Annotated in this window: 53 protein-coding genes and 1 tRNA gene (2 of these 54 cut by a window edge); 26 read left to right on the forward strand and 28 right to left on the reverse strand. The window is 59.4% G+C overall.

Features of this window, described 5'->3' with window-relative positions:
• On the reverse strand, positions 1-143 hold the 5' portion of the coding sequence (locus tag ACSQ13_RS05925) for a disulfide bond formation protein DsbA (protein WP_295508646.1). 340 nt of this gene lie to the left of the window's left edge; the window shows 143 of its 483 coding nt (coding positions 1-143); it begins with the start codon at positions 141-143; its stop codon lies off the left edge, out of view.
• Positions 144-902, reverse strand: coding sequence for a DsbA family protein (locus ACSQ13_RS05930; RefSeq protein WP_295508643.1), 759 nt, complete (start codon positions 900-902; stop codon positions 144-146).
• Positions 903-1043: 141 nt separating this feature from the next.
• Between ACSQ13_RS05930 and ACSQ13_RS05935 the strand changes: the two genes are divergently transcribed.
• From ACSQ13_RS05935 to ACSQ13_RS05955, 5 genes are all read left to right on the forward strand, one after another.
• Positions 1044-2186, forward strand: a complete 1143-nt coding sequence (locus tag ACSQ13_RS05935) for a pyridoxal phosphate-dependent aminotransferase (protein ID WP_295508640.1) — start codon at positions 1044-1046, stop codon at positions 2184-2186.
• Between the two features lie 68 nt (positions 2187-2254).
• Positions 2255-3469 (forward strand): N-acetylmuramoyl-L-alanine amidase, encoded by a 1215-nt coding sequence (locus ACSQ13_RS05940; RefSeq protein ID WP_176249971.1) that lies wholly within the window; start codon positions 2255-2257, stop codon positions 3467-3469.
• A 129-nt stretch (positions 3470-3598) separates the two neighbouring features.
• Positions 3599-6154, forward strand: a complete 2556-nt coding sequence (locus ACSQ13_RS05945) for a penicillin-binding protein 1A (protein ID WP_295508636.1) — start codon at positions 3599-3601, stop codon at positions 6152-6154.
• A gap of 101 nt (positions 6155-6255) precedes the next feature.
• On the forward strand, positions 6256-7380 hold the full coding sequence (prfB, locus tag ACSQ13_RS05950) for a peptide chain release factor 2 (protein ID WP_176249969.1): 1125 nt from the start codon (positions 6256-6258) through the stop codon (positions 7378-7380).
• A 134-nt stretch (positions 7381-7514) separates the two neighbouring features.
• A complete protein-coding gene (locus ACSQ13_RS05955) occupies positions 7515-8927 on the forward strand; it encodes an amidase (RefSeq protein ID WP_295508633.1) in 1413 nt (470 codons plus the stop codon).
• Between the two features lie 29 nt (positions 8928-8956).
• Here ACSQ13_RS05955 and ACSQ13_RS05960 read toward each other — a convergent pair whose 3' ends face one another.
• The 3 genes from ACSQ13_RS05960 to ACSQ13_RS05970 all read right to left on the reverse strand — a co-directional run bounded on the left by ACSQ13_RS05960 (position 8957) and on the right by ACSQ13_RS05970 (position 11230).
• Complete coding sequence (locus ACSQ13_RS05960; RefSeq protein ID WP_176249967.1) at positions 8957-9175, reverse strand: hypothetical protein; 219 nt, start codon at positions 9173-9175, stop codon at positions 8957-8959.
• Entirely contained in the window at positions 9172-10320 is a 1149-nt protein-coding gene (locus ACSQ13_RS05965) for an aromatic ring-hydroxylating oxygenase subunit alpha (protein WP_176249966.1), read from the reverse strand. The genes ACSQ13_RS05960 and ACSQ13_RS05965 overlap by 4 nt, the downstream gene beginning before the upstream one ends.
• A 118-nt stretch (positions 10321-10438) precedes the next feature.
• The gene (locus tag ACSQ13_RS05970) at positions 10439-11230 is read right to left on the reverse strand and encodes a helix-turn-helix domain-containing protein (RefSeq protein ID WP_176249965.1); all 792 of its coding nucleotides are present in this window, start codon (positions 11228-11230) and stop codon (positions 10439-10441) included.
• Between the two features lie 128 nt (positions 11231-11358).
• On the opposite strand from ACSQ13_RS05970, the gene ACSQ13_RS05975 reads away from it, so the two are divergent.
• The gene (locus ACSQ13_RS05975; RefSeq protein ID WP_435988229.1) at positions 11359-11760 is read left to right on the forward strand and encodes a hypothetical protein; all 402 of its coding nucleotides are present in this window, start codon (positions 11359-11361) and stop codon (positions 11758-11760) included.
• On the opposite strand, the gene ilvN is transcribed toward ACSQ13_RS05975, so the two are convergent.
• From ilvN to ACSQ13_RS05995, 4 genes are all read right to left on the reverse strand, one after another.
• Positions 11757-12317 carry an acetolactate synthase small subunit gene (gene ilvN / locus ACSQ13_RS05980; RefSeq protein ID WP_176249963.1) on the reverse strand — a complete coding sequence of 187 codons (561 nt, stop codon included), beginning with the start codon at positions 12315-12317 and terminating at the stop codon, positions 11757-11759. The genes ACSQ13_RS05975 and ilvN overlap by 4 nt on opposite strands.
• A 76-nt stretch (positions 12318-12393) precedes the next feature.
• Positions 12394-14145 carry an acetolactate synthase 3 large subunit gene (locus ACSQ13_RS05985; protein WP_176249962.1) on the reverse strand — a complete coding sequence of 584 codons (1752 nt, stop codon included), beginning with the start codon at positions 14143-14145 and terminating at the stop codon, positions 12394-12396.
• A 332-nt stretch (positions 14146-14477) separates the two neighbouring features.
• Positions 14478-15119, reverse strand: a complete 642-nt coding sequence (locus tag ACSQ13_RS05990; RefSeq protein ID WP_295508625.1) for a response regulator transcription factor — start codon at positions 15117-15119, stop codon at positions 14478-14480.
• A gap of 11 nt (positions 15120-15130) precedes the next feature.
• Complete coding sequence (locus ACSQ13_RS05995) at positions 15131-16549, reverse strand: cache domain-containing protein (RefSeq protein WP_295508622.1); 1419 nt, start codon at positions 16547-16549, stop codon at positions 15131-15133.
• A gap of 253 nt (positions 16550-16802) precedes the next feature.
• Here ACSQ13_RS05995 and ACSQ13_RS06000 point away from each other — a divergent pair, with 253 nt between their 5' ends.
• The 3 genes from ACSQ13_RS06000 to ACSQ13_RS06010 all read left to right on the forward strand — a co-directional run bounded on the left by ACSQ13_RS06000 (position 16803) and on the right by ACSQ13_RS06010 (position 21368).
• Positions 16803-17891, forward strand: a complete 1089-nt coding sequence (locus tag ACSQ13_RS06000; RefSeq protein ID WP_176249959.1) for a TRAP transporter substrate-binding protein — start codon at positions 16803-16805, stop codon at positions 17889-17891.
• Between the two features lie 138 nt (positions 17892-18029).
• Positions 18030-18998 carry a TRAP transporter small permease subunit gene (locus ACSQ13_RS06005; protein WP_176249958.1) on the forward strand — a complete coding sequence of 323 codons (969 nt, stop codon included), beginning with the start codon at positions 18030-18032 and terminating at the stop codon, positions 18996-18998.
• 15 nt (positions 18999-19013) lie between these two features.
• Complete coding sequence (locus tag ACSQ13_RS06010) at positions 19014-21368, forward strand: TRAP transporter large permease (protein ID WP_295508618.1); 2355 nt, start codon at positions 19014-19016, stop codon at positions 21366-21368.
• A 184-nt stretch (positions 21369-21552) separates the two neighbouring features.
• On the opposite strand, the gene ACSQ13_RS06015 is transcribed toward ACSQ13_RS06010, so the two are convergent.
• The 3 genes from ACSQ13_RS06015 to ACSQ13_RS06025 form a co-directional block, all read right to left on the reverse strand.
• Positions 21553-22374 carry an arginyltransferase gene (locus ACSQ13_RS06015; RefSeq protein ID WP_295508615.1) on the reverse strand — a complete coding sequence of 274 codons (822 nt, stop codon included), beginning with the start codon at positions 22372-22374 and terminating at the stop codon, positions 21553-21555.
• A 69-nt stretch (positions 22375-22443) separates the two neighbouring features.
• The gene (locus ACSQ13_RS06020; RefSeq protein WP_176249955.1) at positions 22444-22881 is read right to left on the reverse strand and encodes an RDD family protein; all 438 of its coding nucleotides are present in this window, start codon (positions 22879-22881) and stop codon (positions 22444-22446) included.
• A gap of 94 nt (positions 22882-22975) precedes the next feature.
• Positions 22976-23383, reverse strand: coding sequence for a DUF2852 domain-containing protein (locus tag ACSQ13_RS06025; RefSeq protein ID WP_176249954.1), 408 nt, complete (start codon positions 23381-23383; stop codon positions 22976-22978).
• Positions 23384-23612: 229 nt separating this feature from the next.
• Here ACSQ13_RS06025 and ACSQ13_RS06030 point away from each other — a divergent pair, with 229 nt between their 5' ends.
• The 5 genes from ACSQ13_RS06030 (at position 23613) to ACSQ13_RS06050 (ending at position 29357) form a co-directional block, all read left to right on the forward strand.
• Positions 23613-26444 carry a bifunctional [glutamine synthetase] adenylyltransferase/[glutamine synthetase]-adenylyl-L-tyrosine phosphorylase gene (locus ACSQ13_RS06030; RefSeq protein ID WP_295508610.1) on the forward strand — a complete coding sequence of 944 codons (2832 nt, stop codon included), beginning with the start codon at positions 23613-23615 and terminating at the stop codon, positions 26442-26444.
• On the forward strand, positions 26441-26713 hold the full coding sequence (locus tag ACSQ13_RS06035) for a hypothetical protein (RefSeq protein ID WP_176249952.1): 273 nt from the start codon (positions 26441-26443) through the stop codon (positions 26711-26713). The genes ACSQ13_RS06030 and ACSQ13_RS06035 overlap by 4 nt, the downstream gene beginning before the upstream one ends.
• 161 nt (positions 26714-26874) lie before the next feature.
• Positions 26875-27546 (forward strand): DUF6778 family protein, encoded by a 672-nt coding sequence (locus tag ACSQ13_RS06040; RefSeq protein WP_176249951.1) that lies wholly within the window; start codon positions 26875-26877, stop codon positions 27544-27546.
• A 38-nt stretch (positions 27547-27584) separates the two neighbouring features.
• Positions 27585-28811, forward strand: coding sequence for an RSP_2647 family RNA methyltransferase (locus ACSQ13_RS06045; protein ID WP_176249950.1), 1227 nt, complete (start codon positions 27585-27587; stop codon positions 28809-28811).
• A complete protein-coding gene (locus tag ACSQ13_RS06050) occupies positions 28812-29357 on the forward strand; it encodes an RSP_2648 family PIN domain-containing protein (RefSeq protein WP_176249949.1) in 546 nt (181 codons plus the stop codon).
• A 9-nt stretch (positions 29358-29366) separates the two neighbouring features.
• Here ACSQ13_RS06050 and ACSQ13_RS06055 read toward each other — a convergent pair whose 3' ends face one another.
• The 5 genes from ACSQ13_RS06055 to ACSQ13_RS06075 form a co-directional block, all read right to left on the reverse strand.
• Positions 29367-30050 (reverse strand): M48 family metalloprotease, encoded by a 684-nt coding sequence (locus ACSQ13_RS06055; RefSeq protein WP_176249948.1) that lies wholly within the window; start codon positions 30048-30050, stop codon positions 29367-29369.
• Positions 30051-30134: 84 nt separating this feature from the next.
• The gene (locus ACSQ13_RS06060; RefSeq protein WP_295508603.1) at positions 30135-31322 is read right to left on the reverse strand and encodes a vWA domain-containing protein; all 1188 of its coding nucleotides are present in this window, start codon (positions 31320-31322) and stop codon (positions 30135-30137) included.
• A gap of 3 nt (positions 31323-31325) precedes the next feature.
• Positions 31326-31499, reverse strand: a complete 174-nt coding sequence (locus tag ACSQ13_RS06065; RefSeq protein ID WP_176249946.1) for an apolipoprotein acyltransferase — start codon at positions 31497-31499, stop codon at positions 31326-31328.
• Between the two features lie 18 nt (positions 31500-31517).
• Entirely contained in the window at positions 31518-32852 is a 1335-nt protein-coding gene (locus ACSQ13_RS06070; RefSeq protein ID WP_176250219.1) for a DUF2927 domain-containing protein, read from the reverse strand.
• A gap of 314 nt (positions 32853-33166) precedes the next feature.
• Positions 33167-34006, reverse strand: a complete 840-nt coding sequence (locus tag ACSQ13_RS06075; RefSeq protein ID WP_176249945.1) for an AAA family ATPase — start codon at positions 34004-34006, stop codon at positions 33167-33169.
• Positions 34007-34157: 151 nt separating this feature from the next.
• On the opposite strand from ACSQ13_RS06075, the gene dksA reads away from it, so the two are divergent.
• The gene (gene dksA, locus ACSQ13_RS06080; protein ID WP_176249944.1) at positions 34158-34592 is read left to right on the forward strand and encodes an RNA polymerase-binding protein DksA; all 435 of its coding nucleotides are present in this window, start codon (positions 34158-34160) and stop codon (positions 34590-34592) included.
• Positions 34593-34661: 69 nt separating this feature from the next.
• Positions 34662-35831: an FAD-dependent monooxygenase gene (locus tag ACSQ13_RS06085; RefSeq protein ID WP_295508594.1), complete on the forward strand. Its 1170-nt coding sequence runs from the start codon at positions 34662-34664 to the stop codon at positions 35829-35831.
• A gap of 3 nt (positions 35832-35834) precedes the next feature.
• Here the strand turns inward: ACSQ13_RS06085 and ACSQ13_RS06090 are convergent, their stop codons facing one another.
• Complete coding sequence (locus ACSQ13_RS06090; protein WP_295508592.1) at positions 35835-36884, reverse strand: ornithine cyclodeaminase; 1050 nt, start codon at positions 36882-36884, stop codon at positions 35835-35837.
• 21 nt (positions 36885-36905) lie between these two features.
• Complete coding sequence (gene rocF, locus ACSQ13_RS06095; RefSeq protein ID WP_295508588.1) at positions 36906-37826, reverse strand: arginase; 921 nt, start codon at positions 37824-37826, stop codon at positions 36906-36908.
• A gap of 111 nt (positions 37827-37937) precedes the next feature.
• Between rocF and ACSQ13_RS06100 the strand changes: the two genes are divergently transcribed.
• Entirely contained in the window at positions 37938-38381 is a 444-nt protein-coding gene (locus ACSQ13_RS06100) for an Lrp/AsnC family transcriptional regulator (RefSeq protein ID WP_176249940.1), read from the forward strand.
• Here the strand turns inward: ACSQ13_RS06100 and ACSQ13_RS06105 are convergent.
• Positions 38378-38845, reverse strand: coding sequence for a disulfide bond formation protein B (locus ACSQ13_RS06105; protein WP_295508584.1), 468 nt, complete (start codon positions 38843-38845; stop codon positions 38378-38380). The two genes, ACSQ13_RS06100 and ACSQ13_RS06105, sit on opposite strands and share 4 nt — an antisense overlap.
• The gene (locus ACSQ13_RS06110) at positions 38845-39423 is read right to left on the reverse strand and encodes a YqaA family protein (protein WP_176249938.1); all 579 of its coding nucleotides are present in this window, start codon (positions 39421-39423) and stop codon (positions 38845-38847) included. Before ACSQ13_RS06110 ends, ACSQ13_RS06105 begins: the two co-directional genes overlap by 1 nt.
• A 122-nt stretch (positions 39424-39545) precedes the next feature.
• On the opposite strand from ACSQ13_RS06110, the gene ACSQ13_RS06115 reads away from it, so the two are divergent.
• The 3 genes from ACSQ13_RS06115 (at position 39546) to ACSQ13_RS06125 (ending at position 40769) form a co-directional block, all read left to right on the forward strand.
• A tRNA-Leu gene (locus tag ACSQ13_RS06115) sits at positions 39546-39629 on the forward strand.
• A gap of 23 nt (positions 39630-39652) precedes the next feature.
• Complete coding sequence (locus ACSQ13_RS06120) at positions 39653-39994, forward strand: hypothetical protein (protein ID WP_295508579.1); 342 nt, start codon at positions 39653-39655, stop codon at positions 39992-39994.
• Between the two features lie 157 nt (positions 39995-40151).
• Positions 40152-40769, forward strand: a complete 618-nt coding sequence (locus tag ACSQ13_RS06125) for a Hint domain-containing protein (RefSeq protein ID WP_367268330.1) — start codon at positions 40152-40154, stop codon at positions 40767-40769.
• Between the two features lie 33 nt (positions 40770-40802).
• Here the strand turns inward: ACSQ13_RS06125 and ACSQ13_RS06130 are convergent, their stop codons facing one another.
• Together ACSQ13_RS06130 and ACSQ13_RS06135 are read right to left on the reverse strand one after the other, a co-directional pair.
• Positions 40803-41417, reverse strand: coding sequence for a nucleotidyltransferase family protein (locus tag ACSQ13_RS06130; RefSeq protein ID WP_295508576.1), 615 nt, complete (start codon positions 41415-41417; stop codon positions 40803-40805).
• 20 nt (positions 41418-41437) lie between these two features.
• A complete protein-coding gene (locus tag ACSQ13_RS06135; protein WP_295508574.1) occupies positions 41438-43864 on the reverse strand; it encodes a GcvT family protein in 2427 nt (808 codons plus the stop codon).
• A gap of 160 nt (positions 43865-44024) precedes the next feature.
• Here ACSQ13_RS06135 and ACSQ13_RS06140 point away from each other — a divergent pair, with 160 nt between their 5' ends.
• Both ACSQ13_RS06140 and ACSQ13_RS06145 read left to right on the forward strand, forming a co-directional pair.
• Positions 44025-45353 carry a DUF2254 domain-containing protein gene (locus ACSQ13_RS06140; protein WP_295508570.1) on the forward strand — a complete coding sequence of 443 codons (1329 nt, stop codon included), beginning with the start codon at positions 44025-44027 and terminating at the stop codon, positions 45351-45353.
• Between the two features lie 130 nt (positions 45354-45483).
• A complete protein-coding gene (locus ACSQ13_RS06145; protein ID WP_295508567.1) occupies positions 45484-47904 on the forward strand; it encodes a GcvT family protein in 2421 nt (806 codons plus the stop codon).
• A gap of 83 nt (positions 47905-47987) precedes the next feature.
• Here ACSQ13_RS06145 and ACSQ13_RS06150 read toward each other — a convergent pair whose 3' ends face one another.
• The gene (locus tag ACSQ13_RS06150) at positions 47988-49295 is read right to left on the reverse strand and encodes an HlyC/CorC family transporter (protein WP_176249931.1); all 1308 of its coding nucleotides are present in this window, start codon (positions 49293-49295) and stop codon (positions 47988-47990) included.
• Positions 49296-49358: 63 nt separating this feature from the next.
• Here ACSQ13_RS06150 and ACSQ13_RS06155 point away from each other — a divergent pair, with 63 nt between their 5' ends.
• Positions 49359-50186, forward strand: a complete 828-nt coding sequence (locus ACSQ13_RS06155; protein ID WP_367268329.1) for a metallophosphoesterase family protein — start codon at positions 49359-49361, stop codon at positions 50184-50186.
• Here ACSQ13_RS06155 and ACSQ13_RS06160 read toward each other — a convergent pair.
• Genes ACSQ13_RS06160 through ACSQ13_RS06170 form a run of 3 tightly spaced genes read right to left on the reverse strand, consistent with a single transcriptional unit; the run spans position 50123 to position 52811 of the window.
• Positions 50123-51097, reverse strand: a complete 975-nt coding sequence (locus tag ACSQ13_RS06160; RefSeq protein WP_176249929.1) for a site-specific tyrosine recombinase XerD — start codon at positions 51095-51097, stop codon at positions 50123-50125. The genes ACSQ13_RS06155 and ACSQ13_RS06160 overlap by 64 nt on opposite strands.
• Entirely contained in the window at positions 51097-52656 is a 1560-nt protein-coding gene (locus ACSQ13_RS06165; RefSeq protein WP_295508559.1) for a hypothetical protein, read from the reverse strand. Before ACSQ13_RS06165 ends, ACSQ13_RS06160 begins: the two co-directional genes overlap by 1 nt.
• Before the next feature lie 5 nt (positions 52657-52661).
• Complete coding sequence (locus tag ACSQ13_RS06170) at positions 52662-52811, reverse strand: hypothetical protein (RefSeq protein ID WP_176249928.1); 150 nt, start codon at positions 52809-52811, stop codon at positions 52662-52664.
• A gap of 79 nt (positions 52812-52890) precedes the next feature.
• On the opposite strand from ACSQ13_RS06170, the gene ACSQ13_RS06175 reads away from it, so the two are divergent.
• Both ACSQ13_RS06175 and aroB read left to right on the forward strand, forming a co-directional pair.
• The gene (locus tag ACSQ13_RS06175) at positions 52891-53487 is read left to right on the forward strand and encodes a shikimate kinase (RefSeq protein ID WP_176249927.1); all 597 of its coding nucleotides are present in this window, start codon (positions 52891-52893) and stop codon (positions 53485-53487) included.
• Entirely contained in the window at positions 53480-54592 is a 1113-nt protein-coding gene (gene aroB / locus ACSQ13_RS06180; RefSeq protein WP_295508554.1) for a 3-dehydroquinate synthase, read from the forward strand. Before ACSQ13_RS06175 ends, aroB begins: the two co-directional genes overlap by 8 nt.
• Positions 54593-54760: 168 nt before the next feature.
• On the opposite strand, the gene ACSQ13_RS06185 is transcribed toward aroB, so the two are convergent.
• Positions 54761-55291, reverse strand: coding sequence for a single-stranded DNA-binding protein (locus ACSQ13_RS06185; RefSeq protein WP_176249925.1), 531 nt, complete (start codon positions 55289-55291; stop codon positions 54761-54763).
• A 224-nt stretch (positions 55292-55515) separates the two neighbouring features.
• Here ACSQ13_RS06185 and ACSQ13_RS06190 point away from each other — a divergent pair, with 224 nt between their 5' ends.
• On the forward strand, positions 55516-56068 hold the 5' portion of the coding sequence (locus ACSQ13_RS06190) for a lytic transglycosylase domain-containing protein (protein WP_176250217.1). The gene runs 14 nt beyond the window's last position; 553 of the gene's 567 nt are visible here — the first part of the coding sequence; its start codon is at positions 55516-55518; the stop codon falls past the right edge of the window.

Genomic DNA, 56068 nt, shown 5'->3' on the forward strand with positions numbered 1-56068 from the left:
GATGACAACACCTCGGGCTCCGCCATCAGAAACCCGCGCATTTCGGCGTTGAAAGCCGCGCGCTCGGCTGGGGTCAGGGCCGTGAAATCGGTCTGCGCGGCCGCCGGAAAGGCCGCCGCGCAGAGCAAAAGGATCAGCCGCATTCAGCCGCGTTTTTCTTCCAGAATGGCTTTCATCTGGTCATAGGGCAGATAGCCGCGCAGCAATTCGTCTTGCATCACAAAGGTCGGGGTGCCCGAAATCGACAATATCTGCGCCAGCGCGCGGGTTTGGGCGATTTCTTCGGTCACTTCGGCGCTGTCCATCTTTTCGGTAATGGCATCCGCATCCAGACCAAAGCTGTCGGCCAGACGGCCCAATGATGTCGGCGTGATATCCCCGTTAAAGCTCATCAGCGCGTCGTGGACCGATTTATAGCCTTCGTCGCCCGCAACCAGTTTGGTAGCAATCGCAAAGCGCGACGCGATCATGGATTGTTCGCCCAATATCGGCAATTCCTTGACGATAAAGCGGATATTGCCGTCGCCGTTGATCAGCTTTTCAACTTCGGTAAAGGCCTTTTTGCAATAGCCACAGCGGTAATCCATGAACTCGACGATGGTGATGTCGCCATCAGGGTTGCCGCCGACAAAGGAATAGCCGTCGTTGAAAATCGCGTCTGCATTGTCGGACACGAGGGTGAAATCCGCCTGCGCCTGCGCTTCGGCTTCTTTGGCCTGCAACTGGCTTACCGCTTCCATGATGACTTGGGGGTTTTCCATCAGATAGGCGCGGACTTCGGCACGGAACTGGACGCGCTCGGCATCTGTCAGTTCGGTCAGATCCATCGCCTGGGTCGGGCCGCTTAGGGCCAGAGCCATCAACGCGCCGGAAAAAAGGGAAGTGGCGGTCAGTTTTGTCATATTGGGGTCACTCACTGTTATTGCGCGGCCCTTGGGGCGGCTTTGGCACCTGTGGTGCGCGATTTCGAGCCATCGCACAAGGGTTGACGGCACCAACCTGGTGCGGTGAAAGGTTCTTGCCCCAAGTTTAGGATTAAGCTCATGCGTATTTCAACCCGTTCTCAGGTCGATCCCTTTATCGTGATGGACGTGATGCAAGCCGCATCCGCCGCCGAAGCCGCGGGCCGCCACATTATCCACATGGAAGTCGGCCAACCGGGAACCGGGGCACCGTCCGGGGCGACTGCCGCATTGGCCCGCGCGATGGATCAGGGGGCCTTGGGCTATACGGTTGCATTGGGCCTGCCAGCCCTGCGCGCGCGCATCGCGCAAATGTACGGCGAATGGTACAACGTTGATCTGGACCCGAACCGGGTGGTGATCACGTCCGGCTCCTCGGGGGGGTTCATTCTGGCCTTTACCGCGCTTTTTGACACCGGCGACAAGGTCGGCATCGGCGCGCCGGGCTATCCCAGCTACCGGCAGATCCTCAAGGCGCTGGCGCTGGACCCCGTTGACCTGCCCACATCGCCCGACAACCGCTATCAGCCCGTGCCGGATGATTTCGCGGGCATGGACCTCAAGGGGCTGCTGGTGGCGTCCCCTGCAAACCCCACGGGCACCATGCTGGACCGCCCCGCGATGAAGGCCCTGATTGATGCCACCCAAGGGCAGAGCGCGTCGTTTATCTCGGACGAGATTTACCACGGCATCGAATACGAGAAAAAGGCGGTTACCGCGCTCGAGATCACCGATGATGCCTATGTGATCAATTCGTTCTCCAAGTATTTTTCCATGACCGGCTGGCGTGTGGGCTGGATGGTCGTGCCCGAAGATCACGTGCGGGTGGTGGAACGGATTGCGCAAAACATGTTCATCTGTGCGCCCCATGCCAGTCAGGTTGCCGCATTGGCGGCGATGGATTGCGAGGATGAATTGCAGGCCAATATGGATGTCTACCGTGCCAACCGGACCATGATGATTGACGGGTTGCGCGACGCGGGCTTTAGCAGTTTTGCCCCGCCGGATGGGGCGTTTTATGTTTATGCCGATGTATCCGGCATCACCGATGACAGCCGCAGGCTGGCGCGTGACATTCTGGACAAGGCAGGGGTGGCCGTCACACCGGGGCTGGATTTCGACCCCATTCGCGGGCATCAGACCTTGCGGTTTTCCTATGCGCGCGGGACGGCGGATATTGCCGAAGGGATTGCGCGGCTCAAGGCCTATATGGCGGCGCGCTGAAAGGCTGGCCCGTCGGGATTGTTAATGCTAGTTTGCACCCGAACACCACGATCAGAACGGTGACAGGCATGCGGTTTTTCCCAATATTGGCGGCGCTTATGGCGTTTTCAAACCCCGTTTCAGCCCAAGAGCTGACGGCCTTGGCGCGCGTTGACCCGGGCCCAAGCGAGATCACCGATGGCTGGTTCGGTGGCACCACGCTCAGGCTGCAGCTCAGCCAGGGGGTGCCGTTTCGGGTGTTCCTGCTGGACAATCCCGCGCGCCTTGTTGTCGATTTCCGCGAGGCGGACTGGTCGGGGGTCAAGACGTCGGACTTGCTGGCGGAACCGGGTAATATCAGCGACTTGCGCTTTGGCCCGTTTCAACCGGGGTGGTCGCGGCTGGTGGCCGATCTGGCCCAGCCGATGCTGCCGCGCGAAATCGGGATGCCCGTCGACAGCGGCTCCGGTCAGGCCACGCTTGAAATCAGTCTCAAACCCGTTGATCCCGCCGAATTTTCCGCCGCAGCCGGCACACCGCCTGATCCGGCCTGGACGATGGCCCTTGCGGCACCGCCCAAACCGGCCAAACCCAAGGGCGAGGACCGTTTTTTGGTGGTCCTTGACCCCGGTCACGGTGGTGTGGACCCGGGGGCCGAAAGCGACGGGGTTGCGGAAAAGGACCTGATGCTGGCCTTTGCCAACGGGCTGCGCGATGCGCTGGTGCGCGACGGGATTGACGTGCTGATGACCCGCGACAGCGACATGTTTGTGGCGCTCGAAACCCGCGTCGCGATTGCCCATCAGGCCCAAGGTGATCTGTTCATTTCGCTGCACGCGGATATCTTGCAGCAAGGCGGCGCAAAAGGGGCCACCGTCTATACCCTGTCGGACGAGGCCAGCGATACCGCCACCGAACATTTGGCCGCACGCCACAACCGGTCCGACATCATCGCGGGGGCCGATCTGACCGGTTCGGATGATCAGGTCGCAGGTATTTTGCTGGATCTGGCCCGGCAGGAAACCGAACCGCGTTCGGTCGCCGCTGCGAAAACGCTTGTTGCGGGGATGAAGGGGGCAGGTGGCCCGATGAACCGACGCCCGCTGCGCATGGCAGGGTTTTCGGTGCTCAAATCAGCCGATATCCCGTCTGTTCTGATCGAGATCGGATTTCTGAGCAGCCAAAGGGATTTGAACAACCTGCGCGATCCGGTCTGGCGCGCCGTCATGGTGGCGGGCATCGCGGATGCGATCAAGGTCTGGCGCGATCAGGATGCAGCCCTTAAGCCGTTGATACGCCAGTAACCATTGCGGTGATAAAGACAGCCGACCTGCGCGGTATATCGCCAAATTACCACTGCTTCGTGTTTTGACGATTCCACTTTGCCCGCGTATAGACGGGTTAACCAACAGCCTTGCAAGGGACTGCCACACGTGTTTCGCCTAATTCTATCCTTCTTCGGGGGTATCTTTACCACCCTGACCATGAGCATCGGTATGATTACTCTTACCATCGGGGCGATCTTCTGGATGTACGGGCGCGACCTGCCCAGCCACGAATCCCTTGCGCAATACACCCCGCCCACAATCAGCCGGATTTATTCCGGCCAGGGGCGCTTGATTGATGAATTCGCCAAGGAACGCCGGCTTTTCGCGCCTGCGAACACCATTCCGGACCTGATCAAACAGGCGTTTATCTCGGCCGAAGACAAGAATTTTTACACCCACGAAGGCTATGATCTGCGCGGCATCGGTGCGGCTGCGGTGGATGCGGTGCGCACGCGCGGCAAAGATGTGCGCGGGGCGTCGACGATCACCCAACAGGTGATGAAGAACTTTTTGCTGTCCGGTGACCGCCGGGCCGAACGCAAGATCAAGGAAATCATCCTTGCTGCCCGTCTGGAAGAAACCCTGCCCAAGGAAAAAATCCTCGAACTCTATCTGAACGAGATTTTTCTGGGCCAGAATTCCTATGGTGTGGCGGCGGCTTCGCAGACCTATTTCAACAAGACGCTGAGCGAACTTGCCCCCCACGAGGCGGCTTTTCTGGCGTCCCTGCCCAAGGCCCCGTCGGATTACCACCCGGTGCGCCGCAAGGACCGCCTGAAGCAGCGCCGCGATTTCGTTCTGCGCGAGATGATGGAAAACGGATATATCACCAAAGCCTCCTACGAGAACGAAGTCGCACAGCCGCTGCGCTCGGTTCAGAACGGGGACTTTGAGAGTTTTAAGGCGGAACTGCCGCCGCGCGATTACTTTACCGATGAAATCCGCCGCCAACTGTCTGAAAACTTTGGCGAAGGTGAGTTTTTCACCGGCGGTCTGACCGTGCGCGCCACCATCGACAACGAAATGCAACCGATCGCGGCGCAGGCCTTGCAGCGCCAGCTTGAGGATTACGACCGTGGTGTCGGCATCTGGCACGGGACCGGCAAAACCATTCCGGCCGACCAGTTGACCGACGAAGCCACTTGGCGCGAAGCGCTGTCAGCGATCCGCGTGTCGCGCGACGTCGATTTGGACAGCACCTGGTATCCGGCGGTGGTATTGAGCGTGGGCGACAGCAATGCGCGGATAGGCATCGAAGGGGTGCCCGAAACGGCTGATGGTCATTTCATCACCGCCAAAGACGTTGAATGGGCGCGCAAACGCCTGAGCGATGGCACCTTGGGCCGCAAGGCGCAGGTCGCGGGCGATTTGCTGGCGGTCGGCGAGGTGGTGCTGGTGCGGCGCATGACGGCGGATAGTGACGGGTCGTTCATCCGGTGGACTTTGCGGCAGGTCCCCGAAGTGCAGGGCGGCTTTGTTGCGATGGACGTCAACACCGGGCGTGTGATCGCCATGCAAGGCGGATTTTCCTATCAGTCATCGGTGTTCAACCGCGCCACCCAAGCCAAACGCCAGCCCGGGTCCAGCTTTAAACCTTTCGTTTACGCCGCGGCCCTTGATAGCGGGTATACGCCAGCGACCATCGTGGTGGATGCCCCGATCGAGATCAACACACCGCAAGGCCTGTGGCGCCCGCGAAATTCGTCGAACAAGTTCTACGGCCCCACACCGCTGCGCACAGGGATCGAACAATCGCGCAACCTGATGACCATCCGTCTGGCGCAAGAGGTCGGGATGGACACCATCGGCTCTTATGCCGAACGGTTCGGCGTATATGACGACCTGTCGCCGGTTCTGGCCAACGCATTGGGATCGCAGGAAACGACATTGTACCAGATGGTATCGGCCTATGCGATGTTCGCCAACGGGGGGGAGCGGGTGCAACCCACCCTCGTTGACCGCGTGCAAGACCGCTATGGCCGCACGGTGTACAAACATGACCAACGCATCTGCAATGATTGCCAGCTGGCCAGCCTCGAAGAGGGTCTGGGGCCGCGGATCATTTCCAACCGCGAACGGGTGATGGACCCGATCACAGCCTATCAGCTGACATCGATGATGAAGGGTGTGGTCGACCGCGGCACGGCCAAAGGGGCGATTAACCTGCCTGTGCCGATCGCCGGCAAGACCGGCACAACCAATGACGCCAAAGACGTTTGGTTCGTGGGCTTTTCCAGCAATATCGTTGCGGGCTGCTATATCGGTTTCGACAACCCTAGGTCCTTGGGTAAACGCGCCTACGGGGCGGGGATGTGCGGGCCGGTGTTCCAGCGCTTTATGAGCGAAGCCATCAAGAAATACGGCGGCGGCCCCTTTGAAGTGCCCCCGGGTGGTAGCTTTATCAACATCGACCGCTTTACCGGCGCACGCCTGTCGGATGATGCAAGCGGGCCGAATGTGGTGGCCGAATATTTCCGGGATGGCGAGATGCCATTGTTCGGGATCACCTTTGACGGTGGCTTTGCCATGGGCGCAGACTTGCCACTGGTCGAAGAACTGGGCCGCTCCGCCGGGCGCGAAGTCACGACATCCACTGGCAAAAAGGCAGTCGTGGGGCCCAAGGCCAGTTTTGGCACGATCAGCTCAGGCGGGCTTTACTAGCGCTGCCACCACGCCAACCGCTTGCCCCTACAGCAAGGCTGGTCTATCTCATACGCGGCTCCGGCATTTCGGGGCCGCGGTTCATTTAAAGGGCATAAACGATGCGCGCAGAGGCACAAAATACAGCAGATCAGATCAGCAAATCGCTGGATCTGTTGGCACAGCGTTTGAACGTGGAAACCGCGCCCTACCGTTTGGAAGAATTCAACGCCCGCGTCGAAGACCCCAATCTGTGGGATGATCCCGATGCGGCGCAAAAGCTGATGCGCGAACGTCAGGCGCTGGTCGATTCGATGGCGACCTATGACGGCATCAAGCAAGAGCTGGCCGATAATGTCGAGTTGATCGAGATGGGCGAAATGGAAGGCGACACCGAAGTTGTCGCCGAGGCCGAGGCCGCGCTGAAGGCGCTTGCCGCAACCGCTGCCCAAAAGGAACTCGAGGCCTTGCTGAACGGCGAGGCGGACAGCAACGACACATTTCTGGAAATCAACGCAGGGGCCGGTGGTACCGAAAGCTGCGATTGGGCGAATATTCTGGCGCGCATGTATGTCCGTTGGGCCGAGAAAAAAGGCTACAAGGTCGAGCTGCAATCCGAAAGCCCGGGCGAAGAGGCGGGTATCAAATCCGCCACCTACAAAATCAGCGGCCTGAACGCCTATGGCTGGCTGAAATCCGAATCCGGCGTGCACCGCCTTGTGCGGATCAGCCCGTTTGATTCGGCGGCGAAACGGCATACCTCGTTCAGCTCGGTCTGGGTCTATCCGGTGGTGGACGACAATATCGAGATCGAAGTGAACCCCAGCGACATTCGCATTGATACCTACCGGTCTTCGGGGGCCGGCGGTCAGCACGTGAACACCACTGATTCCGCTGTGCGCATCACTCACCATCCCACCGGCATCGTCGTGACCAGTTCCGAGAAATCGCAGCACCAGAACCGCGACATCGCCATGAAGGCGCTGAAATCGCGCCTCTACCAGATGGAGCTGGACCGCCGCAATGCTGCGATCAACGAGGCCCATGAAAACAAGGGCGATGCGGGATGGGGCAACCAGATCCGATCCTATGTTCTGCAGCCCTATCAGATGGTCAAAGACCTGCGTACGAATTACGAGACCTCGGACACCAAAGGGGTTCTGGACGGCGATCTTGACGGGCTGATGGGGGCTGCATTGGCCCTAGCCGTGTCGGGCAAGAGCCGGGCCGAAGCGCAAGCCGGCTAAGGGTCGAGGGGGCGCTGCCCCCGCCCTTGCGGGCCCCCCGGGATATTTTTGAGCCAGAGAAGCCGGGGATGTCATCCGGGGCTTGTTTCTGCCCGGCCTGACGCGTTTGATGGCGCAAAACAGGGGGGACGGTTTTGGATATTCTGGACATGGGCGCGGTGGCGCAATCAGAGGCACTGGCTGCGGGCAGTTTGACGGCAGTTGCGTTGATGGAAGCGAGCCTGGCGCGGATCGAGGCGGTAAACGGTGCGGTCAATGCGGTTGTGTCTTTGCGCGAGCGCGAGGCGTTGTTGGCCGAGGCGCGTGCCGCCGATGTGACCCCCCGCCGTGGTTGGCTGCATGGTATTCCCATGGCGATCAAGGATTTATCCGATGCCAAGGGGCTGCCCACCACCATGGGATCGCCGCTTTTTACCGGCACCGTGGCGCAAAAGGACAGCGTGTTTGTCGGGCGGTTGCGTGCGGCGGGGGCGATTTTCATTGGCAAAACCAACACGCCCGAATTCGGATTGGGCAGTCATACCTTCAACCCTGTGCATGGGGCCACCTGCAACCCCTATGACCTGAGCAAATCGGCGGGCGGGTCATCGGGCGGGGCGGCGGCTGCTTTGGCCTGCGGGATGGTCAGCGTTGCCGACGGATCCGACATGATGGGCAGTTTGCGGAACCCTGCCGGATGGAACAATGTCTATGGGATGCGGCCCAGTTGGGGCACCGTTCCGGGGGAGCCTGAGGGTGACATGTTTTTGCATCAACTGGCCACCTCTGGCCCGATGGCGCGCAGCCCGCGTGATCTGGCGGCCTTGCTGGATACGATGACAGGGGCCGACCCGCGCCAACCGTTTGGCATCAGCCCTGCCGCCACCTTGCCGCAGATCGACGGGCAGGGGCCGCAGGTCCGGATCGGTTGGCTGGGCGATTGGGGCGGTGCCTTTCCCTATGCCGAAGGGATCGCCGCGCTGAGCGAGGCGGCCTTGGGGCAGTTCGCTGATCTGGGGCATGTGGTGTCTGATATCGCAGCGCCTTTTAATGCGGAGAAAATGTGGGAGGCCTGGATTACCTTGCGGTCCTTTGCCGTGGCCAGCGGGTTGGGCGCGATCTTTGAGAATGAGGCCAAGCGCGGGCATTTGAAGGAGGCCGCCCAGTGGGAGATCCGGCGCGGTCTTGAGATGACTGCGATGCAGGTCCAGCGCGCCAGTGTGATCCGGTCGGATTGGTATCGGCGGGCAGCGGCCTTGTTTGATACGGTAGATGTGCTGGTGCTGCCTTCGGCGCAGCTTTGGCCGTTTCCCGTGAAAGACGTGCATCCTGTGGAAATCGCCGGTCGCAGCATGGATACCTATCACCGCTGGATGCAGGTCGTGGTACCGGCCGGGCTGATCGGGCTGCCGGTGGTCAATGTGCCGGCGGGGTTTGGGGAAAACGGGTTGCCGGGCGGGCTCCAACTGATCGGGCGGCATGGCAGTGACGCGATGCTGTTGCGGGTGGCGCAGCATTGGCACGAGGCGACCCGTTGGCCGCAAAAGCGGCCACCTGCATTGGGTTAACGTCCGCAAAAGCGGCCACCTGCATTGGACTAAAGCGGTGTCTCACGGCCTTGCGCGATCAGTTCGGCGCGCAGGGCGGGGGCGTCTGGATGGCCAAGTTCCAGCGCGAAAACATAGGCATGGGTCAGATAGAAACCCGCCGCATCCGGCCCATCCGCGGCTGCGGCGGCCCGGGTGTAAAGCGACACCAACGCGGCTTTGTCATCCGCGTGGTGGGCCGCAAGAAGCCGGTCGTTCAGGTCGCTCATGAGGCGGCGCGGTGGGCTTCCAGCTGGGATGCGACCCAATCGTGGAACATATGGGTGGGCCCGTCCATCGCGGGTGAAAACCGTCCGCCGTCAAACTGAACCCCGTGACGCCCGCGTTGCATCCCTTCGACGACAAAGATGTCCTCTTCGAAGACCTGTTTCCACTGATCGGTATTGCGCGCGCGCAATTCAGGGTCTGTGGCGGGGGCCGCATAGTAAAGATGCACGTTTTCGGTGGTTTTTTCCGGGCCTTCGGGAACCAGAATGATCGCGAAACTATGGTCGCGGTGCACACCAAGCAGCACATTGGGGTAGGCCGTGACATATTCTGCCGCCGTGTCCCATTTATCGGAAAGATCCGCGAAATCGGGGAAGGACTTGCCGTCCTCCCCTTTGAGCTGGCGATAGACCATCGTGCCCTGACCGGAGAAATGGCCTGCGTTTTCAATATGGTAGTGGTCTTCGAGGCGGGAATAGCTGTTCAGACCCGGATGCACCCACGGCAAATGATAGCTTTCGCAATAGTTTTCAACGGCGAGCTTCCAGTTGCAGTTCACGGTGAGTTGGAACCGGCTGTCGGCCCCGCCGTGATACAGGGGTTTGTCGAATTCCGCCCACCGCGCAATCAGATCGGCATTGGCCTGTTCAAAGGGCTGCGCCGTGCCGGAAATGTTGATCCAGATGACATCCATCCAGACATGACTGCGGATTTCAACCAGGCCCAGCAAGGCGCGGTCGATGCCGGCGTGGGTGTTCTGCCCCGGTCCGCCCACATGAGGGGTCGAGACCAGCCGCCCTTCGGTGCTGTAGCACCAACTGTGATAGGGGCAGCGGATTGCGCCGTCGATTTTGCGGGGTGCATCGACAAGGATCATCCCGCGATGGCGGCAGGTGTTCTGGAACACCCGCACTTGCCCCGATCTGTCACGCACGACCAGCAACGGCATCCCCAGAAAGGTCAGCGGCACGGCATCGCCGATTTCGGGCACATCAGACGCGGTGGCAAGGCCGGGCCAGTTGTTGAACAATACCGCCTGACGTTCTTCGGCAAAAACGCCCGGATCGATGTAATGGGCATTGGAAAGGCCATTGGCCTGATCGATCGGGCGGCGCACCGTGCTAAGATCGGTAGGGGACATGTTCATGGCGCTCTCCTTGCTGGTGATCCAAGGCTAGCGTCAAATTCCACCGCTCAGCGTGCATTTAGCGACCTGTTTTTAACGGCTGCGACATCGGGCACAGAACTTGGCAGGCAAAATGGTGTCAGGCGAAATCCTGATCGGGGCGCAGCAGGCGTCGGTGGAACGGGGGAATATCTTCGATGGTGTAAAACCCCTTGCCGCGGGCCGCGTTCAGCACAGTGGCCGTGTCTTGTTGCAGATATTCATAGACCAGCCGCGTCGCACGGGTGCCGGCGGTGACTTCGGGGATTGTCCGGGTGGTATAGCCGGCCCAAAAGTTATTGCCGAAAGAGGCCGTACGCCCAAGGTAGTTGAACGAAGATGTCATTCCGTTCTTGCGCCCGGCGATGATCGCCAAGCCTTCCTCCTGGGGCAGCACGACACCGCGAAACTCGCGATATATGGGCGAGGTAGGGAGGCTTTGCATCCGCATCGCCTTGGTTGTCTCGAAGCCGCGCAAAAACGTGGCGTTGCCAGTGCGAAAGACAAAGACCAGGCCGATGACAAACAGATCATGGTCAATGAAGCTGCGCCTTGAAAAGCGGTAAAACCCGCTGGGAAAGACATTCTGCGGAATGGCATTGGTGCCCGAGACCAGAAATTCGCTCATGTAGTGGCCAAAGGTGGGGGGTTGCGGGGTGATTTCGGACAAAGGTTCAAGCAGGATACGCGCGTCCAATTTGAAATACGCGCAGATCCGGGCCAGGATATCCGGCCTGGGAAAGCTTTCCCCTGATAGGTAGCGATTGAATTGCGTCCGGTTGATGCCGAGCCTGCTGGCAAGCACCGTGACCGAGGGTTGATCCTGAGATAATTTGCGCAGGTTTTCGCCAAAGACCGATCGGATTTGCGCGGGGTTTTCTTTGTTCGGCATCTTTCCACCCTCTGAAACTTTAGATTGCATGAGACAGGACCAGACTACAAGAGTATGACGCTATTTAGCGTCAAAACATGGTGCGACCGACACAAAATGACACCTCAAAAAAATCGACAAATCATCGGATGTTAGCAACAATCCTTACAATCAATAAATACACGAGGGAGTATGAATTCATGTATGGTGTGGTCCTGTGGAGCGACGATTTCGACAAAAAAGCCGTGTTTTGGTGTGAAGACCAAGGGGATCTCGCGTATTTTTCAGGGTCGCAAGACAGTACGGTTTCGACCTTTGATGCAGGGGACCTTGTCGAGTTTGACATAAGCCGCGACAGCAAGCTTAGAACCGCAACAAACCCGCGTATTGTTCAGGAAAAACTGGACATTCAGTTGCCGGCCAAACTTTTGGCCGAAGCCCCTTGCACAAATCCAGCGGCCAAACCTCCCGCGCGGCAGTCTGCTGAAATTGTCGATTTTTCCAGCAGACGATCCAACTATGTGGACGAGTTTCGCGCCGAATTCGCCTAGTCGCCGCGCGGCAGGGCCGCAACGCCGGTCCGCGCCACATCTGTCAGCCCCAAGGGGCGCATCAGATCGGCAAATGCGTCAATTTTCTCGGGCGCGCCGGTGATTTCGAAAATGAAGGTCTCTAGCGTGCTGTCGACGACACTGGCGCGAAAGATATCAGCCAGACGCAGGGCCTCGACACGTTTATCACCAGTGCCCGACACTTTGAACATAGCCAATTCACGCTCAACCGACGGCCCCTCGACGGTCAGGTCGTGGACATCGTGAACCGGGACGATCCGGCCAAGCTGCGCTTTGATCTGTTCGATCACTTGTGGCGTCCCTGAGGTCACGATCGTGATCCGGCTGCGGTGGCCGGTGTGATCCACCTCGGCCACGGTCAGGCTGTCGATGTTATAACCACGACCGGAAAACAACCCGATCACACGGGCCAGCACGCCGGGTTCGTTTTCGACCAGAACCGCAAGGGTATGGCGTTCGATTACATCCGAGAAATTCGCACGCAGGTTATAGGCAGAATGGCTGGTAGAGCCTTTTTTTAGTTTTAGGGCTGACATCTGACTGTCCTCTTCATCTGATTTCGTCGCCGGAGTTTTTAAAAACTCCGGTCCGTTTTCTTTTAAAGAAAACGCGTTACACCAAGACCGACCCTTTTGCGTCAATCACACCTTGCGTATCCACACCGGCCAGCATCATGTCGTTATGCGCTTTGCCTGACGGGATCATCGGGAAACAGTTCTCGTGCTTTTCAACCAGGCAATCAAAGATGACCGGCCCGTCATAGGTGATCATTTCCATGATCGCGTCATCCAGATCATCGGGATCGGAACACAGGATCCCCTTGGCCCCGAACGCTTCGGCCAGTTTCACGAAATCGGGCAGGGACTCCGACCAGCTTTGCGAATAGCGCTCGCCATGCAGCAATTCCTGCCACTGACGCACCATACCCAGACGTTCGTTGTTCAGGATGAACTGTTTGACGGGCAGGTTATACTGCATCGCCGTACCCATTTCCTGCATGTTCATCAGCCATGACGCTTCACCGGCCACGTTGATGACCAACGCGTCCTTATGCGCCATCTGCACCCCGATGGAGGCAGGGAAGCCATAGCCCATGGTGCCAAGCCCGCCCGAGGTCATCCAGCGGTTCGGATCTTCGAACCCGAGATATTGTGCGGCCCACATCTGGTGCTGGCCTACTTCGGTGGTGATATAGCGGTCGTATTTCTTGGTCAGTGCCTCAAGCCGGGCCAACGCGTATTGCGGCTTGATGACCTTGCCGTTTTGTTCGAATTTCAGGCAGTCAATGCTGCGCCATTCGTTGATCTTCTTCCACCATTTGGCCACCGCTTCGCTGTTGGTTTTGCGGCCACGGGATTTCCAGACCTTCAACATGTCTTCCAATACATGGCCGACGTCGCCCACGATCGGAATATCGACGCGGATGATCTTGTTGATGGAGGACGGATCAATGTCGATATGCGCCTTGGTCGATTTCGGGCTGAACAGATCGACAACGCCGGTGATCCGGTCGTCAAACCGTGCCCCGATGTTGATCATCAGATCGCAATCGTGCATCGCCATGTTGGCCTCGTAAAGGCCGTGCATCCCCAGCATCCCCAACCATTTGTCGCCGGACGCAGGATAGCAGCCCAAACCCATGAGGGTGGAGGTGATCGGGAAGCCTGTTGCCTCGACCAGTTCGCGCAGCAATTGCGATGCCGCAGGGCCAGAGTTGATGACGCCGCCGCCGGTGTAAAATACCGGGCGTTTCGCGGTTTCCATCGCGGCGACCAGTTCGGTGATCGCTGTCATGTCGCCTTTTACGGGCGGCTGGTAATGGGAAACCGACGGTTTCTTGGGCTCGTACTGGCCTGTGGCGAACTGCACGTCCTTGGGGATGTCGACCAGAACCGGGCCGGGACGGCCAGAGGTGGCAACATGGAAGGCTTCGTGCAAAACGCCGGCCAGCTTGTCGGTGTCTTTGACCAGCCAGTTATGTTTCGTGCAAGGACGCGTGATGCCAACGGTGTCGGCCTCTTGGAAGGCATCAGACCCGATCATGAAGGTCGGCACCTGACCGGTCAAAACAACCAGCGGGATCGAATCCAGCAAGGCATCGGTCAAACCGGTCACCGCATTGGTGGCACCGGGGCCGGATGTCACCAGAACAACGCCGGGTTTACCGGTTGAACGGGCATAGCCTTCGGCGGCGTGAACGGCCCCTTGTTCATGGCGTACCAAAACATGCTTGATGCTGTTTTGCTGAAACACCTCGTCATAAATCGGTAGGACAGCGCCGCCGGGATAGCCAAATACGGTATCGACGCCCTGATCGATCAGGGCTTGGACGATCATTTTCGCTCCGGTCATTTTACGTGTCATCTTGGTGCTCCGTAGGGTGGTGTTTCGGGTCTTGTGGGTCAGGTTTCAATTTTGTCGTGGCGCATAAAAAAGCCCCCGGTTTTGGCGGGGGCGCATGGTGACGATTATGGTCTGCCGTTACCGGCCCATGCGCGTGTGTCCTACAATGACGACTAGAAATGTCATGGCCAAAGGCTCCTCTTTACGTTTGGGGACATTATGAGCGGGGAAAAGGGGCGTCAATGGCCAATTTGATGAAAAAGTGTCGCACCGGGCAAAAAATCTTTGCATTTATTGCGCGGGGTTCAATTTATTTGAAGCTTTGCAAAATTAGGTCGGTGAATCAGGTGATTTCAGATGCGCACACCGGTTCCTTGCAGCACGCCGTGCTCCATCGCGTAGCGCGTCAAACCGGCGGTCGAGGAAATGCCGAGTTTGCGTTTGATGTTCTTGCGGTGGGTTTCGACCGTGCGCACCGAGATATCGAGGATCGCGGCGACTTCCTTGTTGGCCCTGCCTTGCGCCAGCTCCAGCAGGATCGTTTGTTCGCGTTCGGTCAGGGCCTCGCGGGCGGTGTCCTTTGGCTCAAGCGAGCCTTGGGCACCCGTGCACAGATACCGCTGACCCTGCATCACCTGATCAATGGCCAGCTTGATTTCATCGGTTGGCACGTCTTTGAGGATATAGCCCATGGCCCCGTGACTAAGCGCCGATGAAATATATTCGGGGTTATCATGCATCGACAAAATAACGATGCGCATGTCGGGGCGGCGTTCCAGCACGATTTCGGTCGCCGACAGCCCGCCCACATCGGGCATGTTCAAATCCATCAAGATCACATCGGGGTCCAGTGCCTCGAATTGGTCGATCGCGGCGCGGCCATTGGACAGGCATCCCACGACCTGAATGTCGTCATAGCTTTCCAGAATTGATTGGATGCCTTCGGCGACCATGGGGTGATCGTCAACGATCATGACTTTGACAGGGTTTGTCATTGCGTGGTTTCCTAAGAATTCGGGGCAGGGGTCGTCAGGCTGGATTCAGGCGGCAACAGATGGGTCAGTGGAACAGTTGCCTTGATCCGCGTGCCACCCCCTTGCGCCGCCACCAGTGACAAGGTGCCGCCCAATTGGTCCATCCGTTCTTGCATATTGCGCAGACCAAGACCACCGGAGCTTTGTATCCCGCCATAGATGCCGCGCCCGTTGTCGCTGATTTCGAGGGTGGCACCCTGACGGTGGCCGCGCAGGTCGACGATGACCTTTGATGCGCCAGCGTGACGTTCGATATTGGTCAAAGCTTCTTGGGCGATGCGGTACAGGGCGATCTTGGCGTCATTGTCCAGACGGTTGCGGAACACGACCGTGTTGAATTGGCACGCAATCCCCGTCCGCGCCGAGAATTCGTCGACCAGTGTTTTCAGGGCCGGGCCCAAGCCCAGATCGTCCAGCACACCGGGGCGCAAATCGCGGCTGATGCGGCGCACCTCTGAAATGGCCTGACCCAGACTGTCGATGCCTTTGCCCAAGGGGTCGGCGGCACGGCGGTCGCCGCGGTCCAGACGGCGGCGGGCGTTTTCAAGCGCATAGCGCACCCCGACTAATATCTGGCTGATCCCGTCGTGCAATTCGCGCGCCACGCGGCCACGTTCTTCTTCCTGGGCGTCAAACACCCGTTGGGTCAGTTTCTTGAGCTTGGCATCGGCCAGACGCCGTTCGCGCAGGTTCACCAACATGCCTGTCCCGAACACAAGAAACAGCGCCGCCAGCGTAATCGCCCCGATATAAAGGAACGTCCGTTGCACGCGGGCCAACACATCTGCGCGCGCCGAGGCGACGCTGGACAGAATATCGTCGATAAACACACCCGTGCCCACCGCCCACCGCCAACTGGGAAAGGAGGTGACATAGGTGATCATCTGCGCTTCGACCCCGGTCGACGGTTTGCGCCACAGATAGGTGTGATAACCACCGCCATCGCGGGCAATGCGGATCAGTTCGTTCACCACAGGGGTGCCGCTGCTGTCGGTTTCACCGCTGAAATTCCGGTTGATCCGGTCGGTTTCGCGGGGGCTGACAAGGGCGGTGCCGTCAAAGTCATAGACAAAGAACTGCCCCTCGTCGCCATAGATCATTGCAGACAGGATTTGCGTGACCTGCGCCTTGGCAGCGTCGTCCTGCGGCGATGCAGAGCCGTAGACAAAATAGAACCCGTTGCGGGCCTGGGTGACATAGTTGCGCAGTTCGACCTTTTTGGCGGCGATCAGCTGGTTTTCCAACGTGTTGATCTCGCGGTCCGCCAGCGCTTTGGCCTGAAGCGCCACAACAATCGCGATCCCTGCCACGGCCAGCACCAGTGGCACGGCAGCAAGCAGTGTCAGCTTTTGGGCATAGGTCGGGGCAAGGCGGGAAAACAGGCGACGCATGTGATTCTCGTAACGGGAATCAGTGCCGAATCAAAGGATAAGTTCAGGGGGTAACCGTGGCTCAATCGTGGCCACGAAGCCCGGTGTGCCTAATTTTTGGGCGTCAAACGGGTCATTATCTTGCGCTCGGGGCGGGTCTCTACGCACTAATTGGTATTTCAAACCCGGGGGGATCGGTTAGATTGCTAACACTTGAAACGACCCGCGCGTACGTCAATTGCGCGGGCATCCTATACTCGGGAGGAGTATCCTTATGGACCGTCGTTCATTTCTGAAGACATCCGCACTTGGCGGCACAGCAGCCGCCGCATCCACGCTGGCCGCACCGCTTTACGCCCAAGGCAAGCGTACACTGACAATGGTCACATCCTGGCCCCGTGGCTTTGCCGTTCTCGATGACGCGGCAACCTACCTGAACAACATGGTTAACGAGATGTCTGACGGCACCTTGACCATCGAAAAGAAAGCACCGGGCGAACTGGTTGGTGCCTTCGAAGTGTTTGACGCGGTATCCTCCGGTCAGGCCGACATGTACCACGCGGCTGACTACTACTTTATCGGTCAGCACCCAGGTCTGGCGTATTTCACCGCCGTTCCATTCGGTGGCACAGCGCAAGAACTGACAAACTGGTACCTGCACGGTGGCGGTCATGAACTGCACAACCAGATCGGTGAAATCTTCAACATGAAGATGTTCCTTGCCGGTAACTCCGGTTCGCAGTCCGGTGGCTGGTTCCGCAAGGAAATCAACTCTGCCGCAGACTTCAACGGTCTGAAATTCCGTATGCCGGGCCTTGGTGGCAAGGTTCTGGGTAAACTGGGCGCTTCAGTTCAGAACATCCCCGGCGGCGAACTGTATCAGGCGTTGTCCTCGGGCGCGCTGGACGGTCTTGAGTGGGTTGGCCCATTCGCGGATGAACGCGCCGGCTTCCAGGAAGTCGCCAAGATCTACTACACAGCCGGCTTCCACGAGCCAGGCTCCGGTTTGACAGCATCCGTTAACCTGGATGTCTTCAACGACCTGACACCAGCCCAGCAAAAGATCATCGAATATTCCTGCATGGCGACAACGCACACAGGTCTGGCCGAAACGCTGGCAAACAACGGTGCCGCACTGGCACGTCTGCAGCAGCAAGGTGTTAAAACCATGCAGTTCCCAGACGATGTTTGGGATGCATTCGGTGCCGCGTCCAAAGAAGTCATGGACGAAAACATGGGCGACAGCCTGTTCGCAGACATCCGCAACAGCTTCGAGACATCCTTGCAGTCCTCTGCAGAATGGCTGTCCAAGTCTGACGCGTATTATGTGAACCAGCGTCAGCGCGTTCTGGGTCAAAGCTAAGCCTTTCGATCACTTTGTCAGGGGCCGCCATCGTGCGGCCCCTGACGCACACCACGACCTTGGGTTTTCACCCCGGGGGCAACACAGAATTTCGCATAAAGCCCTATCTTAACCGGGGCAGGCGAAGGGGGGACTTACATGGCAGACGATGTGGTATGCGCTGGATTTTTCCGCGCGGCAGAAGGTGCCAAGATAAGCTGTCTGGACAAGTTCCAGGACGGCAATCTGGTCAACTTCGTTCTCGGCAACATCCTTGAGGCATTTTACAACTTTTTCGCCGCTTTGCTTAATCCGGGCATGTGGCTGAACTGGTCAAACAGTGAATCGCTGATGCGGTTCATCTATTACGGTGCATCGGTCGAGCTGTTTTTCGTGCTTTTCATCGGGCTGGTCATCGTCACCGGTTTCGGGATCTGGAGCAAAGGTTTCATGTGGGGCTGCGTGCGCGGCCTTGAAGGCTTCGCCAATACGGTGGGCCGCTTTTTCGCATGGGCCGGCCTGTTGATGGTGCTGCAACAGATCATCATCGTTTTCATGCAGCGGATTTTCACCCGCCCCGATATTTCGGTCGGTTTTGGTATTCCGCTTCAGTTCGACATCAGCTGGTTTGCCGAAGAGCTAAAGCTTTTCAATGCCTTGGTCGTCTGCCTTTGTGTGAGCTACACATTTGTTCAGGGCGGTCACGTCCGCGTTGACCTGTTCTATGCGGGGGCGAAATACCGCACCAAGCGGGTGATCGACATGTTCGGCGCGCTGTGCTTCATGCTGCCATTCGCGATCGTGACATGGCTCTATGGCTGGTTCTTCCTGTGGCGCCATCTGGTCACACCAAACCCGTCTGCATCCGACCGTCTGGATCTGCTGCTGCGCAAAGCGCGCCTGCTGAAATGGAACGTCGAAACCATCGGCTTCTCGCCAAACGGGTTCAACGGCTATTTCCTGTTCAAAATCCTGCTGTGCGCCTTCTGCGTCATGGTGATTTTGCAAGCCATCTCGACGTTTTATCGCGCCATGCTCGAGTTCCGCGAAGGACCCGAGAGCGAAAACAAATATCTCGACCGCGATACGCTGGGCGAGGGCGAAGAAGCCTATGAGGGCACACATTAATTTAAGGGGCGTCCGATGCTTTTTGGTCTCGACGGGGTCGAAGTTGGCCTGATTATCGTTTTTGTCTGTCTCTTTGGCGGCATTTTGTCTGGCTTTCCGGTGGCTTTTGCCATCGGGGGGGCCGGTGTTATCTCATTCGCGATCATTGCGGCGCTGGATAGCGCAGGGTTGTTGATCCATCAGGCGATCGACCAATCCTCGCAAGCCTACCGTGATCTTGTGAATTCCGGCGTGCCCAATGATGCGGTATCCAAGTTCAGATACCCTGATTTGCCACGTATCGGCGAAAGCGTTTTCCCCGCCGGTTGGGAAGAGGCGATGAACCGCAACGTGTCGTTCATTGTGAACCGCATGAACGAACGTGTTCTGGCAGGCCAGTCCATCGAAACACTGCTTGCCGTTTTGATGTTCGTTCTGATGGGCATCACGCTCGAACGCTCCAAGATTGCGAATGATCTGCTGACCACGATGGCGCGCGTCTTTGGCCCGCTGCCCGGTGGTCTGGCCGTGTCGATCGTTGTTGTGGGCGCGTTTCTGGCCGCATCGACAGGTATTGTGGGTGCAACTGTTGTGACCATGGGCCTGCTTGCGCTGCCGACAATGCTGCGCAACGGCTATTCGCCGGAACTGTCCACGGGCGTCATCGCGGCGTCGGGCACTTTGGGGCAGATCATTCCGCCCTCCATCGTGATCGTTCTGCTGGGCACATTGGCTGGTGACTTGTATTCCGCCGCCCAAGAGGCGCGCGCGACATCTGCCGGCTGTACCGATGCCTTGACCTATCTGGGTCAACCGGCGGTGGTTTCCGTTGGGACCTTGTTTCAGGCGGCCTTGCTGCCGGGCATCCTGCTGGCACTGCTTTATGCGCTTTATGCCTTTGTCTATGCGCTGTTTAACCCTGAAAAGGCACCTGCTGTGCCGATGGGGTCGACCAATGCAGAACCAATCACCCGCGGTGAAGGGTTCACCTGGTTCCTCGGCGCACCGGTTTTGCTGATTGTCGGCACGATCTTCCTGGGCAACATGGGCATCGTCGGCAGCCAGTCCACGGTCGTATCCAGCTTTAGCGATATCGGTGAAGGCGCCAGCCTGCGCACCAATGTCGGGCCCGAGTGTCAGACCGCGATGATCGAACTGCATGGTCAGGACGCGTGGGATACCGCCGTCGCCGAACAGGCCGCAATCGAAGCAGCAGGGGGCCAGCAGGCCAGCGAAAAGCTGTCCGAGGAAGCCCTGGCGCAAAAACAGGCTGACAAGATCAGCGATGCCGCGCCCATCGGTACCGGTGTTGCGATCATCCTGATCTTCCTGGGCTTGGTGCTGACGACAGGACGCGGCGTGTCGCCGTCATCGGACAGACGTCCGTTGATCATCGGCGGGATCGGTCTGGTTCTGACGGTGCTGGTCGATATCCTGCTGGTCGGTCCAACCACATCGCCGGGGACAATGGTCGTGCTGATGGCGCTCCCGTTTGTTGCCGTGATGTACGGGGTGCTCTATGCGCTGAAGCTCTGCGCGGGCAATGAATTGATCCGCGTGGTGTTCCCGCCACTGGTTCTGATCGTTGCTGTTCTGGGGTCGATCCTTGGAGGTATCACCAACCCGACACCGGCGGCGGCACTTGGTGCCGGCGGGGCGATCATGCTGGCGGCCTACCGCAAGCTGACCGATCTGGACCGGTCACCCAAGGTGATCATCTGGTCCACACTGGCGATCCTGATCTCTATCCTCGTGGGGGTGAACTTTGACCTGCGCATCAATCAGGACGACGTCGGGTTCGAAAACTGGGTCGCGTTCTTTGTGGCTTACGGTGCCTATCTCTATGCGGTGTTCGGGTTGCTGTTCTCGTGCTGGATTTTGTACACATCCGGGGTTCTTAGCCCGGTCGTGCGCGAAACTGCCAAAGTCACGTCGATGGTGTTCACGATCCTGATCGGGTCGCAGTTGCTGAACCTTGTGGTGATCTCCTTTGGCGGCGAACATTACATCCAGCAATGGCTCAAGAGCTTTGACAACGAGCTGACCGTGTTCCTGATCGTGATGCTGGTGTTGTTCGTGCTGGGCTTCGTTCTCGATTTCCTCGAGATCATCTATATCGTGATCCCGATTGTCGGGCCGGTGATTTACGGCGGCACCTTTGACCCTAAATGGGTGACCATCATGATCGCGGTGAACCTGCAAACGTCCTTCCTGACACCGCCCTTCGGCTTTGCGTTGTTCTATCTGCGCGGGGTCGCCCCGGCGAGCGTCACAACCGGCCATATCTACCGCGGGATCATTCCGTTCGTGTTGATCCAGGTCGGGGCTTTGGGGCTGTTGTGGATGTTCCCTGTGATCGTCACGATCGTGCCGGATCTGATCCCGAACTGATCGGGGCACATCAGGTTTAAGAAAAAGCTAAGGGCACCCGGTTGGGTGCCCTTTGTCGTTTTCGGTAATGTGTGGGCGTGATCCTTTGCCGGACCTCAAGCCGCGCACCCGGCATCGAAATGAGGGGGCTGTCTGCCCCCTCAAACTCCCCCGAGGATATTTGAGAGCCAGAGAAGGCGGAGGATCAGCTGCGTTTGGGGGACAGATCGGGCAGGGCGATATTGGCCACCTGTTCGGCGATCGGGTCGGTGTGCAACGGGTGATGGTCCGGGTTGAAATCGGACGGGTCTTTGAGCTTTTGCCACTGGCCGCCGACATAGACCTCGAGGCCGGAGAACTTGGCCTTATAGCCCATTTTCTGGCTGCCCGGCACCCAGTAGCCCAGATAGACGTAAGGCAGGCCGGCGGTGCGGGCGATGTCGATATGATCCAGGATGATATAATTGCCCAGGCCGTTTTGCGGCAGGTCGGGGGTGTAGAAGGAATAGACCATGCTGACCCCGTCACCCAGAACATCCGTCAGGCAAACGCCGATGAGTTCTTTGGTGGTGGTGTCAGTATATTGGATGACGCGGCTGCGGATCGGGGTTTCCTCGATCATCGCGGCGAATTCGAACACATCCATATCGGCCATCCCGCCATCGGCATGGCGGCTTTCAAGATAGCGGCGGAACAGGTCGTATTGGTCTTCGGTGGCCCAGGGCGACGTGGCGCGGCGGGTCAGGTTCGCATTGCGCTTGAGAATCCGCTTCTGGCTTTTGCTGGGGGTGAAATCCGCGACATTGATCCGCGCCGACAGGCAAGAGGCGCAATCGGCACAGGACGGGCGGTAGAGCACGTTTTGCGAGCGCCGGAACCCTTGGGCGGACAGGCTGTCGTTCAGGATCGCTGCGGTTTCCCCTTGCAAGGCCGTGAACAGTTTGCGTTCAACCCGCCCCTCAAGATAGGGGCAGGGCTGGGGCGCTGTCACATAGAACTGCGGGGCAATGGGAAGGGTATGGCGCATGCTAATCCGATATTGTTCACAAAAGGATACCAACAGGGTTTCGGGACGCCAAGCCCCTTTCGCGGTGCGCTAGATTTCCTTGCGCCGGTTCAGCGCAACCGTGCCGAGCACCATGTCGCTAAGCCCTTGGCACCTTGCGGTTGTGCCCATCAGAACAATGGAAATCAGTTGCAGCGGCATCACGCCGATGCTGATGGTATAGCCCAATGTGTGCAGGAACGCAGTGCCTGCATCCAGAGGTTCGTCGGCATTTGTGCGCAGCTCCATCCCCATCAGGCGCATACCCCAAGTGGCCGATCCGCTGCTCAGGGTGGCCACACGGTAGACAAAGCCGATGACGAGGATCATCAGGGGAAAGAAAAACACCCCGCTAAAGGCGGTAAAGGGCAGGGTCACGAGGCAGGCGAGAAAGATGATGACCGCATCAACGACCCAGGCAAACAGGCGTTTGGCGGCAACACCGTCGTAGAATTCGGGCTGGATGTCGGGATCGGGGGTCAGGCTCATGTCGGTGTCCTTGTCGGATTGGCGGTGCCGCTATGGGGCAGCGGTATGGCGGGTTTGCCCCCCGTATGTCGGGGGGCAAGGGGGCTGGTCAAGATTATGCGTTTTGCACATCTTCGCTTTTGTCGGAGCCTTCGGCCATGAACTGGTCGAATTCGGCCTTGTCCTTTGCTTCGCGCAGACGGGTCAGGAAGGCCTCGAAATTGGTTTGCTCTTCTTCGAGGCGGGCCAATGTGTCGGCCTTGTAGGCGTCGAATGCGGCGTTGCCGGTGGACCGGGTGGTCATGTGGCGGTGGCTGCTGCGCTTGGCACAGGAGGATGATTTAAACATGCGTTTACTCCAGATCATATAAGCAAGAAGGGCAAGGCCTGCGGGCCAGAAGACGATGAAACCGGCAACCGTTGCTGCGATCCAGGCGGCCTTGCCTTTGGAGTCGAGAAAGTCTTCGGCGCGGCCCAACCAGCTGCGTTGCGGTGCATAGGCGGGGGTATAGGTCTGTGTCATGAACGTCCCTTTCGGTCAGAGTGTGGTGGCCCTGAATACCTCGGGCCTGATGTTGTGCGGGTGTATGTAAATCCCCTTCACATTACAGTAGATTGTGGCTGTTGGGGATTTGCGCAAGAGGTAATGTAAATCTTTTTTACATTATTTTGCTGCGCGGGCATGACCCGATTGATTTCATGGGGAAAAACCAGCCATTGACCGAAACCGCCGAAACAGCGAATGCTGGGGCATGACCAGTTTTGCCAGCCAGATCACCCGCGTTCCACGCATTTTCACCGCCGATCAGGCCGATGATGCGCGGCGTGCGATGCCACATCTTGCGCCGGAACTTGGCGCTTTGGTGGCCGGGGCAGGGTCCGTGTCGCCCTATCTGCTGGACCTGATGCAAAAGGAAGCCGCGTGGTGCGAAGCCGCCTTTGATGATCCGGCAGCCGCCGTGCAGGCCGAGATTGCGGGGGCGGGCGATGTGCCTGATGACCAGCTTGCCAGCCATCTGCGGCAGGGCAAGCGCCGGGTCGCGTTGATGACGGGGCTCGCCGATCTGGCGGGTGCCTGGGAGCTGGAGCAGGTGACCGCTGCGTTGACGGATTTTGCCGACGCGGCCTGTCAGGCGGCCCTTCGCGCGGGTTTGCGTGCCCAGATCAAGCGCGGCAAGCTGCCCGGCATGACGGCAGAGGACGCCGAAACCGGCGCGGGCATGGTTGTGCTGGCGATGGGCAAGATGGGCGCGCACGAGCTGAACTATTCATCGGACATTGATCTGATCTGTCTGTTTGATGAAACCCGTTTCGAGACGGATGATTTTCACGATGCCCGCACCGCCTTTGTCCGCGCGACCCGGGCGATGAGCGGGACGTTGAACGATCTGACCGGCGACGGCTATGTGTTTCGCACCGATCTGCGGCTGCGCCCTGATCCGGCAGTCACCCCCGTTTGCATGGCGATGGAGGCGGCGGAGCGGTATTACGAGAGCCTGGGCCGCACCTGGGAACGCGCTGCCTATATCAAGGCGCGGCCGGCGGCGGGTGATCTGGTGGCCGGCAACCGGTTTCTATCCGCCTTGCGCCCGTTCGTGTGGCGGCGCCATCTGGATTTCGCCGCGATTCAGGATGCCCACGACATGCGCCTTGCGATCCGCGAACATAAAGGTCTGGGTGGCCCGATCACCTTGCCGGGTCACAACATGAAGCTGGGGCGCGGCGGTATCCGCGAGATCGAATTTTTCACCCAGACCCGTCAGTTGATTGCGGGGGGGCGTGATGCCGACCTGCGGGTGCGGGGCACCTGCGAAGGGCTGGCGGTGCTGCGGGAAAAAGGCTGGCTTCCGGCGGATGTGGCCGAGACCCTGACCGATCATTACCGCGCGCACCGCACCGTCGAACACCGCATCCAGATGATCCGCGACGCGCAAACCCATACCTTGCCGACCACCGAAGACGGGTTCGCCAGACTGGCCGCCATGATGGACCGCGACATTGGCGAGCTGGAAACCGATCTGCACCGCCGTCTGGCCGAAGTGCACCACCTTACCGAAGGTTTCTTTGCCGGATCGGACACCGCGCAACCCGATGCGGCGCAGTCCCAAGGCATGGCCCATGTCTTTGACAGCGCCGTTCTGGACCGCTGGTTTACCTATCCGGCCTTGCGCAACGCGCGCGGGGCCGATCTTTTTGCCGAACTCAAACCCGGGTTGCTGGCGCGTCTGGCCGAAGCCGACAAACCGGCCGAAGCCTTGCTGGCCTTTGACGGGTTCCTGTCGCGCCTTCCGGCAGGGGTGCAGTTGTTTTCGCTGCTCAAGATCAACCCGTCGCTGTCGGAACTGTTGATCGACATCGTGAGCACCTCGCCGGAACTGGCGGAATATCTGTCGCGCAATGCGGCGGTGTTCGATGCGGTAATTGGCGGTGATTTCTTTAGCGACTGGCCCGGAGAAGCGGCACTGCGAGACGCCTTGAGCGATGCGCTGAAAGCCGAGGGCGATTACGAGGCGCGGCTGGATGCGACCCGACGCTGGGCCCGTGAATGGCATTTCAGGGTTGGGGTGCACCATTTGCGCGGGTTGACGGATGCGGCCACGGCGGGGGTGCAATATGCCGATCTGGCGCGCGCGGTGTTGCAGGCGCTTTGGCCGGTGGTCGTGGATGAATTCGCCCGCAAACACGGAACGCCACCGGGGCGGGGCGCTGTGTTGGTCGGCATGGGGTCGCTGGGCGCGCGGCGTCTGACTGCGACCTCTGATCTGGACATGATCGTGATTTACGATCCGGCAGATGTCGAGGCGTCGGACGGCAAGCGCCCCTTGGCCGCACGCCTGTATTATGCGCGTCTGACCCAGGCGATGATCACCGCAATGACCGCCCCCATGTCCCAAGGGCGGCTTTACGAGGTGGATATGCGCCTGCGCCCTTCGGGCAATCAGGGGCCGGTCGCCACCAGCCTTGCCAGTTTTGAAAGCTACCAGATGACCCAGGCTTGGGTTTGGGAGCATCTGGCGCTGACCCGTGCCGATGTGATCGTGGGGCCAAAAGATCTAGCGGATGATTTCGTGGCACTGCGCAGCAACGTGCTGGCCAAGCCGCGCGACAGGTCAGCCACCTTGGAAGAGGTCGCGCAGATGCGGGGGCGTCTGGCGGCAGCAAAGGCGGCAGATGGCATCTGGGACGCAAAGAACGGGCCGGGACGGTTGCAGGATATCGAATTACTGGCCCAAGCGGGGGCGTTGCTGCGGGGCGAAACCGCGTTCCAGATCACCGCCGGCCTTGATGCGGCGGCTGCGTCCTCGATCATCAGTGCTGCGGATGCACAACGGCTCAAGGATGCCTATGACACCTGCTGGGCGCTGCAATCGGCGACGCGGCTTTTATCGGCAAAGATTTTGCGCAGCGACCAGTTGGGGCAGGCGGGCAAGGGGTTTTTGACGCGCAGCCTGCACTGCGACAGTCTCGAAGCGTTGGAAACCCATCTGGCCGAGACCTACAATGTGGCCGCATCCATCATTGACGGCGCGTTGCAAGACTTTACCAAGGACCCGGACAGCGGCCCGGAAAAGGACACCCCATGAAAAAAGGCGATGCGTTGGACCCCAAAGGCCTGATTTTCGAAGCCTACCAGATCGAGGGCATCACCAAATCCGAATGCCGGACGATCTTTCTGGATTGGGCGTTGAGCCTGCCACTGGATACAGACACCGGCCCCACGATTCGGGTCATGCTGGACAGGTACGGCATCACCGAACCGCAACACCCGATGACCGGCGTTATGCGCGAAGGGCTGCAAGCTATGGCCGCACCTCGCCGTCGCGGTGGATGGAAAAGCCGCCCCCGACATTAAGGCCGCAGATTGCAGCCAAACACTGAAATCGTACGGAAATGTGCAGAAATACCTTTGTATCGTCACAGGTCTTGTGCATTTCCGCCCCAAACCTGCCCCATTTCGGGGTCAAACACTCCCTAACCATAGTAACAGCCGATACGTATTGGCGGGAGATGATGATGAAACTTTTTAAGATTTTTGCAGTCCTAACCCTTGGCACGCTGGTATCTGGCTGCGCAGTGACAGACACGGCAACACGCAACGCGGTCAGCTATCCGATCTCGCCGGGTCTTGCCTCGACGGAAACACAGCAAGCGGCAGCGCCAGCGGCGTTTATGTCAAACTTGCAGATTTCCGAAATTAAGGTGGTCGTTCCCGAAACGCTCAAAGTATCCGAGGCCAACCGCTATTACCCGTCCGGTGACATCGTTTGGCGCGGCGACCCCATTGGCGACCGCCATGCGCAGGTCAAAGCGATCTTCGAGGCCGCGATCCAGAAAACCGCCCAATCCGTCAGCGGTGAAATCCCGACCCTCGTCGGTGTCGAAGTCCTGCGTTTCCATGCACTTACGGAAAAAGCCCGCTATACCACCGGTGGCGTGCATTCGATCAAGTTCCGCATCACCCTGCGCGATATGCGCACCGGTCTGCTGCTGGCAGAGCCGCATGAGGTCAAAGCCGACCTTGACGGTCTTGGCGGTCAGGTCGCCATCGAGGCAGAGCGCATCGGCCAGACCCAGAAGGTCCGCATCACCGACCACCTTGCCGAAGTTGTCCGCCAAGAGCTGACCCGGCCCGGCGGTCACAAAAATGCGAAACTGGGCATGTTTCAGGCTTTGAACAAACTCTGAGCTTTCCCAATCCATCAGAACCGACTAGAGGGGGCGTTATGACAACGCCCCCATTTGCATCCGCCCCGACCTCCGCCCCTGACTTGCCAGTAGTTCGCCTGCTGCCCAAGGCCAATGCCCGTGCCATTCGTCACGGGTTTCCATGGGTTTACGCCAATGAAATGGTCATCGACCGCCGGACCAAGGGCCTTGCCCCCGGCAGCCTGGCCATTCTCGAGGACGCCGCCCGTCAGGTGATGGGTGTTGTCGCGGTGAACCCGCTCTCGAAAATCTTTTGCCGGATGTTGGATCAAAACGCTGAAGCCGTGATTGATGTGGATTGGTTCGCCGCCCATATCTCGCGGGCGCTGCAATTGCGCGAACAGCTCTATGATGCGCCATTCTACCGTCTGGTCCACGCCGAAGCCGATGGCTTGCCCGGTGTCGTGATCGACCGTTTTGGCGATACGGCTGTGATCCAACCCAACGCGGCATGGGCCGATGTCCATATCGACGCGCTTGTGGCGGCCCTGATGGCTGTGACCGGCATCAAGAACGTGCTGAAAAACGCATCTGGACGCACTCGGACCTTGGAAGGTCTGGACGATGTCAGCCTTGTCTTGCAAGGGCAGGCACCCGAGGGGCCGATCCCTGTTCCGATGAATGGCGCGATCTATATGGCCGATCTGACCGGCGGTCAGAAAACCGGCATCTTCTATGACCAGCGCCCCAACCATGCTTTCGCCGCCAACCTGTCCAAGGGCAAGCGCGTGCTGGATGTTTTCGCCCATGTGGGGGGCTTTGGCCTTGCTGCTTTGGCAAACGGGGCCAGTTCGGTTCTGGCCGTTGACGGGTCTGCACCTGCGCTTGAACTGGCGCAAAAAGGGGCAGAAGCGATGAATGTGGCCGACCGGTTTGCCACCCGTCAGGGCGATGCCTTTGACGTTCTGACAGCCCTGCGCGCCGAAGGTGCCGAATTTGATGTGGTGATCTGTGATCCGCCCGCCTTTGCACCGGGAAAACCGGCGCTTGAGGCCGGATTGCGGGCCTACGAGCGCCTTGCACGTCTTGCAGCACCCTTGGTTGCGGAAAACGGGATCTTGGCGCTGTGTTCCTGTTCGCATGCAGCGGACCTGACGCAATTTCGCACCTCGTCGATCCGCGGGATCGGTCGGGCAGGGCGGCGTGCCGCGATGTTGCACACCGGATTTGCCGGACCAGACCACCCGCAACTGCCACAGCTGGCCGAAACGGGCTACCTCAAGTCGTTGTTTTTCCGCCTCTAAATGACTGTGCGGGTTCTGATTGACGCCTGCGTTCTATACCCCACTGTGATGCGCGAGATCGTGGTGGGGGCCGCGCGCGCAGGCGCGTTTACCCCGCTGTGGTCCGCCCGTATCCTTGAGGAATGGGCCCGCGCCGCCATCAAGATCGGCCCGACCGGAGAGGCACAGGCCCGCGCTGAAATCGCGCTGTTGCGCGCGGCTTGGCCCAAGGCAGAGGTCACCCCGACGCCGGGGCTGGAACGCCGCCTGTATCTGCCGGACGAGAATGACATTCACGTGCTGGCATCGGCGATTTCGGGCAATGCGGATATCATCATGACGTTGAACGCCAAGGATTTCCCCCGTGGGGCCTTGGCCGAGGAAGGGCTGTCGCGGGTCGATCCGGACAGTTATCTGCATGGCATCTGGTCAGCCCAGCCTGCGATGATCGAACCCGTCGCACAAGCCGTGCTGGATCAGGCGCGGCGATTGTCGGGGCAAGCTTGGGAGATGCGTGCGCTGCTCAAGAAAGCGCGGTTGCCGCGGCTGGCCAAGGCGCTTGGCTAGGGCGTCTGATTAAGGCGTCCAGCGCTTTTGCAGGCGGGTCAATTCGGCGATGCGGTCTTCGGTCTTGGGATGGCTCATCAGCCAGGCCGGCGCGGTGCCATGGTTGGTCTGGGTCAGGGCCTCGAGCTTTTTGAACAGCGATATTTGCGGCGCGACCCCGATGCCGGCCTTGGTCAAAAGTGCGGCCGCATAGGCGTCGGCCTCGTATTCATCGGCCCGCGACAGGCGCGCGGCCAGCATGCTGGCGACCATATTGGCAATCCAGACCCCGATGCCGGGGATCAAACGCCCCAGAATCATCCCAAGGGCCGCGCGCATGGCGTTCTGGCCGGAAAAATCGATCATACGGCGGCGAGAATGGCCAAGGGCGACATGACCCAATTCATGGGCGATCACACTGGCCAGTTCCTCGGCTGAAACCTCGCCCGATCTGAATTTGTTGTAAAACCCGCGCGTGATAAAGATGCGCCCGTCGGGGGCGGCCAGACCATTGACCGGGGCTACTTCGTAAATATGAACCTTGATGCGGGGCAGATCGAGGGCCTTGGCCATCTTCGCGCTCATCTCGGCCAGGGCCGGGTCAACCAGTTCGGTGGATTTCTCGTCCAGTTCCTTGGCGGTGCGCCAGGCGGAAAAGCGGTACATGGCAAGGCCATAGAGCACCGCAAGCAGGATGGGGATGACGCGTATCATACACTCAATATGGGCGCTCTGCGCGCGAGGGCAAGCGCAGATGAGTATTTATGAAAGGGTGAAGCGAAGGCCGGGTCACATGGGTCAGCGGGTAAGGGCCCGCATGCCGCGGCTGAGCCCTTCGAGGGTCATGGGGACCATTGCATCGGCACCGAATATTTCCTGAACCATTTTGATGGATTGGGTGTAGGGCCAGTATTTTTCGGGGATCGGATTGATCCAGAGGCTGCTTTTCCACTGTTCCTGGGCGCGGCCCAGCCAGACGGAGCCCGCCTCGGGGTTCCAATGTTCATTGGCCCCGCCGGGATAGGCGATCTCGTAGGGGGACATGGAGGCGTCGCCGACGAAGATGCATTTGTAATCGGGCCCGTAGGTGCGCAGGACGTCCTGGGTGGATTGCTGTTCGGCCCAACGGCGGCGGTTGTCGCGCCACACGCCTTCGTAAAGGCAGTTGTGGAAATAGAAATATTCCAGATGTTTGAATTCGGCCTTGGCCGCGCTGAAGAGTTCTTCGACGGTTTTGATATGCGGGTCCATGGAACCGCCAACGTCCAGAAACAGCAATACTTTGACAGCGTTGCGCCGTTCGGGGCGGGTTTTCACGTCAAGATAGCCATGTTCGGCAGTGGCGCGGATGGTGCCGCCCAGATCCAGTTCATCAGCTGCGCCATCACGCGCCCAACGGCGCAGACGTTTCAGGGCGACCTTGATGTTGCGGGTGCCCAGTTCGACCGTGTCGTCGAGGTTCTTGAATTCGCGCTTGTCCCAGACCTTGACCGCGCGCTGGTGGCGCGAGCCTTCCTGACCGACGCGCACGCCTTCGGGGTTGTAGCCATAGGCCCCGAAAGGCGAGGTGCCTGCGGTGCCAACCCATTTATTGCCCCCCTGATGGCGGCCCTTTTGTTCTTCGAGCCGTTTGCGCAGGGTTTCCATCAGCTTGTCGAAACCGCCTGCCGCTTCGATCTCGGCTTTTTCCTCGGCGGTCAGATGCTTCTCAGCCATCTTTTCCAGCCAGTCCTTGGGGATATCTACCGCTTCAAGAACGTCGTCCAAGGCGATGTTTTCCAAGCCTTTAAACGCTGCGGCAAAGGCCTGGTCGAACTTGTCGATGTTGCGTTCGTCTTTGACCATGCTGACGCGGGCGAGGTAATAGAAGGCATCGACATCATAGGTCGCAAGACCCGCTGCCATCCCGTCTAGAAACGCCAGAAATTCCCGCATGGAAACGGGGACTTTGTGGCGGCGCAATTGGTCGAAAAACGGCAGGAACATCGATCAGGCTCCGGAAAGGATGCGGTCGATGAGAACTGTAAGGATCATGCCCACGATAATAAAGGCCATGGCATAGCCGGCGGCATATTGTGCGATGTCCTTGCGGTTTCCCTGACGTTTATACGCGGTAAAACCGCCCCAGACAGCGCCAATCAGCGCGAAAATTATTACGATCATTTCAGCCCGCTTTGCGTGTTATTTGAGCGGGTTCAGTGACGCGATTTCGCGCATTTTGGCCCGCACAGCCCAATCAGAGCCAAAGCCGTAACGCGCCCAGCCAAGACTGTCCAGCCTGACAAGCTGCGCTTCGGCCACGCGGTTTTCCAGCTCCAGTGCTTCGGCGCGCAGTAAAAGAAGGGTGCTGAGCAAGGCCGCGTTTTCACGGCGGCGTGCAGTTTCAATATGTGGGCCAATTAGCCGCAGCGCTTCGGCCCCATCGCCAGTGGCGATCGCATAGGCCCCCAATTGCGTGGCGACATAGGCGCGGTGCAGATCGGTGCCGGGGTTGCGGGAATAGAACAGCTCGGCGAGCTGGTATTGCTTATGCGCGGCTTCCTGGTCGCCGCTTTGCAAGGCGCGGCCCATGGCGTAATGCGCAAAGGCGCGGCGGTGATCCTGCCAGCCCAGACTTTGCGCAATCTTGATCGCGCTATAGGCGGCATCCTGACGTTGGCCATCGGAACGACCGGGCCCAAGCGCGCCCTGAACGGCCAGATTCCATTCGCGCGGGGTCCGCGTGACAAAGCGGGCTTTGGTCGATGTGCCGCGCGGGTTGATGCGGGCAAAGATACCGGGCAGGGCGTTTGAGACCTGACCGCGTGTCATGCCGGACCGCAAGGCGGGGTCATAATAGGCCCGCAAGATCATCATATCAAATCCGGTCAGCACCGTATGGACATTGTCGTCGTTAAAGACGGAGTCGGGCAGGCGGTAGAGATCGTTGAGCGGCCCAAGGGCTTGTGCGACTTCTTCGTGCAGGCAATCGCGCACCTCTTGGGGGCTGGCATCATTGGGCAAAAAGATTGCGATCCGCTTGCGCGTGGTCATCAACGACCAATTGGTCTGGGCGTTGCGCCGGACTTTCTTGTATTCGTCGATGCTGCTGACATTGGGGGCCACAAAACAGGCGGCCTCCGGCAGCACCTGCCGGATTTTGGACCGGCTGACCGCTTCGATGGTGATGTTTGCATCGGCGGCCTTGGTCGGGCTGATGTCGATGCGCGCCTCTGACCGAAGCCGCGAGATCAGTCGGGTCAGATCGGGGCCAAGGGTGCTGGGCGGGGCACCTATGACCCGGATCGTGATTGGCCCTTCGAACCGGGTCAGAACGCGCAGGTCCTTGCCGCTTTCCATGCGGAATGACAGATCGATGAAATCCAGCGACAGGTCGTTATTGGATCGGGGCGCGGCTTGCGGGTAATGGGCCGTAAAGCTTTTCATCGCGGGCAAGGATGAGGACGGGCTTTCAAAGGCCGCACGGGTGACGACGCCGGGATGGGAGGCCGGAACACAGGCATTTACCAACAACATGATCGGAAAGAGAAAACGGCCCCTCACGTGCGGTCACCACAAAAGCCCGGGCGCAACGCTCCGGTGCGGGTCGCAACGAGAGTGCGCATTGACAGCACGAACCGTGCCAAATTCATATCAATCATTTGCCTGCGTGCCCTTTTGAGCTGATTACAGGGTCAAAATTGCCCACTAACCAGACCTTTCTAAGGACCAATAATGTCAAAAGAGAGAAAAATGTTAATGATTACGGCAGGCATGTGGCGTGCGTGTCGTGCACGCCACAAGTGCATATGGGCTGCGGGTACAGCCGCCACTAGATTTGGTTTCCCGCGCTATTTCTGAGCGCGGGCCATGAAGGCAAGACGTTCAAACAGGTGTACGTCCTGTTCGTTTTTCAGCAAGGCACCATGCAATTTGGGCAACGCGCTTTTGCCATCTTTCTTGAGATCAGCCGCATCCATGTCTTCGGCCAGCAGCAATTTCAGCCAGTCCAGCACCTCGGATGTTGACGGCTTTTTCTTGAGGCCCTGTTGGTCGCGAATCTCGTAGAACTGGGTCAGCGCGGTGGTCAGCAGGTTTTCTTTGATGCCCGGATGATGCACTTCGACGATTTTGCGCAGCGTGTCCATTTCGGGGAAGCGGATATAGTGAAAGAAGCATCGGCGCAAAAACGCGTCAGGCAGTTCTTTTTCATTGTTGGAGGTGATGATCACGATGGGGCGGTTGACCGCCTTGATGGTCTCGCCTGTCTCGTAGACAAAGAACTCCATCTTATCGAGCTCTTGCAAAAGGTCGTTGGGAAATTCGATATCGGCTTTGTCGATCTCGTCGATCAGCAGAACGGTTTTGCCTTCGGCCTCGAACGCCTGCCACATCTTGCCTTTGCGGATATAGTTTTTCACGTCATGCACGCGCTCTTCGCCCAACTGGCTATCCCGCAGGCGGCTGACCGCATCATATTCATACAGGCCCTGCTGGGCGCGGGTTGTCGACTTGATGTTCCATTCGATCATCGGCAGCCCAAGCGCGTTGGACACCTGGCGTGCCAGTTCGGTTTTACCGGTGCCCGGCTCGCCTTTGACCAGCAACGGACGTTCAAGCGTCACCGCCGCGTTTACCGCGATTGTCAGGTCATCCGTTGCGACGTAGTCATCAGTACCTTGGAATTTCATCTTGTTATCAACCTTCTCTGGCGCGTCATTCGGGGTCCTTAAACCAATTTTCGACTCCATTGTGTAGTGACAATCGGTGAACGCTGCGTTAGACGCCTGCAACAGGAGCGGAGTCGGGAGACTGACCTCAATGACTGGATCAAGGACCGCTATGGGGAATGATATGAAGCAGGAAGTTTTTCTGGCAGACGGCTATAGCCCTGCCGAAGACGAGCCGTTCATGAATGATCGGCAAGTTGAGTATTTCAGACGCAAGTTGTTAAACTGGAAAGCAGAGCTGCTGGCAGGCAGCCGCGACACAATCGAAGGTCTGCAGGATGGCACGCGCAACATCCCTGACGTGAACGATCGTGCCTCCGAAGAAACAGACCGTGCATTGGAATTGCGCACACGTGACCGGGCCCGCAAACTGGTCAGCAAGATCGACGCCGCCTTGCGCCGCATTGATGATGGTGAGTTCGGATATTGTTCGGTGACCGGCGATCCTATCTCGCTTAAACGTCTTGACGCCCGGCCCATCGCAACGATGAGCCTTGAGGCGCAAGAGCGTCACGAGCGCCGCGAAAAAGTCCATCGTGACGATTGAGCGTTCCTAAGAAAAAAATTAAACAAGCGTCAGGGTGCAAGCCGTGGCGCTTTTTTCATGGGGGGCAATATGGCCATCAGTAATGCAATCGTGATTGGCGGCGGGATTGGCGGGCTGGCATCTGCTGCGTGCCTGTCGCGCCGTGGTATGGCCGTGACCTTGCTAGAACAGGCCCCCAAGATCACCGAAGTCGGCGCGGGTTTGCAGATCAGCCCCAATGGTATGGCCGTGTTGCGTGCGATGGGGCTGGAAACGCAGTTGGAAAACCGCGGGGCCGTACGGGGCGAAGCCGTCGTCTTGCAAGACTACAGGGACGGAAAACAGGTGGCGCGGCTGGACCTGATGCGCGGGCAGGCGGCCCATCCCTATATGTTCATGCACCGGGCCGATCTGATTGATCTGCTGTGGGGGGCGGCCAAACGGGGCAATGTGTCGGTTGAATTGGGGATCGCGTCCGACCATTGCGTTCCCGGGCCCTTGCCGCAGGTCAGGTTGGCCGATGCCAGCACAAGGCGTGCCAAGCTGGTCGTTGACGCAAGCGGCATCCATTCAAAAACGCGGGGCATGTTGAATGCCACAAACGAGCCGCGATTTAGCGGGCAGGTGGCGTGGCGTGCATTGGTGCCGAACCGGTTCAATCACCCCAACGAGGCGCATGTCACAATGGGCCCCGGTCGCCATCTGGTCAGCTATCCCCTGCGCGGCGGCAAACTGGTGAACCTCGTCGCTGTCGAAGAGCGCAACAGCTGGGCCCCCGAAGGCTGGGCCATCGCGGATGATCCGGCAAATCTGCGCAAGGCGTTTGACGGATTTGGCGGCCGTGCAGGAGAAATGATTGCCGCCGTTGAACGCTGCACGTTATGGGGGCTGCACCTGCATCCTGTCGCCGAGACGTGGCAAAGCGACGGTGTTGCGCTGGTGGGCGATGCCGCGCATCCAACGCTGCCGTTTCTGGCCCAAGGGGCCAATATGGCGCTGGAGGACGCGTGGGTGCTGGCCGATTGCGTGTTGAATGCCCCCGAAGAACAGGCCCTGAACCGGTATCAGGCCTTGCGCAAACCACGCGCAAAAAGGGTGATCAAGGCGGCAGCGGGCAACGCGGCCCGCTACCATATGGCACCCGGTCTGAACAGGTTCGCGGCCCATACCGGCCTGCGTCTGGCCAGCAAAATCGCCCCCGGTGCCATGATCGGTTCCTTTAACTGGCTGTATCATCACGACGTGACCGCGAAAGCCTAGACCCTAGCCCGCGCGTTGCAGCATCCCGAACAGGTCGCGTGGATCTTCGGGATCGGCCAGCAGGTCAAGCGGGTCAAACAGCCCCGTGCTGGCTATCTGGTCGCGCACATAGCGCAGCGCCGAGAAATCCTCGATCGCGAAACCGACGCTGTCAAACAGGGTGATCTGCTTGTCATCCGTGCGGCCCTTGGCCTGTCCGGTCAACACCTGCCAGATTTCAGTCACCGGATGATCGGCGTCAAGCTGCTGGATTTCGCCCTCGATACGGGTTTGTTCGGGGTATTCCACAAAGATGCCCGCACGGTGCAAAATCGCCGGGGCCAGTTCGGTCTTGCCGGGGCAATCGCCGCCAATCGCATTGATGTGGATGCCAGCACCGACCATGTTATCAGTCAGGATCGTCGCATATTGCTTGTCTGCGGTGCAGGTGGTGACAATCTGCGCGCCCAATATGGCGTCTTCGGCGGTGTCACAGGCCACGACCTTGATCCCGTGGCCCGCCAGATTTGTCGCACATTTCGCGGTGGCGGCTGGGTCGATATCAAAGAGGCGCACTTCGTCGATGCCGACAATCGCCTTCATCGCCAGTGTCTGGAACTCCGATTGCGCCCCGTTGCCGATCATCGCCATCACATGCGCACCCTTGGGGGCCAGCAACCGCGCAACCACAGCCGAGGTCGCAGCCGTACGAAGCGCCGTCAGCATCGTCATCTCGGACAGCAACACCGGATAGCCATTGGCGACATTGGCCAGCAACCCGAAAGCCGTCACCGTCTGCAACCCGTCTGCCGTGTTGGACGGATGCCCGTTGACGTATTTGAACCCGTAGACATCCCCGTCCGAGGTCGGCATCAATTCGATCACACCCTTTTCGGAATGGCTGGCAACACGGGAGGTTTTGTCAAACATCTCCCACCGTTTGAAATCGGCCTCGATATAGTCACCAAGCCCCACCAACATGGGTTCAACACCGACGTGGTGGATCAGCTTCATCATGTTGTGAACGGAAACAAACGGCACAAGCGCCTTGGCAGAGGGGTTGAGATTGGTCATGGCTGGCATCCTTTCACGGGATCAATAGGCGCGGGTGGGGCGGTCAAAGACGCGGCGGCCAAAGGCAGAGGCGGCCAGATCAACCATCAAACGCGCAGTGCGGCCGCGTTCATCCAGAAACGGGTTCAGCTCCACCAGATCCAGTGATGTCATCAAGCCGCTGTCGTGGAGGATTTCCATCACCAGATGGCCTTCGCGCACGGTGGCACCGCCCGGAACCGTGGTGCCGACAGCAGGCGCAACGGAAGGGTCAAGGAAATCAACATCCAGCGACACATGCAGCATCCCGTTGGCCGCCGCGACCTTGGCAAGGAAGGCATTCAACGGCGTGGCAATGCCGGTTTCGTCAATCTCGCGCATGTCGACCCGCTGGATGGTGGTTTCCTGCAAGGCAGCGCGTTCAGCCGCATCGACAGAGCGCAAGCCGATGATGGCAATATTGTCGTGGGGCAGCGGATAGGGCAGATCGGGGAAGGCATCAAAACCCTCGCGCCCCGTCACGTACCCCAAGGGCGTGCCGTGCAAATTGCCGCTGTCGGTGCTTTCGGGGGTGTGAAAATCGCTATGGGCATCCAGCCACAACACAAACAAGGGACGACCCTCCGCCTGCGCAAACCGCATTGCGCCCAAGACGGTGCCGGACGCCAGCGCATGATCGCCGCCCATAAAGATCGGGGTGCCTTCGCCTAGTGCTGCCTCGGCCGCGTCAGCCAGGCTTTGGGTCCAGGCGATCGTTTCCTCAAGCGCGTGCAATTTGGGGTGCTGGCCGGGCGTATAGGGGGCGGGCGGGACATTGCCGCGGTCTGTGACCGTGTGACCCAGATCGGCCAGCGCCGTTGCAAGCCCTGCGGTGCGATAGGCGTCAGGCCCCATCAGGCAGCCCAAACGGCGCTTGCCGCTGTCCATCGGTGCGCCCAGAAGAATGCAGTTTTGCTGTGTCATGGAAAAGACCCCTTTGATTGCGTTTCAACAGACATATCTGGCTGGTCTGGATCGTCACAATGTAATAAAGTGACCAAACCGGAGATATTTTGACCGGATTGGATGGATCAAATGAACAAATCGGACGAAGCACTGGTCTCGGCCCTGCGCGAGGACGCGCGCGCGTCGCTGTCGGATCTGGCGGCACGGCTGGGCATTTCGCGCACAACATTGCGTGCCCGGCTTGAGCGGCTGCAAGCAAGCGGTGAAATATTGGGGTTTACGGTGGTGACGCGCTCGGATGTTCTGGCCGATCCGGTGCGCGGGTTGATGATGATCGAAATCGAAGGGCGCGGCACTGACCGGATCACCCGCACGCTGATGGGCATGACGCAGTTGCGGGCGGTGCATTCGACCAATGGCCGCTGGGATGTGATCGTCGAAATCGGCACCAAAACCCTCGAGGAATTTGACGAGGTTCTGGCCCGGATTCGCAAGCTTGACGGTGTTGTGGCCAGTGAAACCAGCCTGTTGTTGAAAACCCGTAAAACCGGGCAGGGCGCGCAGGCGGGTTAGGCGCGCGCCCGCGCCGCAGCCACCCAGAACGCCAACAAGACAGCGCAAATCACGGCGTTCCAGCCCGCCATCGACAGGCCGAACAGCTGCCACACGATCTCGTCGCACATGACCAAGCCCGAAGGCGCGGTCGTCGACAGCAGATCGCTGCCGCTTAGCGCGCCCAAATCCATGCCGCCGCCTGTGCAGCTTGACGGGCCGGGCCACCATTTCCATTCAACACCAGCATGATAAACGCCGATTGCGCCTGTAACCGTAACGGCCAGCGCGCCCAGCCAGATCAAGGCCCGCGGCGCACCGAACAGCACGATCACACCGATCACAATTGCCGCCGCGTGGGGCCATCTTTGCCACAGGCACAATTTGCACGGCACCATCCCGCCCAGATGCTGAAACCCGAAGGCCCCCAACAGCAGCGCCGCTGAACCAAGGGTTGCCAATAGAATCAAAGTCTTGCGCGTCATCACAGATACCTCACCGCAAAAAAGCCGCCAAAAAGAAGCACAACGGCAATTGTAAACATGAGCGGCAGCCGCCGCTCGATAAAGTCGCGCACCGGCGCGCCGAATTTCCACAACAGCGCCGCGACGATAAAGAACCGCAAGGCGCGTGCAAGGATCGAGGTGACGATAAACGTGCCAAGCGGCATGGCCGTCCAGCCCGACATGATCGTGATCACCTTGTAGGGAAACGGCGTGACGCCAGCGGTCAACACGGCCCAGAACCCCATGTCATTGAAACGCGAAGAGAATTCGGCCATCGCATCGGCCTTGCCCAAGCTCGCCAGAATAGGGGCCCCGATCGTATCAAAGGCAAATGCCCCGATGGCATAGCCCAGCATCCCCCCCAGCACCGACGCGACCAGTGCCACGCCCGCGATCAGCCAGGCCCGGTTCGGGCGCGCCAAAATCATCGGAATCATCATGATATCGGGTGGAATCGGAAAGACCGAGCTTTCGATGAACGCGATGAATGCCAGCGCCCACAGTGCTTTCGGGTGGTTGGCAAGGCTTAACACCCAGTCATACAGACCTCGGATCATGCGTGGTTCTCCGCTAAAATGACAATGTTTCAAGGCAACACCATGCCTATCGCATGGGGTCAAGAAAAACCCGCAAATTTACCCTTGCCGACCTGTGCGTTGCGCGGTATCAGCCCCCCAGTGCCCGAGTGGCGGAATGGTAGACGCAGGGGATTCAAAATCCCCCGCCGCGAGGCGTGCCGGTTCGAGTCCGGCCTTGGGTACCAATAACCTTTGCAGGTTATTCCGCATGAAGACTGCGACTGTGTTGCAGGGATTTATGAATTGGACTCGAGTCAGCCATCATTCGATTGTTATCGAATATGGCGGCTCCCTCCCAAATCCTGAAAAAATGCTTAAAATCCGATGGGATTGGTTCCTGTTGCCGTTTCTTTCCCTGCGCGAATTTTGCCGGGGTCAGGCTTTTTTCTATGCCGATGCCGGTTTTCGACATTGGAAACAATGCGCTGACCTGCTGGGTGATTTGGGGCGGAATTTGGGGAATATTGCCGATTTCCTTGGGTGGGTCGATGCAAAATGCGCATCAATTTGGAAACAATGGCCGAAAATCCCCGCAACGTTGATCTTCTGAAAATGCCGATATAACCCCACAAGCCCCTTAATATGTTAATTTTGTTTCTTGTTTGATCTTTCTGGGCCGAACCGGGGCAGCTATGCTGGGCTGCATAAAACTTGCCCGCGCTTTTACGGTTTTTTTCACGACAAGCTATTTACGATGACCAAGGATAATGACGTTGCCAACGCCCGATACTGAAATAACGCCTTGCTTTACCACAGGGACACGCATTGCCACGCCAAAAGGCGAACGCAAGGTCGAGGATTTGCAGGTCGGGGATGTTGTGGTGACGCGCGACAATGGGCTTCAGGAAATCCGCTGGACCGGGCGGCGCGCCATGACGTCAGGTGATCTTTCCCGCGCCGCGCATCTGAAACCGGTTCTGATCCGGCAGGGGGCTTTGGGCAGCAATCTGCCGGAGCGTGACATGATGCTAAGCCCGAACCACCGTGTTCTGGTAGCGAATGATAAAACCGCCTTGTATTTCGAGGAACGCGAAGTGCTGGTTGCGGCCAAGCATCTGACGGGTGTCCAAGGGGTCGATGTCGTCGCCAGCACCGGCACGACCTATTATCACTTTATGTGCGATCACCACGAGGTCGTGCTGTCAAACGGTGTCTGGATCGAAAGCTTTCAACCCACCCAGCAAAGCCTTGCGGGGATCGGCAACGCACAGCGCACTGAAATTCAAGAGATTTTTCCAGAACTGGCCACGCAGGAGGGCACGAACGCCTATCTATCTGCCCGCCGCACCCTCAAGAAAGCCGACGTCATCCTGTTCGACCGTTAACTGGCCCTCATGCACGCGATGTGCCCGCTGCGGCTAACGGTCGGGGTTTTCGGCGCGCCATTTATCCCAGGCCTCGGGGGTGTCCAGATCACGGCGGGCCTGTTGTCCTGAAAGCGGAATTAGGACTGAATGGTCCTTTGCGGCGGCGACGATCTCGCGACCGCCATTGTCGCCGGTCAGTTTCGCGAATTCCGGAAAATGGACAGCCGCAAAGATAATGGGGTGCCCCGGTTGACCCTGCGCAGTCGCCCCGCGCCAGATCGAGTTAGTTGATTTTAAATCAACGGCTTGCAGGCACTTCTTCAAGTCGACGATGGTCAAATCCGGCAGATCGGCAAGCAACAGCATCGCGGCTGGCGTGTTTGGCGGCAGCGCAGCAAATCCGCGCCTTAGGGATGCAGCCATGCCTTCATCGGCATCGGGAACGGGGACCCGGGTGATCTCAAGATCCGCGATCACGTCATAGCGCGGGTGCGGTTTGGCTGGTAAGGTCACAATCACTGGCCCTGAGTGCGCAGCCAAAGCCATCATCGCCTGACGCCGCAACAAGGGCATCCCGTCCACCTGCTCAAGCAGTTTGTCACGGCCTTTCATGCGCGATGACTGGCCAGCGGCTAGCAGGATAATCGGGAGGACGGGTTTGCTCATCCGTTATGACTAGCGCGATTTCAACACGGGGTTAAGGGTGCGCCGCGCATTCTTGCGCCATCGGCATCAAATAAGGGGGTCGTGATCAGACGGGCAGGGCACATCTTGCCCAAAATCTCGATCTCTACCCGCAAACCGTCGCGCCTGCTGCCCGTAGGGACAAACCCCAAGGCGATGGATTTGCCCGCGAAATGCGAATAGCCGCCCGAGGTGCAGAACCCCACCACCTGACCGTCATGCCAGATCGGTTCGTAGCCATGCACATCGGCGTCGATACTATCCACCTCGAATGCACAAAGCGCGCGATCCGGGCCAGCGCGCCGATCAGCCTCGGCTGCGGTTCTGCCAATGAAATCAACGTTCTTCTTGAAGCTGATGAACAGGTCCAGCCCGGTTTCGGCGGCGGTGTAATCAGGCGAAAATTCCGACATCCAACTGCCAAAAAATTTATCGAGCCGCAGCGACATCATCGCGCGCATTCCAAAAGGCACCATGTCAAAGGCTTTGCCTGCTTCCCAAAGCGTGGTCCAAAGGCTGCGTTGATCCATCGGGTCGCAATAAATCTCGAACCCCAGATCGCCGGTATAGCTGACACGCTGCACCAGACAATTCACCATGCCGACGGTCATTTTGCGCACATCCATGAACCGCAGGGTGGTGACGTCATCGCGGGTGCAGGTGGCCAGAACGGCTGCGGCATTCGGCCCTGCAATCTGGAACCCCGTACGTTTGTCGGAAATATTCTCGACCCGCACATCACCTTGTAAATGCCGGGTAAACCAGCGCATGTGATAGGCCTGCGCGCCGTAAGATGCGGTCAGCTGGAAGGTTTGCGCATCCAGACAGGACATGGTGAAATCACCGATCAGCTTGCCTTTTTCCGACAGCATCGGCGTCAGTGACATACGCCCTTGGGCAGGCACGCGCCCCGCCATGATCCTGTCCAGCCATGCGCGGGCGTCCGCCCCCGTGACCAGATATTTTCCGAAATTCTGCACCTCGTTGATGCCAACACTGCCTCGCACCCCCGCAACCTCGCGCGCCACAGCGCTGAACGCGTCAGAGCGGCGGAAGGACGGCGTCTCGAATTTTGGCTCGTTGCCCGTGGCGAAATAGTTGGGCACCTCGAGCCCGTATTGCTGGCCCCAGACCGCGCCCAGACGGCTGAAAATATCATACATCGGCGTGGTGCGATGGGGCCGGGCGGCGGGCAGTTCCTCGTTCGGATAGGAGACCGAGAACCGCTTTTGATAATTTTCGATCACTTTGGGCAAGGTATAGCCGGGGCTGATCCAGTCACCAAAGCGCGCCACATCCATCGCCATCACATCGCGCTCCGGTTCACCTTCGACCATCCATTGCGCCAGCGTCAGCCCGACACCGCCCCCCTGAGAGAAGCCGGCCATCACGCCACAGGCCGACCAATAATTGCGCAGGCCGGGCACGGGCCCCACCAGCGGATTGCCGTCGGGCGCAAATGTAAACGGGCCGTGGATGACGGATTTGACACCGGCAGTGGCCAGCACGGGAAAGCGTTTATAAGCGAAATCAATGCTTTGTTCGATCTTGTCAAAGTCATCGGGCAGCAGTTCATGGCCAAACCCCCATGGCGTGCCATCCACCGCCCAAGGCCGCGCGGATTGTTCGTAAAACCCGATGCACAGCCCGCGCCCTTCTTGGCGCAGATAGCTTTCTCCGGCGGGGTCCATCACATGCGGATGCTCGGCCTCGCGTTCATAGATTTCGGGGATGTCGTCGGTGACGATATACTGGTGTTCCATCGGGTGCAGGGGAAAGTACACACCCGCCATCGCGCCCACTTCACGTGCCCACAACCCGCCTGCGTTGATCAGATGTTCAGTGTGGATCGTGCCCTTGTCTGTCACCACATCCCACGTGCCATCGGGGCGCTGGTTGGTTTCGCGCACCATGCAATGGGTCTCAATGGTGGCACCGCCCATACGTGCCGCCTTCGCATAGGCGTGGGTCGTGCCCGACGGGTCAAGATGCCCGTCGAGCGGATCATAAAGCCCGCCGATAATGCCCTCGAGGTTGGTAATCGGGGCGATCCTGGCGATTTCTTCCGGTCCGACGATCTCGGTATCGAGCCCCATAAAGCGGTGCTTGGCCCGTTCCGCCAGCATCATGTCAAAACGTTCCGGCGTATCGGCAAGGGTCACGCCGCCCACGTGATGCAAGCCGCAGGACATGCCGGTGATTTCCTCAAGCTCTTTGTAAAGACGGATGGTATAGCCCTGCAACGCGGCCATATTCGTATCGCCATTCAACGTGTGAAACCCGCCAGCGGCGTGCCATGTGCTGCCCGAGGTCAGTTCCGACCGCTCCACCAGCATCACGTCTTTCCAACCCAGTTTGGTCAGATGATACAAAACCGACGCGCCAACGACGCCGCCCCCAATCACGAGCGCACGGGTGGTGGTTTTCATCTTGGGTCTCCCTTTGGGGCGGTTTCAGGGGATCGTTGCAAGGTGACAAACATGTGGCATGTTGCGCAGCGACATTTCATGTCGGGTTTGGCTCATCCCTTTTGGCCAGCTTGGCAAAGCGCCGCTGGACAAGAGATGCCACCACATTAGATTGCACGCTATGATAAAAAACCTTCTCAACCCGTCGACCCTGATCCGCAAAGCCCGCTATTACAGCCGCCAGCTTTCGGTGCGGGTGGCGATTATGGGCCTGCTTGCCATCGGTGCTGTGGCGCTGAGTTCGCTTATCGAAAGCTGGATACCTGAAAAGCTAGGCACGACGCTGACCGGCGCGGCAGCAGACCGGCTGTTGTCGATCATCGCGAACGCCATGTTGGCTGTCACCACATTCTCGCTCAGCGTGATGGTGTCGGTCTATCGCAGTTCATCGACCCAATGGACCCCGCGTGTGCACCGGTTGATCATTCAGGATCTGACTACACAAAACACATTGGCGGTATTCATCGGGGCTTATGTGTACGCGCTGATCGCGATCATCATGCGGGAATTGGGCGTGTTCGACGACAAACGCGCCTTTGTCCTGTTTATCACCACCGTGTTGGTGCTGGTTCTGATCGTCTTCTACCTGATCCGCTGGGTGCTGCATTTGCAAAGCTTTGGCAGCTTAATCGACACCTCCCGTCAGGTGGAGCGCGAAACCTGCCGCACATTCCGCGACCGTCTGGCCAACCCCTGCCTTGGGGCCAATCCGCTGGTTGATGCGGTGCCCGAGGGTGCCGAGGTGATCAGGGCAAATGAAAGCGGCTACATCCAGCACATTTATCCTGAGGGGCTGGACAGTGTCGCCAAGAACCACGGCGTCCATATCTATCTGGTGCGCAATATCGGTGGTTTCGTGTTCGTCAACGAACCTTTGGTGCAAGTTCACCGTGTGGGGGAGCCGATTGACGACGATCATACCGATGAAACCCTGCACGACGGCATTCAACGCAGCATTATTGTCGGCGATGTCCGCACCTTTGACCAAGACCCGCGTTTCGGGTTGATCGTCATGGGCGAGGTCGCGTCCAAGGCGCTGTCGCCCGGCGTGAATGATCCTGGCACGGCGATTGACGTGATCCACCGTATCGGGCGCATTCTGACCGATTACGACGACGAAGTCGCGCGCGACCGCGACGAGATACTGGAGAACATATTTGTCAGACCGCTTGATCCGGAGGATTTGATCCAGGACGCCTTTGGGGCCTTGGCGCGGGACGGCAAAACGGTGGTCGAGGTGCAGCAATGTTTGCAATCCACCTTGGGCGGGCTGATGCGCCACCCCGATGACGGTTTGTGCAAGGCTGCGCGCGGTGCTGCTGAGCGGCATTTGTTGCGCGCCCTGTCAGGGATCGATTTCGCCCCCGATCGCGACCAATTGCTGAAAAGCGCAGCTAAAGAAGTGCGTGACAGTGTGACCGCCAAACTTGATGCGGGGAAAGCCACCTAAGCCATTTTGCGCGCCCCATATTTTGCGGAGCTTGTCTTGATGGCGACGGGATTTGTCGGTTTTAAGCAACCGCAATGGTCCCCGGGCCGCCAAACTCGGGCGATTGTCACAGGGAACTGGAACCCAAAATATGCGCACCCATGCTCAAGCCGTCGTTATCGGGGGTGGCGTTATCGGCTGCTCTATCCTGTATCACCTGACCAAATTGGGGTGGACGGATGTCGTTTTGCTGGAACGGTCCGAGCTGACATCGGGCAGCACATGGCACGCAGCGGCGAATATTCACGGGTTGCATGACAACAACAACATCACCCGCATCCAGAACTACACGATGGACCTGTACAATGCGCTCGAGGCCGAAACCGGCCAGTCGTGCGGCGTGTTCCAGCCCGGCAGCCTGTATCTGGCGCAGACCGAGGCGCGTGAACACCAGTTGCGGCTGCAAGCGGCCAAGGCGAAATACTATGGGCTGAATTTCCACGAAGTCACCCGCGACGAGGCCGAACGCCTGCATCCGCTGGTCAATTATGACGGCATCCGCTGCATCATGTTCGAACCCTCGGGCGGCAATGTGGACCCGTCGGGCGTGACCAATGCCTATGCCACAGGTGCGCGGCAGAACGGGGCCGAAATCATCCGGTTTTGCCCCGTCACGGGGACCGAACAGCAACCCGACGGCAGCTGGATCGTGCGCACCGAAAAGGGGGATATCGCAACGCAATGGATTGTGAACGCCGCAGGTCTATGGGGCCGCGAGGTCGCGGCGATGGCAGGCTTGACCCTGCCGCTGCAACCGACCGAACACCAGTATTTCGTCACTGAAACCATCCCCGAAATCGCAGGTCTTGACCGCCGTCTGCCATCCGTCGCCGACCGTGACGGCGAATATTACCTGCGTCAGGAAGGCAAGGGTCTGCTGGTCGGTGCCTATGAAAAAGACCTGCGGTTCTGGGCCGAGGACGGCACGCCGCTTGGCTTTGGCCATGAACTGTTTGCCGATGATCTGGAACGGATCGAACCCAACATGATGCGCGCCATTGACCGGGTGCCCGCCGTGGGGACCGCCGGGATCAAACGGGTGATCAACGGGCCGATGATCTGGTCGCCCGATGCCAATGTGCTGTTTGGCCCCGTGCCTGAACTGCGCAACTATTTCTGTTGTAACGGGATTATTCCGGGGTTCTCGCAGTCAGGCGGCATGGGGCTGCTGGCGGCGGATTGGATCGTCACGGGCGAATCCCGCTATGACATGTTCGCCTGGGATGTGGCGCGGTTTGGCGACTGGGCCGATGCGGCGTTCACCAAGGCGCGGGTGGGGGACCAATACGCCAACCGTTTCAAGATCCATTTCCCCAACGAGGAACGCGCCGCAGGCCGCCCCGTGCGCACGCGCCCCGTCTATGAGACCCAAAAACAGATGGGGGCGGTGTTCGGGCTGAACTATGGCTGGGAACACCCCTTGTGGTTTGCCGACACCCCCGGCACCGCAGATACCGACGGGTTTACGCGGCAAAACTGGTGGGGGCCTGTGGGCGATGAATGCCGGATGCTGCGCGACAAGGCGGGGATCATCGACATCTCTAACTTTGCCAAATACCGCTGTACGGGGCCGGATGCGGAAAGCTGGCTGAACAGCGTTTTCGCCAACACCATGCCCAAGGCTGTGGGGCGGTCCTGTCTGACCCCGCTGATCGGGGTGCGCGGCGGGATTGCGGGCGATTTCACCGTGACGCGATTGGGAGACGAGGAGTTCTGGATCATCGGGTCGGGCATGGCCGAACGCTATCACCAGCGGTTCTTTAACGCGGTGCCTTTGCCCGAAGGGACCGTGTTCGAGAGCCAGACCGTTGCGATGTGCGGCTTTAACGTCGCGGGGCCAAAATCACGCGAGATGCTGCAACGGCTGACGAACACATCGCTGGACGGGGCCGATTTCCCCTTCATGCGGTCAAAATGGCTGGAGATCGCGGGCATCCGCGTGCTGGCCTTGCGCGTGTCATTCACCGGCGATCTGGGCTGGGAACTGCATTGTGATGCAGCCGATCAACCCGCACTTTACGGGGCTCTGATAAAGGCAGGCCGCGATGTGGGCGCTGGCCCTGTCGGATCGCGTGCGTTGATGTCGCTGCGGATCGAAAAGGGCTATGGGTCATGGGGCCGCGAATACAGCCCCGAATACTGGCCGCAAGAAGTGGGGCTGGACCGTTTGTGCAAGCTGGACAAAGAGTTTTTGAACAAACCGGCCCTGCTGGAGGTGCTGCAAAAGCCTGCCCGTGAACAACTGGTCGTTCTGGCGCTGGATGCCGATGCGACTGATGCGTCAAACGCGGACGCGACGGGCGGGGAGCCGATATTCAAGGATGGCGTGGGGGTTGGGCGTGTGACCTCAGGGGCCTATGGCTATTCGGTCGGGCTGTCGCTGGCGCTTGGGTTTGTGAAAAACGTGAAGCCGGGCGACAGGGTCGAGGTGATGGTGCTGGGGGTGCCCCATGGCGCGGTCGTGCTGGAACAGGCCCCGTTTGACCCAGATGGGGCCCGGTTGCGCGGTTAGCACTGGTTCTCGGGGGCCATTTCTTTTGAAGATTGGGGGCCAGCCCCCAAGACCCCCGGGATATTTGAAAGCCAGAGAAGCGGTTAGAGGGGGCGGATTTTGAATTGGGTGATCCGGTTGCCATCGCGGGCCGTGACCTCGAAGCGGAAGCCGTGGAACACAAAGACCTGACCGGGGGTCGGGATCATTTGCGCCTCGTGGATCACCAGTCCTGCGACTGTGTTGGCTTCGTCATCGGGGAGATTCCAGTCGGTGGCGCGGTTGATGTCGCGGATGGTCATGGCACCATCGACGAAATACTGGCCGTCTTCGGCCTTGGTCACGCCCATGTCTGCCTCTGCGTCGAATTCATCGGTGATCTCGCCAACGATTTCTTCGAGGATGTCTTCGAGGGTGATCAGGCCTTGCAGGGAGCCGTATTCATCCACGACCAGGGCAAAATGGGTGCGGCGGCGCAGGAACTGGCGCATCTGTTCGTCAAGAGTTGAGGTTTCGGGTACGAAATAGGGTTTCATCGCCACATCGGTGATGTTGAAATCCTTGAAGGGTTCGGCACCGGCCGGCGCTTCGGTGATCCGTTTGTACATGGCGCGCAAAAGGTCTTTGGCGTGGATCACGCCGACGATGTTTTCGGGATCATCGCGGTAGACGGGCAGGCGGGTGTGGCTGGACTCAAGGCATTGTTCGAGGATCTTGGCCGGGTCCAGCCGGGCGTCTATCATCTCGATCCCCGAGCGGTGCAGCATGACCTCTTCGACCACGCGTTCGCGCAGGTCCAGCGCCCCCAGAATCCGGTCGCGGTCCTCTTTTTCGACGACCCCTTCGGAATGGCCCAGTTGCAGCGCGCCGGCGATTTCTTCTCGAACCGCCAGAATGTTGCTGTCAGGGTCGATCGTTACGCCAAACAGGCGCAATATCCCGCGCACCAGAAACCGGACCGCGCTGACCATGGGGCTGAAGATCAAGACAACAATCGAAATCGGGCGCGACACCAGACCGGCTGCGGCTTCGGCATTTGTGATCGCATAGGTTTTTGGCAGCACTTCGGAGAAGATGAGGACCAGCAGGGTCATGACCAGTGTTGCCATGGCCACACCGGATTCGCCAAACAACCGCGTGAAAAGCGCGGTGGCGAGGGAGGCTGCAAGAATATTCACGAGATTGTTGCCCAACAGGACGGAGCCGATCAGCCGTTCGTTGTCTTCGGTGATCGCCAATGCCCGTTCGGCCCCCTTGGACCCCTTGTCAGCCTGGGCGCGCAGCTTGCCGCGCGACGCCGCCGTCAGGGCCGTTTCAGAGCCGGAGAAGAACCCCGACAGCACCAGAAGAAACAAAATAATGCCGACGCTGATCCAGAACTCTCCGTCAAGCATTGCGGGGACCGTGTCCATTTGAGAATATACCTTTTGCGATTGTGGTTACGTTATGGGCGCGTGGGCGGTTTCATTCAAGGGATGAGCATTGTGAAGCATCAAGATTTGGGCAGGGTCGAGGGCCCGGTGTTGCTGTTTGGTGGCCCATATTCGAATTTGCAGGCGCTTCATGCCCTGATGGACGCGGCCCGGCAGCGTGCGATCCCGGCGGAACGGATGATTTGTACCGGCGATGTGGTGGCCTATTGCGGCGATCCGTCAGCGACCACGGATGCCCTGCGCGCGGCACGTATCCCGCTGGCGGCGGGCAATTGCGAAAAGCATCTGGCGGCCGGGGCACCGGATTGCGGCTGCGGGTTTGACGCAGGCACGACCTGCGATCTGCTGTCGGCAGGGTGGTACGGGGTCGCAAATGCCCAGATCGGGCCGGATCAGCGGGGCTGGATGGCGACGGCGGCGGATATCATCAGTTTCTCCCATGCGGGCCAACGCTTTGCCGTGATCCATGGCGGGATGACCGATATTGCGCGGTTTATCTGGCCCTGTTCGGATCGGAAGGTTTTCGAGGAAGAATGGGCCGCTGTGGAGGCTGCGATTGGCCCCGTGGACGCGATTGTCGCGGGCCATAGCGGGATACCGTTCACCAAGGACTGCGCAAAGGGGCGCTGGATCAATGCGGGCGTGATCGGCATGCCGCCCCATGATGGCGGGCAGGACACCCGCTTTGCGGTTCTGGACCAAGGGCAGGTGACGTTTCACAAGCTGGGCTATGATGTCGAGGCGGCGGTGGCGGCGATGGAACGCGCCGGACTTACCCAAGGCTACCACAGCGCCTTGCGCAGCGGCTACTGGCCGTCCGAAGACGTGCTGCCGCCGGAACTGCGCCGTGCCGCCTTGGCCAGCGGGTGATTTTCCAACACCAGCTCTGACAGGCGCGCCTCGAGGACATGGGTGTAGATTTCGGTGGTTGCCACATCGGCATGGCCCAGCATTGTCTGGATCGACCGCAAATCGGCACCATTGGCCAGCAGATGCGTGGCAAAGGCGTGGCGCAAGGTGTGCGGGGTCACTTTGGCCGGATCAACGCCGCCTGCAACCGCGAATTCCTTGATCATCAGATAGAACCGGTGCCGCGTCAGATATCCCGCAACCCCACGGGACGGGAACAAGAACCGCGAGGCGGGCTGTCGCTTTGCCTGCGCGGCGGCGTCGATCTTGTCACGCTCGACCAGCCAGTCGGCCAGCGCTTGGCGGGCAGGGGGCGACAGCGGCACCAGCCGTTCCTTGCCGCCCTTGCCCATGATTAGCAACAGCCGCGGATCGCCACGGGTGGCACTGACCGGCAGGCTGACCAGTTCGCTGACCCGCATGCCTGTCGCGTATAACAGCTCCATCAGGCAGGTGTTGCGCAGCTGGTCCTGCAAGCTGCGGCCCGAATTGCGTGCGGCATCCAGCAGGCGGTCCACCTCGTCTTCCGACAACACTTTGGGCAGACGCTTTTCCTGACCGGGGCCGGTGATCTGGATCGCGGGGTTATCGTCGCGCAACCCTTCCTCAAAGGCGAAACGGTAAAGCTGTTTGACAGCCGACAGCCTGCGTGCGCGGGTGGATTTGGCAAGGCCCTGCGCGTCACACCACACCAGATAGCTTTCGACGTCGTTGCGGGTGGCGGTGGTGAAATCAAGGGTTCTGCGGGCCAGATAGCTGTCAAAATCCTTGAGATCGCGGCCATAGGCCAAAAGCGTGTTCGTCGCGGCACCCAGCTCTGCGGCCTGCGCCTCCAGAAAGGTGGATATCCAGTGAAAGGTGTCGCTGTGCATCAGCCGCGCTCCAGCAGCAGCACTTGCAGGGCGGCGCGGCGGGCGAAGTCTTCCAACCCCAAAGCGCGCAGCGTGGACAAGGCGTCGCGCAACGCGGCGGTGTCGCCATTTGCACCGTCTTCCAGCAGCGCGATCGTTGCCAGAATAGACATGCCAAGTTTGCCGTTCTGCGCATCGCTGACCAGATTGCTGCGGGGCGACGGGGTGGTAAAGGCGCTGGCAATGGCGTCGGCCTGATTCATGTCGGGAACGCGGCCAGGGGCGGTGCCTGTGGCAATGGCGCTCATGAATGCGATCTCTGCCGTTGGGGGAACCGTGGCACCAGAGGCAACCGTTTCATAAAACGGCGACAACAGCGTGATCCGGTTGCGCAAGGCCGCGGCACTGCCCTCGAGCGGGATTGCCTGCAAGCCTTCGGCAAAGAGCGTGGCAAAGCTGACTTCAAGCTCTGCCTCTTGCATGGCCTGCCACGCGGGGCGCAATGTTTTGGCAACCGCGTCCGCGCTGCGGGTGCGCAGGGCGGTGTCAAACCGTTGCAGCGCCTCGACCCGGTCCCATATCCCGCCCGAAGCCGCAGGCGCCCGGTCCGAATAGATGCCCAACAGCCGGTTGTCGGGCAAGGCACCAAGACGGGTCAACCGTTCAGCGGCCTCAAGCTGGGCCTTCCAACCGGCCACATCGCGCAGATCGACCACGGCAAAGGCTGGCGGCAAGGACCGTGTCTGGGGCCGCTCGCCAATCGCCTCGAACAGGCGAAAGCCCATCGGGTCCATTGTGCGCGGCACCGTCAGGTTCGGCTCGCCTTCGAACAGGTCGGGGTTCAGGAACCGGTCCAGCAGCGCCAGCCGTTCGGGCGGCAGCAATTCCAGAGCCTGCGCCGATCCAAAGGTCAGCGCGGCAGTGTCCCAGTTGCCTGCACGCGCCGCACACAGGATACGGACGTTGTAATCACGGGTCAGGTACGGCTTTTGCATCAGCAGCGTACAGGCGCGGTCTTCGGTGCCGACCAGCAAGCTGACCTGCATCCACAGCGCGAAATGATCGGCCGATGTGGCGACACCGGCCTGTTCAATCAACGAGAGCGCAGGATCGACGGCACCGTTGTCGATCAAGGCGCTGACACGGGCAAGGGCCAGCGCATCACCCTCGGCGGCGCGGCCTTCGGGGGCTGTTGCCTCGGCCAGTAAAAGCCTGAAAAACAGGGCGCGTGCGGCGGGCAGATGCAAGTCGGGCAGGTTGGCCAAGCGGCTGGTGATGTCGCTGACGCTGCTGCCCGCCCATAGATCCTGCGGCAAACCGGTGACATGCGCAGGGACCAGACCGATCGCGCGCGGGCTGCCTTCGCCAAGGGCGGTGACGGTCACCGACGGGGGCAGTGCCGTCTTGGCCACTGGGGCCTCCTCGGGTTTGGCGGGGCGCTTGGGGCGGACGGGCATCGCCTTTGGTTGCTGGCCAAGCCAGTCGATCACCGACAGGGGGGCCGTTTCAGCGGCAGGGGCCTGCGCCATGGTCAGGGCCGGCCAGCACATCAGACAAAGCGCGGAAATCTGCCTGAACATCGGCGTCACTTGGCTGGCAATTGCACGGGCTCGCGCACCTCGATCTGATCCGGCGCGAAATTTGCGCCAAAAAACGGGCCAAGATACGCATAGGCGACAAGCCCCATGAATCCGAAGACCAAAAGGAAAATCAAAAACTTGATTAGCTTGCCCATAAATACTGCCTGCTTTCTTTCGAACATTTTGAATATCTATATATGGCCTTTTCAGTAAGATCACGTCATTCAAAGACAAATGAACGAATTTGAGCAAACCCCAGCCGATACGGCCCAAAAACGACCTGCATACCGGCTGAAAAAGTCGGTTGTTCTGGTGGGCATGATGGGTGCGGGCAAAACCGCCGTTGGGCGGGCGCTGTCGGTCAAATTGGGCGTTCCGTTTCTGGACAGCGATCACGAGATCGAAACCGCCGCCAACCTGACCGTCCCCGAAATCTTTGAACGCGACGGAGAGCCGTTTTTTCGCAAGCGCGAGACCGAGGTGATTGCCCGTCTGCTGGACGAAGAACCCGGTATCCTGTCAACGGGCGGCGGCGCGTTCTTGTCGGAGATCAACCGCGATAACATCTCGACCAAAGGGGTTTCGGTCTGGCTGGATGCGGATATCGACGTGATCTGGAACCGCGTCAGATACAAAAACACGCGCCCCTTGCTGCGGACCAGCAACCCGCGCCAGACCTTGGAACAGCTGTTCAAGGCACGGGTGCCGATCTATAAACTTGCCAATCTTTCAACGACTTCCGGTGCAAATCTGTCGATTGAGAAAATGGCCAACCGCGTGATCGACACCTTGCTGTCACGCCCCGATGTACTCGAGAAAATAGATGCGTGAAATCGTGCATGTGGGCCTGCCGGGCCGAGAATATGACATCCATATCGGGCCGGGTCTGCTGGCCGAAGCGGGCAAATATATCGCCCCCTTCCTGCCGCGCCCGCGGGTGGTGGTGATCAGCGACGAAACGGTTGCCGCCCTGCATCTGGACAGCCTGCGCGCCGGGTTGGCGGCGGATGGGATCACGATAGAATCCCTGAGCCTGCCCCCCGGAGAGGCAACAAAATGCTGGGCGCAATTGACCCGCTGCGTCGATTGGATGCTGGATCAAAAGGTCGAACGCAAAGACGTTGTTATCGCTTTGGGTGGCGGGGTGATTGGCGATCTTGTGGGCTTTGCATCCGCGATCTTGCGTCGGGGTGTGCGATTTGTGCAAATCCCGACATCGCTGCTGGCGCAGGTGGACAGTTCGGTGGGCGGCAAGACCGGAATCAACGTGTCGCAGGGCAAAAACCTTGTGGGGGCCTTTCATCAACCCGCGCTGGTGTTGGCCGATACGGCCGTTCTTGGCACGCTCAAGCCGCGCGATTTCCTTGCCGGTTATGGCGAGGTGGTGAAATACGGGCTGTTGGGCGATGCGGCGTTCTTTGACTGGCTGGAAACCCAAGGGCCGGCGCTGGCCGCAGGGAATATGGCCGCGCGGGTCGAGGCGGTGCGCTGGTCTGTGCAGATGAAAGCTGACATCGTGATGCGCGACGAGACAGAGCAGGGGGAACGTGCCTTGCTGAACCTTGGCCATACGTTCTGTCATGCGCTTGAATCTGCCACACAGTATTCCGACCGGCTTTTGCACGGCGAAGGTGTTGCGATCGGCTGTGCGCTGGCGTTCGAACTGTCGTCGCGTCTTGGGCTGTGTTCCCAGGAAGACCCCAGCCGCGTGCGCGCCCATTTGAAAGCGATGGGGATGAAGACCGATCTGCGCGATATCGAAGGTGATTTGCCCGATGCCGATGCGCTGCTTGATCTGATGGGGCAGGATAAAAAGGTCGTGCAAGGCGAGCTGCGCTTTATCCTCGCGCGCGGGATTGGCAGTTCATTCGTGACCGGTGATGTGCCCCGCGAAACCGTGCGGCGTGTGCTGGCGGATGCGCTGGCCGACCGCTGACTGCGGGCGGGGCGTTTCGGGATGCCCCCTTAAATTTGGGATACCCCAATAAATAATGCCGCCAGATGAACCGGCGGCATTAAATCTATCGCTAATTTCTGGCGTATCACACCAACCATCACGCTGCGCTGCGTCTGACCGTGTCAGACCCAGCACAGCTGCGCCCGATTAAAACGGGATTTCATCATCCAGATCGCGCGAGGACCGGCCACCGCCGCCGCCACCGCCACTGCTGGAACCGCCACCGCTGCTGGAGGGGCCGGAATCGTAGCCGCCGCCATAACCGCCCGGATCGGATGGGCCGCTGTCATAGCCGCCACCGCCACCACCACCGGAACCGCCACCGGACGGGCCGTCCAGCATGGTCAATGTGCCGCCAAAGCCCTGCAGCACGACTTCGGTGCTATAGCGGTCGGCACCGGATTGGTCCTGCCACTTGCGGGTCTGCAACTGCCCTTCGATATATACCTTGGAGCCCTTTTTCAGGTACTGCTCGGCGATGCGCACAAGCCCTTCCTGAAAGATGGCCACGGTGTGCCATTCGGTCTTTTCGCGGCGTTCACCTGTGTTGCGGTCTTTCCAGGTTTCAGAGGTCGCGATGCGCAGGTTGCACACTTTGCCGCCATTCTGGAAGGAACGCACCTCGGGATCGCGCCCCAGGTTGCCAATAAGGATCACTTTATTCACTGAGCCGGCCATGATGCCCCCTGTCTGCTATGAGGTTGGAAGGGTGCTGCGAATCCCGCAGGCCCTTGCGTTGGACGACGTTATACCAGTGCCGCCTCCAAGAAACAGGGCAAAGGATCGCTTATTGCGCGATCACACCCCCGCAAGCGGCGATAAAAGGGTGGCGCAATTGGGCCATCTTGCTATGTTTTGCGAAATCAGGCTGCTTTGGGGGCTTCGTGAAAAAATTCATCATCATGACATTGTGCTGCGTAGGGTTGGTTTCCAGCCCCGTCGCCGCCGAAGTTTTCTCGTCCAAGAGCCGCTCCAAGCTGTTTGCCTCGCAGAAAAAACTGCTCGATACCCGCGCGTCCAAACAATATGCGGCGTCGGTTCGGTTGCAACCTACCCGCGTTGTCACCCCGACCAAATGGGACGTGCCGAAATACAAGGGCAAGTATAAGGGCCAGTACCACAGCATGGCCCGCGAAGCCGCCCGCCGCCACGCCATCCCCGAAGATTTGTTCTTGCGTCTTGTCCAACAGGAAAGCGGCTGGAACCCGTCCGCGAAATCCCACAAAGGGGCCTTGGGACTGGCGCAGTTAATGCCGGAAACCGCGCGGGTGTTGCGCGTTGATCCGTCTGACCCGTACCAAAACCTTGATGGCGGCGCGCGCTATCTCAAGCTTCAGTTTCGCGCATTTGGCAATTGGAAGCTGGCCCTTGCCGCCTATAACGCAGGCCCAGGTGCCGTGAAGAAATACGGCGGCATCCCCCCGTTCAAGGAAACCAAGAATTACGTCAAGGTTA

Origin of the sequence: Sulfitobacter sp. SH22 (assembly GCF_965641905.1) — a bacterium.
Classification (GTDB): domain Bacteria; phylum Pseudomonadota; class Alphaproteobacteria; order Rhodobacterales; family Rhodobacteraceae; genus Sulfitobacter.

Bases quoted from the DNA above. Each gene is read 5' to 3' on its own strand.
- ACSQ13_RS05930 (WP_295508643.1), bottom strand. From the start codon at position 902: ATGACAAAACTGACCGCCACTTCCCTTTTTTCCGGCGCGTTGATGGCT.
- ACSQ13_RS05935 (WP_295508640.1), top strand. From the start codon at position 1,044: ATGCGTATTTCAACCCGTTCTCAGGTCGATCCCTTTATCGTGATGGAC.
- ACSQ13_RS05940 (WP_176249971.1), top strand. From the start codon at position 2,255: ATGCGGTTTTTCCCAATATTGGCGGCGCTTATGGCGTTTTCAAACCCC.
- prfB (WP_176249969.1), top strand. From the start codon at position 6,256: ATGCGCGCAGAGGCACAAAATACAGCAGATCAGATCAGCAAATCGCTG.
- ACSQ13_RS05960 (WP_176249967.1), bottom strand. From the start codon at position 9,175: ATGAGCGACCTGAACGACCGGCTTCTTGCGGCCCACCACGCGGATGAC.
- ACSQ13_RS05965 (WP_176249966.1), bottom strand. From the start codon at position 10,320: ATGAACATGTCCCCTACCGATCTTAGCACGGTGCGCCGCCCGATCGAT.
- ACSQ13_RS05970 (WP_176249965.1), bottom strand. From the start codon at position 11,230: ATGCCGAACAAAGAAAACCCCGCGCAAATCCGATCGGTCTTTGGCGAA.
- ACSQ13_RS05975 (WP_435988229.1), top strand. From the start codon at position 11,359: ATGTTAGCAACAATCCTTACAATCAATAAATACACGAGGGAGTATGAA.
- ilvN (WP_176249963.1), bottom strand. From the start codon at position 12,317: ATGTCAGCCCTAAAACTAAAAAAAGGCTCTACCAGCCATTCTGCCTAT.
- ACSQ13_RS05985 (WP_176249962.1), bottom strand. From the start codon at position 14,145: ATGACACGTAAAATGACCGGAGCGAAAATGATCGTCCAAGCCCTGATC.
- ACSQ13_RS05990 (WP_295508625.1), bottom strand. From the start codon at position 15,119: ATGACAAACCCTGTCAAAGTCATGATCGTTGACGATCACCCCATGGTC.
- ACSQ13_RS05995 (WP_295508622.1), bottom strand. From the start codon at position 16,549: ATGCGTCGCCTGTTTTCCCGCCTTGCCCCGACCTATGCCCAAAAGCTG.
- ACSQ13_RS06000 (WP_176249959.1), top strand. From the start codon at position 16,803: ATGGACCGTCGTTCATTTCTGAAGACATCCGCACTTGGCGGCACAGCA.
- ACSQ13_RS06005 (WP_176249958.1), top strand. From the start codon at position 18,030: ATGGCAGACGATGTGGTATGCGCTGGATTTTTCCGCGCGGCAGAAGGT.
- ACSQ13_RS06010 (WP_295508618.1), top strand. From the start codon at position 19,014: ATGCTTTTTGGTCTCGACGGGGTCGAAGTTGGCCTGATTATCGTTTTT.
- ACSQ13_RS06015 (WP_295508615.1), bottom strand. From the start codon at position 22,374: ATGCGCCATACCCTTCCCATTGCCCCGCAGTTCTATGTGACAGCGCCC.
- ACSQ13_RS06020 (WP_176249955.1), bottom strand. From the start codon at position 22,881: ATGAGCCTGACCCCCGATCCCGACATCCAGCCCGAATTCTACGACGGT.
- ACSQ13_RS06025 (WP_176249954.1), bottom strand. From the start codon at position 23,383: ATGACACAGACCTATACCCCCGCCTATGCACCGCAACGCAGCTGGTTG.
- ACSQ13_RS06030 (WP_295508610.1), top strand. From the start codon at position 23,613: ATGACCAGTTTTGCCAGCCAGATCACCCGCGTTCCACGCATTTTCACC.
- ACSQ13_RS06035 (WP_176249952.1), top strand. From the start codon at position 26,441: ATGAAAAAAGGCGATGCGTTGGACCCCAAAGGCCTGATTTTCGAAGCC.
- ACSQ13_RS06040 (WP_176249951.1), top strand. From the start codon at position 26,875: ATGAAACTTTTTAAGATTTTTGCAGTCCTAACCCTTGGCACGCTGGTA.
- ACSQ13_RS06045 (WP_176249950.1), top strand. From the start codon at position 27,585: ATGACAACGCCCCCATTTGCATCCGCCCCGACCTCCGCCCCTGACTTG.
- ACSQ13_RS06050 (WP_176249949.1), top strand. From the start codon at position 28,812: ATGACTGTGCGGGTTCTGATTGACGCCTGCGTTCTATACCCCACTGTG.
- ACSQ13_RS06055 (WP_176249948.1), bottom strand. From the start codon at position 30,050: ATGATACGCGTCATCCCCATCCTGCTTGCGGTGCTCTATGGCCTTGCC.
- ACSQ13_RS06060 (WP_295508603.1), bottom strand. From the start codon at position 31,322: ATGTTCCTGCCGTTTTTCGACCAATTGCGCCGCCACAAAGTCCCCGTT.
- ACSQ13_RS06065 (WP_176249946.1), bottom strand. From the start codon at position 31,499: ATGATCGTAATAATTTTCGCGCTGATTGGCGCTGTCTGGGGCGGTTTT.
- ACSQ13_RS06070 (WP_176250219.1), bottom strand. From the start codon at position 32,852: ATGTTGTTGGTAAATGCCTGTGTTCCGGCCTCCCATCCCGGCGTCGTC.
- ACSQ13_RS06075 (WP_176249945.1), bottom strand. From the start codon at position 34,006: ATGAAATTCCAAGGTACTGATGACTACGTCGCAACGGATGACCTGACA.
- dksA (WP_176249944.1), top strand. From the start codon at position 34,158: ATGGGGAATGATATGAAGCAGGAAGTTTTTCTGGCAGACGGCTATAGC.
- ACSQ13_RS06085 (WP_295508594.1), top strand. From the start codon at position 34,662: ATGGCCATCAGTAATGCAATCGTGATTGGCGGCGGGATTGGCGGGCTG.
- ACSQ13_RS06090 (WP_295508592.1), bottom strand. From the start codon at position 36,884: ATGACCAATCTCAACCCCTCTGCCAAGGCGCTTGTGCCGTTTGTTTCC.
- rocF (WP_295508588.1), bottom strand. From the start codon at position 37,826: ATGACACAGCAAAACTGCATTCTTCTGGGCGCACCGATGGACAGCGGC.
- ACSQ13_RS06100 (WP_176249940.1), top strand. From the start codon at position 37,938: ATGAACAAATCGGACGAAGCACTGGTCTCGGCCCTGCGCGAGGACGCG.
- ACSQ13_RS06105 (WP_295508584.1), bottom strand. From the start codon at position 38,845: ATGACGCGCAAGACTTTGATTCTATTGGCAACCCTTGGTTCAGCGGCG.
- ACSQ13_RS06110 (WP_176249938.1), bottom strand. From the start codon at position 39,423: ATGATCCGAGGTCTGTATGACTGGGTGTTAAGCCTTGCCAACCACCCG.
- ACSQ13_RS06120 (WP_295508579.1), top strand. From the start codon at position 39,653: ATGAAGACTGCGACTGTGTTGCAGGGATTTATGAATTGGACTCGAGTC.
- ACSQ13_RS06125 (WP_367268330.1), top strand. From the start codon at position 40,152: ATGACGTTGCCAACGCCCGATACTGAAATAACGCCTTGCTTTACCACA.
- ACSQ13_RS06130 (WP_295508576.1), bottom strand. From the start codon at position 41,417: ATGAGCAAACCCGTCCTCCCGATTATCCTGCTAGCCGCTGGCCAGTCA.
- ACSQ13_RS06135 (WP_295508574.1), bottom strand. From the start codon at position 43,864: ATGAAAACCACCACCCGTGCGCTCGTGATTGGGGGCGGCGTCGTTGGC.
- ACSQ13_RS06140 (WP_295508570.1), top strand. From the start codon at position 44,025: ATGATAAAAAACCTTCTCAACCCGTCGACCCTGATCCGCAAAGCCCGC.
- ACSQ13_RS06145 (WP_295508567.1), top strand. From the start codon at position 45,484: ATGCGCACCCATGCTCAAGCCGTCGTTATCGGGGGTGGCGTTATCGGC.
- ACSQ13_RS06150 (WP_176249931.1), bottom strand. From the start codon at position 49,295: ATGGACACGGTCCCCGCAATGCTTGACGGAGAGTTCTGGATCAGCGTC.
- ACSQ13_RS06155 (WP_367268329.1), top strand. From the start codon at position 49,359: ATGAGCATTGTGAAGCATCAAGATTTGGGCAGGGTCGAGGGCCCGGTG.
- ACSQ13_RS06160 (WP_176249929.1), bottom strand. From the start codon at position 51,097: ATGCACAGCGACACCTTTCACTGGATATCCACCTTTCTGGAGGCGCAG.
- ACSQ13_RS06165 (WP_295508559.1), bottom strand. From the start codon at position 52,656: ATGTTCAGGCAGATTTCCGCGCTTTGTCTGATGTGCTGGCCGGCCCTG.
- ACSQ13_RS06170 (WP_176249928.1), bottom strand. From the start codon at position 52,811: ATGGGCAAGCTAATCAAGTTTTTGATTTTCCTTTTGGTCTTCGGATTC.
- ACSQ13_RS06175 (WP_176249927.1), top strand. From the start codon at position 52,891: ATGAACGAATTTGAGCAAACCCCAGCCGATACGGCCCAAAAACGACCT.
- aroB (WP_295508554.1), top strand. From the start codon at position 53,480: ATGCGTGAAATCGTGCATGTGGGCCTGCCGGGCCGAGAATATGACATC.
- ACSQ13_RS06185 (WP_176249925.1), bottom strand. From the start codon at position 55,291: ATGGCCGGCTCAGTGAATAAAGTGATCCTTATTGGCAACCTGGGGCGC.